The following is a 57671-nucleotide window of genomic DNA, read 5'->3' as shown; positions in this document are numbered from 1 at the left end:
GTGAGCAATTACTTACTAAAGGAGGCTGGAGGTAGGCGGTATCTTCAAAATTTCTTACTTTTACCGCCATGCAACCAACCCCACAAAGTCTCCGGGCTTTGTGAAACATCACTTTTGTAACACTCAAACTTCATACGTATGGACGATAAGCTGGCATTACCTGTAGGCACAACCCTCGACAGGTTCATCATGAGAAAGCAGGAAGAGTTCCCTTTTGCCACCGGGGAGCTATCGCAGTTGCTCCGCGACATTGCCCTGGCCACCAAGATCGTGAACCGGGAGATTAACCGGGCCGGTCTGATTGGGGTGACGGGCAATTACGGGCAGCAGAATGTGCAGGGCGAGGAGCAGCAGAAGCTCGACGTGATCGCCAACATTCGCTTTATCCGGGCGCTGCGCAACGGCGGCGAGGTGTGCACCATCATCTCGGAGGAAGAGGATGAGGTGATCCAGACCGGCAACGCCAAGGGCAAGTATATTGTGGCCATGGACCCGCTGGACGGCTCTTCTAACATCGACGTGAACGTGGCGATCGGCACGATCTTCTCGATCTACCGCAGGATGTCGGAAGTGGAAGGCGACGGCACCCTGGAAGACTGCCTGCAAAGCGGCGCCAAGCAGGTGGCCGCAGGCTATATCATCTACGGTTCGTCTACCATGCTGGTGTATACCACAGGCTGTGGTGTGAACGGCTTCACGTATGAGCCCTCCCTAGGCGAGTTTTTCCTTTCGCACCCGATGATCAGGACGCCGAAGGAAGGCAACCTCTACTCCTGCAACGAAGGCAACATCAACAGCTTCCCGGACGGCATCAAAGCCTACATCCATTACTGCCAGGAGAAGAATTACTCGGGCCGCTATATCGGCTCGCTGGTGGCCGACTTCCACCGCAACCTGCTCAAGGGCGGGGTATACCTCTACCCTCCCACTGCCAAGTCGCCGGACGGCAAGCTGCGCCTGGTGTATGAGTGCAATGCTCTGGCCATGATTATAGAGCAGGCGGGCGGCAAGGCCACGGATGGCTCCGAGCGCATCCTCGACAAAACCCCTACCTCGCTGCACCAGCGCTGCCCACTCGTAATCGGCTCTCCGGACATGGTAGACAAAGTAGAGGAGTTTCTGGCTAAAGAGGCCGTGGCGGTATAAGTATAACCGCGTTACAGTATACCGGAAGCCGGGGCTACGTCAGATAGCTCCGGCTTCCGCATTTTTAGCCTGAATACTACCATCGTCGAATGAATTTGGCATACCGGAATATATGAAAAAACATAGCGCAAGCGTCCGCTTGTGCTGCCATTTTTGGGCGATACGCGGCAGGTTGGGTTCCATGAGAAGGCACCCCGAAAGCTTTCGGGGCGCCATAGAGGATTTATACGTACTGATTAATCGATACTGGTATAAGCGGCCTTTTTCAGCTCAGTGAGCAGCCATACCCATACCAAAGGCACTTATGTATGCGCTTTGATTAAACGGCCTACTTCAGCCATTTCTCCAGCCATGCAAAGGCGTCTTCCTGCATCAGGATGGTCATGGAGTGGGGCGCGTCGTAGTAGTTGGCTTTGAATTTCCCGGGGGCATTCAGCTTCCCGTAGATGCGCGTGAGCTTGCTCTCCGCAGCCTGCATGCCCGCGATGCTGAAGAGTTTGTCCTGCCTGCAGTTCATCAGCAGCAAAGGCCGCGGGGCGTTGAGCGAAGCCACATCCGGCAAATCCAGGAACGCATACTGCCGCGGCACATACATCATCCAGGTATGGTGGGCGTGCTGCTGCAGCATCTGGGCGTAGGTGGTGGAAAAGGCCGCGACCACGCCCACTTTTATCCGCGCATCGAGGCCAAACAGATAGGTGCTGCGCAAACCTCCCAGCGAAAGCCCGATGCTGCCAATCCTTTCCGGGTCTACCTCCGGCCGCGACAGCAGAAAATCGACCGCCACCCGATCGTTTTGGGCAATGATGCCGAGCCAGGTGGTGCCAGCGGTGAGGATGGTTTTGTTCATCGCCACCTCATTTGGCCCCGCCACCTGCTTGTTATAAATTTTGATCCGCTCGCTTTCGTCCGCCGCTTTTACTTTCTCGAAATAGCCTTTCGCATCCGTTAGTTGGGCTGGGTCTATTTTTTGGGAGCCGAAGTAAATGGCATCGGGGCAAAGCACCACAAAGCCCCGTTTGGCTAGTTCATCCGCGTAGTATCTGCCCTCATACAGGGTCTGCACATACTCCTTCAGGATAGCGGGCTGCTCGTCGGTAAGCGTGTGTTTCTCCTTGCCGAAGTAGTAGAAACCGCCATGGTCGTGGAGTGCGATGACGGCAGGGGCCGGTTTTTGGAGGTTATCCGGGATGAGCAGGAAAGCCTCTGTCTGCTGCAGGGCGTTCAGGTTGTAGCGCACCAGGTATTGGGTATAGCCGTCCCTTTTGGTGGTGCGCAGTACTTCTGGGTGCAGCGGCGCGGGCGCGGGGGTATAGGCGAGAAGTTCTTCGAGCTTTGCCTTGCCCCTTTTGCGCCACTTGGCCGTACTCTTCCAATCTCTGGTCAGGTATGACAAACTACTGTTGCCGTTACTGGCATAGGCATCCAGCAAGGGGTAGAAGTTGGCGACATCGGAGGCTGCTTGCTGGGCTGATGCGGGCTGTTGAGAACTGAAAATAAGCAGCAGAAAGCAGCTGATGCATTGGACAAGCAGATAAAGTTTTTTCTTCATAACCGATTAGCGGCGTAACCAGCAGCACTACGCCAGCAGGACATCAACCGCTGTATAGAATATCGTTATCAAATAGATTCTGCGCATGTGGAAGTATCTGTACAAAATAACCCACCCCTACCCCTCCCAAGAGGGGAATTGCACTAATGAATGGCAGGGCTATATGCGCTCATCAATTGAAATTTGCAGGGCTTTCGCATCTAATCAAAACAAGGAGCGAAAGCAGCCTGCAGCCTGCCGTTGTTGTGTGTTCTCACCAACAACTTGTTGGTCAAAAGACGCAACAAGGGCAGCTCTGCGAAAGTCCTGAATGGTATAATATCGTCTCATTTAAAGCCCTCCCATCGGTGAGATGGTCGGTTGCTGATTGTTAATTGTTGAATGATTTTGGAGCATTTTATACACGCGCTAACTCCCAAACACGTCAACTTTTTATGAAAGCAGCTTTATATGAACTGGTATAAAAACAAAGACTTGCTGCACCTGCATGAAGTTCATACAGCAGCAGGCAAAACAATTCCATCCGGGATCAGCAAGCACACTCCATCAAGTTTCTCTGGTGCAAACATTGAATTGAGACAGATTTGCAGCGCTACCGGATTTATACCCCTGAACCTGGCGCATACAACTGCCACTTACCGTAACCAGACCATTTACGAAACTCCGCTACCCGCTACTCCACCACCTTAAACGTGCCTTGCATCACATAAAAATGCCCCGGCACGGTGCACACAAAAGTATAGTCGCCGGGTTTCTCCGGTGCCTCAAAGTAGATCGATTCTGTTTCGCCGGGCTGCAGCAGCTTGGTATGGTACAGCAACTTGTCGGTTTGCGGGATATAATCCTTCTCCTGCCCTTCCAGCCCCAGTTTCATCCCCAACTCACCCACCTCAATGGCTGTGCCCGGCATCACGATGACAAAGTTGTGCAGCATGTCGTCGTTGTTGTGGAAAACCACTTTCACTTTGCTGCCCGCTTTCACGCGTATCTGCGAAGGGTCATACTTGAGGCCGGGCTTGGTGCCCACGTTGATGGTGATGTCTGCCTCCTTCGGCCACGAAGCGGGCTTTTTCGTCACGCGCTTGGCCTTACTGGCTGCGACAGGCTTTTTAGCCGGGGCTTTCTTAGCGGCGGCCGTAGCGTTGGCGGCGGTTGGCTTTTCCGCTGTTTTGCTGGCCGAGGCCATCGCCGTATGGTCGTGCGCGGGCGCTGCAATGGCCAGCTTCTCTCCGTCCGGAAACTGGTTGAGCGTATAGTAGCCGACGTTGTGCAGCAAGGGCTTTCCGTTGGCGGCGCGCACGCCGTCTGCCGTGATCTCGTGGATATAGCCTTCCCGCAAACCATCTACCACGATGCGGGCCTTCATGCCGTCATCCGACACCACCACGCCCCGCACCGCGCACTTCTCGCTGTTGATGACAGGGCTTCCGTACGCTGCCTGGTACTTGTAGTTAAAGCCCGTCACTTTGTAAGCGGCAGGGTCCGACGCCCGTTGCTTGTTCACGGGCATGGTGAATTCTATCTCAAACCCGTCGGGCATGGCACGCACGGTTTGCATTTCGAAAGGTGTTTTGCCCGTCCAGACCAGGCGCTGCAGGCCGTAAAGGTCTTTTCCGGTGGAGGACCAGCCCCGGCTCGTCATGCCGCTGAACATGGATCCGTCGCTGCCCCATACCAGGCGCAGTATACCAGAGGAGAAACCTTCCCGGAACGGGAACACCACGCCCTGGTACTGCCCCTTTACCTTCTCCAGCGCCACCCGCATCACTTTGCTCTGGCCCTGGTCTCCCACAAAAAACTGGTTGGTGAAGGGCCCGAACTTCCCGTTCGTGTCGTCGTTCAGGATGCCCGTGGTGGAAATGCCCAGGATGCCGTGCGGCAACCACACGGCCGGAGGCTTCAGCGCATCAACGCGTTTGGCCACCTCATACAGCGGCTCGCCGGTGTTGGGGATATCCGCAGGCTTCAGGTTGATGTTGGAGCCGGGCAAACCAGACCAGCGCAGGCTTTCGGCGTTGCCCACAAAGTCGCCCTCTTCAACGTGGGTGATGCGGCCTGAGCCCACCCAGTCGCCTTGGTTCTCGGTATAAAACACGTCGCCCGCTGCGTTCATGCCAAACCCGGAAGGCGAGCGCATGCCCGCCGCAACCGGAGTCATTTTACCGTCCGGCGTAACTTCGAGCATCCATCCGCGCCACGGCGCCAGACTCACGCCATGGCCCAGGCTGTTGCTCCAGCCCAGATTCAGGGTAACGCGCATGTTGCCGTTGGGCATGAAAAGCGGCCCGTAGGAATACTCGTGGTAATTGCCGGACAGCGGCCAGGAGTAGACTTTGTCATACATATCTGCCACGCCGTCGCCGTCTGCGTCGCGGAGGCGGGTTATTTCGCTGCGCTGCGTCACGTAAAGGTCACCGTCTTTGTAGGCGATGCCCAGGGGCTCGTGCAAGCCGTAGGCGAAGCGCTTGTACCTAGGGGTGGCATTGCCTGCTATATTCGGGTTGGAGATGATCCATACCTCCCCCCGGCGGGTACACGCCGCGAGGCTCCCGTCCGGCAGCGTGGCCAGCCCACCAACCTCCAGTATGACGCCCTCGGGTATCGGCAGCGAGATCAGCTTATAGAAATCGTCCTCTACCTCCGGAATCGCCTCTTCCTGCTTCGATCCGGAGTCCGGGTTCTGGTTTTCTGTCTCGGGCACTGCCTTCGCTTTTTTCTGCGCCATCGCCGGTTGCCCGACCAGGGCCAGCAGGCAGAGCGCCACCAACGAGGTCTTTGCTATATATGTAACGGATGTTGTGCTTTTCATGATGTTTTTCCTTCTGTTGCCGATAACCTACCAAACGATGTTGTACTGTACCTCCGCCGTGCCGTTTTTGGCTTTCACGGGCAGCAGCAGCTCTTTCCGGTTTTGTGCTGCGTTCCGGAGAACAGGTTTTGCCTTGCGCGGCAGCTCGATCAGGTACTCCTTGCCATCGATGGCATATAGCCCGTTGGGCAGCTTTTTGATCTCGCTTCCCTCGGCCACCCGGCACCAGAGTTCTCCCTGCCCCTGCCCCGGCGTCACCGTCAGGGAGTGTGTGAGCTTACGCCCGTCCTCAATGGCCTTAAACGCGTCTCGCACGCTGGCGCCCCCTAACGTGTATTTGAAGGTCGGGCGGCCGTTCTTGTCCACCTCATAGCCCAGGTAGGTATAGGCCGCGTTGGAGTCGGGCCACGCCGTGCCCGCATCGCTCAGGTAAGCCAGCGTCGGTTGCCCGGCCATCCCGATCACACTGCCCAATGGCAGGGCCAGCTGGCTCTCGCCGCGCGCATGCCACATGGGGGTGGTGTTCAGGAAATCTCCGCGCCATATCTGCAGGAGGTCGCCAGTTGCCAGGTCGAGCGAGTAATTGACTTTGCCGGGCTCTCCCACCGAGATGGCGTGCGTTCTTTTCGCCCCGTCATGCTCTATAAAACTCCTGAGCATCACCGGCTTGCTGTCGGCCAGCACCATGATGGCACCCACCGGGTCTACGGCGCGCACCGGCGCGTTGAGCGCGGTATAGGGCACGTCCGCTCCTTCCACCGAGAGCGTGAAATCGTTGCTCTGCGCATACCAATAGCCAAACTTCTTCAGGTACGACAGCTCCACCGGATGCTCACCCGCCTCCAGCTGTACCATAGCCGAGGCGTCTCCATGCTCCCCGTCGATCACAATCACTTTCTTGCCCCCGATCGTCAGTTCTCCGGCGCCATTCGGCCTTTCAGGGTAGTTGTTGTCTTCCGGTATCCAGTCGAGTTTCAGGTTGAACAGGTACTCGCCGGTGCGCGGTATGTGCAGGGTTCCGTTGATTTTGCCGCCGAACTGGTCGCGGGTGCCGGAACCCTGATGGGCGAGCGACCGGATATCCGTTGTCTTCACTGGTGCCACGGTGCTGAGGGCGGCGATCTCTTTCACGTCACCCTCATATGCTTTTAGTGTCAGGCCGGAGAGTTTGACCGGCTCGGTGCCGAAGGCTTTGTAGCTGATGTTGCGGATGGCCACGCGGCCGTGGTCGCCCTGAAACATCAGCGGCCCCAGCGGCTGCTCGTCCTGAAAGGCGGCGGCGCGGGTCGGGCCTGTCACTTCCACGTTCTCATGAATGGTTACCCCGTTCTGAATCACCTGCACAAACACCGCGTTCTCCGTTTTCTGCCCCTGGGCGTTGAAACGGGGTGCCCTGAAGACGATTTTGTAGTGCTGCCACAAGCCGGGCGCTTTGCTCACGTTTAAGGCTGGCGCGTGGCCTTCGTAGCCTTTGCTGTCACCGGGGCGGCTTTCGTCCCAGCGCTCATATATGGCTCCGCAGTCTGTGGCGGTCGGTTGCTGCACGCCCCAACTGTCAAAGAGCTGCACCTCGTAACGGCCCTGCAGGTAAACGCCCGCGTTCGCGCCTTTGTCCATCATAAAATCCAGCTCCAGCTCTATGTCGCCGTGCTCCATTTTGGTGAACAGGTTGTCTTTGTCCTTGTCTGTCAGGTTATTCACCAGAATACCGGTACCTTCCTGTATTTTGCCCTTGCCGGCCTTGTTCAGGTCATAATACACATCGCCGGCCAGCTGCCAGTTGGCTGCCGCAGGCCGGAAATCCTGCATGTTCTGAAGCGAAATGACTTGATTTGGCAATTCTCTTTTCTGCGCCATGCCCGGCAGACACAGAAACGTTAGAACAACCAGGAGTGATAATGCTGTTTTCCTCATAAAAAGTGTTTGCTTACACACATAATTAAACAAAGTCCCCCTGGTATGCAATTATTTATGAGGTTTATATCTCATTTTTCGGCACAAGCGCCCATAGTTGTTCGCAGCACCTCTCGGAGCTACAGAATCAGCAATGTATAAAGTAAAAATAGCGGTGTATCCCTGGAAATAAATTGCCTGTATAGTCCGCGCTCTGTTTATATCTGGCAAATTGCAACGGTTTCTTTTGGACAGGCCGACCCTGAGACAACGAGCCAGGGCAATATGGCTGGCTTCTTACTTCTGCGCAGCAGTCCTGGTGGGCTTCAGCTGCTTCAAACCGTCGAACACCAGTTGGGCCACCGCTTTGGCACCTTCGGGCTGGAAGTGCGTGTTGTCGTTCTGGCCGTCGGGGTACGCGGCGTATGTACCGGCAGGCAAGTTCATGAAATAGTGGCTGGTCACGTAGTCTTCTCCTTTGGCCGTAAAGGCGTCGATGGAGCGTTGCGTCAGGTCGAGGAGCGGCGCGTTCAGCTCCCGCGCCACGTCTTTTGCCGCCTGCGGGTAGTCTCCGTGCACATTGCTGAGCTGGCCGTCTTTCCAGGGGTAGTTCCGGTTGACGGGCGTGATGATGATCGGCAGGGCACCTTTTTCGCGGGTCTGGTTCACGTATAGCCGCAGGTACTCTTTGTAGGCCGCCACGTTGGTGTAGCGCTCGGGCTTATTCTCGGCGGCGTCGTTGTGGCCGAACTGCATCAGCACCACATCGCCTTTCTGCAGCGCTTTATATACTTCCGCCCAGCGGCCTTCCTCAAAAAAGGTGCGCGTGCTGCGGCCGCCTCTGGCTTTGTCTATCACCACCACACTGTCTGCCCGGAGGATATTCCGGATCAGTGAGAGGCTGTCGGGGTGCATAAAAGGCTGGAACACCTGCCCCCAGCCGGTAATCGGGTAACGTTCCTGCGCGTAATCTTTCTCGTCGTAATCGCCGGTATAATCCGCCACCGTGGAGTCGCCGATGAGGTATACCTTCACAGGCTTTTTCCGGGAAGGGGCAAAGGCCGCCAAGGCAAGGCAGGAAATCAAAAGGAAAATAACGCTGTGTTTTTTGTTCATCATAGGAACTTGTAGGATACTAAATGTTTATCGTATGACTTGCCCCTGGCGCAACGTCCGTTTGTGTTTATACCTTTCTGTTTCTGGCGCAAGCGTCCGTTTGTGTTTATACCTTTCTGCTTCTACATCTCAGCACAAGCGGAGGCTTGCGCCAGGGTATGCCATGTGCTGAAACTACTTTTTGAGGTATGCCGCCAGCTCCGGCACGGCTTTTCGCAGTTCTTCCGCCACCAGGTCATTTACCCGGAACGCGCCGTAGGCCGAGAGGTGCGTGTCGTCGGTGCGGCCATCGGGCAGCGAGGCATACTCGTTGGGCCCGAGGTGCAGGTAAAGCGCCTTCGATTTCTCTTCGCCATACCTTGCCACCAGCTCTCGGGTGCGCCGCTCGAGGTCCAGCAGCGGCACGTTTTTTTCCGCAGCCACCGCTCTTACCACAGCCGGGTATTTGCCGTGCGTGTCTTCCAGTTGCCCGTTCACGAACCTCCGGCGCACGATGGGGGTGGCCAGCACAGGTATGGCTTTTTTGGCACGCGCCTCGGCAACGTAGCGTTCCAGATTGTGGCGGTAATCGGTTTCGGGTGCGGCATAGCGCTTCGGGTCCTGGTCTTTCTGGTCATTGTGGCCAAACTCGATGATCACGTAGTCGCCTGGCTTGAGCAGCTGCAGCATGGCATCCCAGCGGCCTTCGTCCCGGAAGCTCTTGGTGCTGCGTCCGTTTACGGCGTGGTTTTGCACTTTCACCCCCTCCTGCAGGTATAACGGAAACACCTGCCCCCAGCCTTTCTCGGGGTTGCCGTTGCCATATGGTTTGTCTGCCATCGTAGAGTCACCGACCAGGAAGAGGGTTGGTGCTTTTTTTTGGATATAACTCACCAGCGGAATTACCAACAGCGCAAGCAGCGCCCACTGTGCAAGGGTATGTTTAAAAGCGGTTTTCATGTTGATCATTGTCTAGCTAATTTGTACTTACCCATTTCTGCCTCCACCGTGGATAGGCTTCGTCGAGCAATTTCTCCGGGAAAGGGATGTACCAGCTGTAGCCAGCCCTCCGCTCCTGCTCTATCTCCGCCAAGGTATGGCGCACCACGCCATCACGGCCAGAAAACATCGGCTTGTTCGTCTCAATTTCATAGAACCGAGCCAATAGTGGCGGTGCCGTTGTATCATTCACCACCACAACATCCCGCGTTTCGCGATGCGCTGGGTCTCCTGTCCGTTTCAACCGGATGCCGGTGATCTTCACCTCATTCAACCAGGACACCGCTCCCTCAACAGCCTTCTCCACGTGCGGGTCAGGCTTTTCGATCTCCAACAGGTACTTTAAAATCCCGATGCTTTCCCCGCCGCTAATGGAAGGCAGCTCGTAGTCGCGGGCTTTTTGGGGTGCCAGCGTGATGTGGTCGTGCTGGGCACACCAGGCGGTCAGCTTTCCGTCCACTTCAATCTGCGTTTTCAGAATCACATCCAGGCCTTTTTTGATGGCCTCGGCGGCCCGTTTCTGCCGTGGCTTGTCTACAAAAGCATATGGGCTGTTTTGCTTAGCCACATCGCGCAGCAACTCCATCACGCCTATCATGGCGCCATCGTTAAAGGTGATGTATTCATAATACCCTTTGCGGATCGGGTAGAACTGTGGCCAGCCGCCATTTTCGTACTGCGCCTCGAACAGGTAATCCAAGCCTCGCAGAAAGCTGTCTTTATACCTTTCCTCACCGGTAGCGTCATACACGTTGGCCAGGTATTCCAGCTGTGTATAGGTGGCCCCGTTGTCGATGGTGGAAACCATGCCCTTCTCCGCAGCTGCCTGCAGCCTGGCTTTCTCTGCCTCCGTGAGGACGAGCGCCATGTCTGTGTTTTTGTTCCAGCCGCCGTTCGTGTGCTGATACAGGAGGAGGTTATCCGCAATGCGGCTTGCTTCAGCACTGCCATACCACGCCTTGTCCTTGGCCAGCAGTCCTTTGCCCCACTTAACAGGCGCCTCAGCAGAAGCAGTAAGCCCAGTATTGTCAACGGTTACAGCAGCGCCAACACGCTGATCTGTGGCGGCACAACCAGCAGCCAGAACGCCGCCTAGCCAGAACAACGCCGCCGGAACGCAGCGTTGGCGCAACGTGCCTAGTGCGGGTGGCACAAAGCTTTTTTGTTTACTTTCCGTCGTCCTGTTCATACGCGCGTTTTCATTTAAATTGATGATAGAGAACCAGCTACACGGTATAAATAAATCCTCTAAGCCTTATATCCGCTTGCGCTTCTGGCTGCTTTTATTGCTCCAGGGTTAGCGCGGTGTTGCTCAGGTCCTTGCCTTTGGATACTTGCTGCGCGGCGTTTTTGAAATCCTTGCTTTCGAGTTGCACGTTCTGCGTGAGCGGCCCCAGCACCGTTACCACTGGCCCCTGCGTCTCGTCGTAGGATAAACCGGTCACCTTGATATTCTTGCTGTTGTAGATGGTGAGGGCAGGGCCGCTCTCGGTGATCACCTTCACATTCTTCAGGGTGATGCCGTCCGCATCCACCGCCGTGATGCCTTTTTGGGCTTTCAGCACGGAGTTTTCGAGGTTCACGTTCTGGAGGTTCATTTCGGGAAGGCCCTGCAGCGCCACGGCCTGTGCTGCTCCTGCCACCCGGATGTTTTTCATGTAGATATCCTTGAACGAAGGCGTTTCCTCGGTTACTGGCACCGGCTTCTCGTCTCTGGCCTCTGTCTTCGCGCTCTGTCCCTCCTCCAGCACCGGCGAGTTGCCGCCATAGAACAGGTTAAAGCTAATCGCTTGCGTGGGTATGTCGATCATGTCGATGTTGGAGATATAGATGTTCTCGACTACCCCGCCTCTGCCGCGGGTACTTTTGAAGCGAAGGCCAATGTCGGTGCCCATGAACGTGCAGTTGGAGACGTGCACGTTTTTCACGCCGCCAGACATTTCGCTGCCCACCACAAAACCGCCGTGCGCATGGTATACGGTGTTGTTCTTCACGATCACGTTTTCGGTGGGCATACCCCTCCTGCGGCCGTCTTCGTCTTTCCCGGATTTAATGCAGATGGCATCGTCGCCCACATCAAAGGTGTTGTTGTATATAAGCGCGTTTTTGCAGGACTCCAGGTCCAGACCATCGCCGTTCTGCGAGTACCAGGGGTTGCGCACGTTCAGATTCCGGATCGTCACGTCTTCGCTCATGAGCGGGTGCAGGTTCCAGGCCGGGGAGTTCTGGAAGGTGGGGCCGTCGAGCAACACTTTTTTGCAGCCGATCAGGCTCACCATCACGGGGCGCATAAAGTCTTTCACGCGCTCGAACTGCTCTTTGCGGTCATAGTCGGGCACGTTGAAGTTGCCGGCGGTGTCGCCCCGCTTCGAGCTTTCCGACGGATACCACACTTGTTTGTCATCGCGCAGCACGCCGCCCGACTTCACCAGCGTTTTCCACTGTGCCTCCGTCATTTTGCTTTTCTTCACGGGTCGCCAGGCGTCGCCCGATCCATCAAAGGTGCCCGGCCCCGTAATGGCCACGTTCTCCAGGTCGCGGCCCGAGATCGGCGACTGGCAGCGGTAGGTGTCCAGCCCTTCGAAGCTGGTTTTGACGAGCGGATAATCATCGAAGTCCTCGCTGAAAATAACCATCGCACCGTCCTCGGCGTGCAGGTTGATGTTGCTTTTCAGCACAATCGGGCCGGTAAGCCACATGCCGCGCGGAATCACCACGGTGCCGCCTCCCTTGGTCGCAGCAACGGCAATCGCCTTCGCGAAGGCTGCTGTGTTTTTGGTCAGGCCATCGCCCACGGCTCCGTAGGCTGCAATACTCACGCGGTTGTTCGGAATCGTCGGCTCCTGCACGCGGGGCATGTCGAACTCAATTCCCTCGTATATATCCGTAGCCATACCTGCCGTTGCCGTGGGCGCAGGCATAGCTGCGTCTGCCGTTTCGGTTGCAAGCGGTGTGGCTGGTTGGCGCTGGCACGAGAACTGAAGCGCGCCCGTTAGCCCCAGCAGCAGCAATCGGTTTAGGTTTATTTTCTGGATGCTCATATCTGTTTCGTTGAGGTTTATTTCTTGCTTTGAATAGTGGCGGTTGCGTTCGGCGTGATCCGGAACCAGTCGTAATCGGCATAGCCGGAGTCGTTGGTCTCGTCTGGGCGGGTGGCGAAGAGGCCTACTTTGGCCCCGATCCAGCGGCCCGGCACAGCGGTGAGGGGGCTGCCAGCATTTATGAAATCTTTGCCGTCCTCGCTGTAGCTGAACTGGCACGTCGCGCCTTTTTCCACTCGCACCCGGAAGTATACTTCGTTGCCGCTCAGTTTGCCCAGCAGCTGTTCTTTTTCGGGGGTGCCTGCGCGCGCGTCGTTCGCGGTGGTGTAGCTGATGTATAAACCGTCCTTTTTACTCACAAGCGAAATATACGCGTAGTCCTCGCCCATCACAATCAGGCCCGTGCGCTCGTGCTGCAGCTTCGGGTTGGGCGTGAAAGTCAGTTTGGTGGTGGCGGTAAACGTTTCGGCCGGAAACTTCTGCAGCAGCAGGTTCGGCACGTCCCAGTAGTTTTTGAAGTCCTCGGGCAACTGCGCTGTAAACAGCCGCAGCGCGCCCGTGCTGCCGGTGGCAAAGGCCCAGTTTGCCCTGGGGTTGGCATGCCACTGCCACTGCAGCCCCAGCCCGTTACCGTCAAACTCATCCGATTCCTGCGGCGTCATCACCGGGTATGTTTTACCGACGGCGGGCTTTTTATACGTCATCACCGGCTGGCCCTTTCCGTCGCCATCCGTGTCTGCCCCGATCACCGGCCAGTCGTTTTTCCATTGCATTGGCTGCAGGTGTACCACCCGGCCATAGGCCTCCTTGTCCTGGAAGTGAAAAAACCAATCCTCGCCTGCCGGGGTGTTTACCCAGGCCCCCTGGTGCGGCCCGTTGACGGTGGTGTTGCCCTGGTCCATCACGATCTTCTCCTCGTAAGGGCCATAGATGGTTTTGGAGCGCAGCGCCAGTTGCCAGCCTGTAGACACGCCGCCAGCCGGAGCGAAGATATAGTAATAGCCGTTGCGCTTGTAGAACTTGGGCCCTTCGATGGTCGGGTGGCTGTCGTGGCCGTCGAACACCATCACGCCGTCATCCAGCAGTTTTGTGCCATCCGGGCTCATCCTGTTCACCACCAACACGCTTTTGATACCCGCGCGGCTACCGGCAAAAGCATGCACCAGGTATGCCTTGCCATCCTCGTCCCAGAGCGGGCAGGCGTCGATAAGGCCTTTGCCAGCCTGCACCAGCACCGGTTCCTCCCACTGCCCCGCCGGGTCGTTGGTTTTCACCATATAGATGCCGTAGTCGGGGTCGCCCCAGTAAATATAAAACGCGCCGTTGTGGTGCCGGATGGAAGGAGCCCAGACCCCGTTGCCGTGCTGCGGCTTGGCAAAGTGGTCGAAGGGCGTGTTACGGGTCAGGGCGGAGCCGATGATTTGCCAGTTCACGAGGTCTTTGGAGTGCAGGATCTGCAGGCCGGGCGTCGCGTTGAAACTGGAGGAGGTCATGTAGTAGTCGTCGCCCACGCGGCACACATCCGGGTCGGAGTAATCGGCGTGGAGGATCGGGTTCTGATAGTTCCCGTCGCCCTTATCCGCCACCCATACCCCAGACACCGCTTTGGCAGCAGGTATGGCAGCAGCTGCCGTGTTTGAGGTAGCCTTGTGCTGCGTCAGCCCCGAGGAGCAGGAATACCCCAAGCAGGATAGCGACAGGCAGGCATATAACAGGAAACGGGTGTGCGTCATCGTAAAGTGTATCTGCATGGGTCGTAATGGTATAAGTTCGGGCTGCCGCATAATTGGCGGCAGCAGGGCTATTTACTGGCAGAGGCGGCTGGCTTGCCGGGCTCCCAATCGCCGAAAATGTTGGCGAGGGTATAATCTTTTGCCTGCGCTTCGGTTAGCTGGTGCGCCCATTTCACGCGTGCTTCAGGCGCTCCCCCCGGCCCCGAGGAGTTGTACTCGGCATAATAAGCCGTCTGCTCGGCATCCGGCTTGCTCCAGTTGTGCCATCCTTCGGGCCTGATGTGCCTGCCCAGGTAGCTGTTGAGGAACACGGTTTTGGCGTAGGGCCGCCACGGCCTGCCCAGATAGTATGCGTTGGCCGGCGCGTTGCCCGTGAGGCGGCAGTTCAGGAACACGAAGCCGTAAGGCGTTCCTTCCAACGTGGAGGCCGCCGTCACGTAGTTACCGCCCGCCTTGCAGTAGATTTCGCAGTCCTCAAACACAGCCGTCGACCAGCCGAAGATAAAGTCGGTAGTGCCCTCAATGTAGCAGTTTTTGTAGTACTGGCGGCTCTTTTCGCCGTGCGGATACAGCGTGTCCTGGTTGCCCAGAAAGCGACAGTTTCTGAACATCACTTTATCCCCGTCCACACGCACGGCCACGGCCTGCCCCACCGGGCCGGAGGAGTTCTCGAACGTGATGTTCTCGGCGGTGAAGTCATCGCCAAAAACATAAAAGCTAGTGGAGCCGGTAGTGCCCATCTCTTCGCCGAAACGGTTCTTTTTGGCCGCATAATCGTCGTGGGTCAGGATCGTTTTCCGCACGTCCTCGCCGATAAACGTTACAGCGGTTTTAGACGCAGGCAGCACCAATTTCTCTTTATACAGGCCGTTTTTGATGTAGATGAAAGTGGTGGCTTTCCGGAAATCGGGCACGGCGTTGATGGCTTCCTGCACCGTTTTGAAATCCCCGCTTCCGTCCTGTGCCACCACTAAGTCGTGCGGGTGCTGTGCCTGCACCTGAGTAACGACAAAGCACAGCAACAGGGCAAGTATGGAAGTGTATTTTTTAGAAGTCATTTTAAAGATGCTCTTAGGTATAATCATCCCTCTGCCGCTTCTTCGTCGAGGGCCCCTACCCCCAAGGGGGACTTTTGGATACTAATTCTTCGCCGCTGTTTTGTTCAGGTCTTCCAGTTCCAACGAAGCCATGATGAAGGGTGCCACGGCTTTCGGGTCGTTGTCGCGGCGGGGCTCGTTGATGTAGTACTCATACGTTCCGTCACGGTATGGAGTGCCGCCCAGGCCTGCCACCGCGCACACGTCGGTGATGCTGATCGTGCCGTCGTCATTCTTCTCAATAAAGTTGCTCAGGATACCGCTGTATGCCTTCTGCGCGTTTTGCATATACTGCTGGTCTATATATCCTTTTTTGGTCGCTTTCAGCAAAAAGTAGGTGAACATGCTCGAGGCTGACGACTCCAGGTAATTGCCTTCCCGGCCACCCATGTTCATCACCTGCCACCACAGCCCTGTGTCCCCGTCCTGGTACTGCGCGAGGGCCTTGGCCATTTTCCGGGTAACCTGCAGCACCTCGTCCCGCTTCGGATGGTCCTTCGGCATGAAGTCCAGCACGTCGACCAGCGCCATGGCGTACCAGCCCATCGCGCGGCCCCACACGTTCGGCGATTGCCCGGTCTGCGGGTCCGCCCATTTCTGTTCCCGGCTCTCGTCCCAGCCGTGGCGCCACAGGCCTTTTTCAGCATCCCAGGTATGCTTGTCCACCAGTATGATTTGGTTTGCCACTTCATCAAAAAGCGCGGGCTCGTTGAACTCTACTGCGTACTGCGCCAGAAACGGCGAGCCCATGTATAAACCGTCGAGCCACATCTGGTGCGGGTAGATTTTCTTGTGCCAGAAACCGCCCTCCGACGTGCGCGGCTGGGTGCGCATCTGGTCGCGCAGGTTTTCTAAAGCCATTTTATACTTGTTATCGCCGGTTTCTTTGTACAGCTCGATCAGGAACTTGCCCGGGTTCACGCGGTCGATGTTGTAGTCCGATTTTTTGTAGGTTCTGATGCTGCCGTCCGCACTGATCATGGTGTCGGCGAAGGCCTGTATATAAGTCAGGTACTTCGGGTCGCCGGTTTTCTCCCATACCCGCTCAATGGCGCTGGCGAACAGGCCCTGGGTATAATCCCACTTCGGCGCGTCCTTGAAATCGATCATCCAGCCCTCCGGGTTTCGCTGGATGTCAGAGTCGGCCATCCAGACGGAATAGGGTTTTTGGGCGGGAGAAGTTATTTCCTGGTTGGCTGTAGTGGCGGTGCCACTGTTGCCGGAGCCGCAAGCGGCTGTTACCACCAAGGCAATCATCAACGCATAGGTGTATAATCTCATAGTTCGTTTTTTCTGGTGTCAGTGTTCCTGTTCTGCTACTCTGCCGGTGTCCAATTATCGGTGCCGTCCAGTATGGTGGCGGGTTGGTATTTCTTTGCCTCCCGCTTCTTCAGCTGCTTTGCCCAGGCCACGCGTGTTCCGGGGGAGGCGCCGGGGCCCTTGGAGTGATGCTCTGCGTAAAACGCTGTTTTCTCCGCCTCCGGCTTATTCCAGTTATGCCAGCCTTCAGGCCTGATGTGGTTGCCCAGCGTGGTGTTGATGAAAACCGTTTGCGCGTAAGGCCTCCAGGGGCGGCCCAGGTATACTTTGGTGGCCTGGTCGGAGGCGGTGACCGTGCAGTTCAGGAAAACGAAGCCGAAGTCCTGCCCCTGTGGGGTAGAGGCGGCGGTGATGTAGGAGTTCTTTTTGCAGTGGATGGTGCAGTTCTCGAACACCACCGTGGCCGGGCCGAAGATGAAGTCGGTGGTGCCCTCGATGTAGCAGTTCCGGTAGTACTGGCGGCTGTTGTCGACGCCCGAGTAGAGCGTGTCCTGGTTGCCGATAATGCGGCAGTTCTCGAACACGCAGCGGTCTGCCTCCACGTGCAGCGCCACCGCCTGCCCTACCGGGCCCGCGTCGTTCTCGAAGGTGATGTTCTCGGCCCTGAAATCATTGCCCTGCACCAGCACCGTGTAAGACGTAAAGGTGTTGATGTCGCCTTTGCCGGAGAAATCTCCCCACCGGATGATGGTGTTTTCCTTGCTTTCGCCGATGAAGGAAATGCTCGTTTTCCAGGAGGGCACGACCACTTTCTCCCGGTATACCCCATTCCTGATCATGATCTCGACACGCTCCAACGGAAAGGCGCGCACGGCATCCACGGCGGCCTGCACCGAGGTATGGTCGCCGCTTCCGTCCTGCGCCACCACCAGCGTTTGCTGCTGTGCCTGTGCTGCAAAAAGCGTGAGGGAAAAAAGTATCAGGGCCAGTAATTTCATATCTTCTCGTTTATGCGGACCAAGCTGTTCAGGTATACCTCGAGGTTAGTGTACTGCCTGTCGAGGGTATACCCTGCGGCATCAGCAGCGCTTTCGGGGTTCAGTTTGTGCTTCGTTTCCCAGGCATCGGGCATGCCGTCCTGGTCTGTGTCGGCCGGAGCCGGGGCTGAGGCCAGTTCAGGCCAGCCGCCCACATCCTGCTGGCTGTCGATGATGCCGTTCTGGTGCTTCCCGCTTTTCGCGCTGTTCTCCCGCACTTCACGCAACACCCGCTCATCCACTTTGTCGCGTCTGTAGCTGGCGCCCGCATGGGCCAACACCAGGCTGTATGCCTCCTGTGCTGACTGCCCGCGCAACGCCGCCACCTCAAACTGATTTCCCGCCAAAGCCGAGTCGGGGTGCGCCATGCGCACGCCCAGGGCATTGTACTGCGTGATCTCCGCGTTGCCCTCCATCACATTCCCGGCTATATAAAACTGACCGTATGGCGCGTAGGGCTCCAGCAGCCTGTCGTTCTTGGATTCAGGCGTGGCGGGCCCTGGCTTGTAGTAGTTGTTCACCATGTTGTAACGCCCCTTTTCGCCGCCGTACACACTGTTCCCTCCCCAGTTGTAAATCACATTATTTTGGAAATCAACCAGTTCGTCCGGCGAGTTTTTGGTAGAGCTGGACCCGCTGAAACGGGGCATGCGGCTCATATGGCTCGCAATCAGGTTATGGTGAAAAGTAGCGCCTCCCCCTCCCCAGATACCGCCATACCCATGGTTGCCCTTTGCGTGCACCGACTCGTTCAGGCTTTCCGAGATGATACACCACTGCAGCGTGAAGTCCTTGTTGCGGTAAAAGGAAGCGCCTTCATCCGTTGCCCAGCTCATGGAGCAGTGGTCTACGATGATGTTGCTCCGGCCTTTGTTCCCGCTGATGGCATCTGCCTCCACGCCCTTCGTGTCGCCCAGCCGGAAGCGAAGGTACCGGATGATGACGTTATCGGCCTTGACATTGACCGGGTTATACCGCACCGTGATCCCGTCGCCGGGTGCCGACTGGCCTGCGATGGTGATGTCGCTGTTGTTGATGTCCAGCGGCGACTCGAGGTCGATGTAGCCGGCCACGGCAAACACCACTGTTCTGGCACCGTGCTTCTGAATCGCATCACGCAAACTGCCGGGGCCATCATCGTTCAGGTTGGTCACCACCACCACCTGGCCGCCGCGGCCGCCCGTGGTATACCTGCCAAAGCCCTCCGCGCCGGGGAAGGCCAGCACCTTGTCGCTACTGCTTTCCGCAGCGCGCGCTGGTGCGCCGCTGGTGGCTTGCCGGACACAGCCCGCAAAGCATACGACCAGAAAGCCCAGCGCCAGCGCTAAAAACCTACCTCCCATACCTATATGATTTCTTATAGATTATACATACCCACTGGCGCATCCGAAAGGAATGTTCCGCTGCGCCAGCAGTCTCTACTGCAGTTTCCCGAAACGCACCAGCACCGGCTGTGCCAGTTCCTGGGCGGTTTTCTGGAGGTACTGCATAAACTGCTCCTCCGTCTTGATGCCATCCGGCTCCAGTTCCCAGGCTGCCAGAAAATAGTACTCCACCTGATTATCGGCCGGTTTCAGCATCACCACGTGGCTGTTGCTGTCTTCTGTAAACTCCAGCAGGTCGCGCGGCCGGAAAAGCACCGCGATACCGAGGTTGTCTCCATCGCCGTTGAGGCTTTGCTTGCCGTAGCTGGCCATATATCCCCAGGCTTTGTCGGTTCCGGGACTGGTATGGAGGGTGGCCTTTTTGTCTTTGTTGAGACCGGTGCTCAGGTTTTGCGGCGTCGCGCCTGTTACCCGCACCTGGTGGTGCGTCAGGCGGCTGCCCGCGTGGATGCTCAGCAGCGACTGCACATCCATCGTCATACCCGCCACTTTCCAGCCGTAGTAAGTAGTTTGGATAGCGGAAAACATGTCGCCGTTTTCCCTGATCACGCTGATCATACTGTCGGTCTCGGCCACGCGGTTGGCCTGCCCCCCGTGGAACATGGCCAGCGTGCCCACGCCCAGCGCTTTGCCCACTTTCAGCACATCCATACCCCAGGGCTGCTCTTCGTGGTAGGAGTCGAAGCCGTCCTGGCCCACCTGCTGCAGCACCATGTCCTTCGTCTTCTTGCCGAACACGTCGGTGCCGTTGCGCCAGTCGAGGTAAAAGCGGTAGCCCACTTTATCTGATTCCCAGCCGGGGCCTTCGTAGCGTATAAAGTAGGAATGGTCCGTGTGCTCGTCGGGCACCCGCAGCGAGTCGACGTTCTCGAACGTGCCGCCTATATACTTTCGGTTCTGGAACGCGCCGCCCACCTTCCGCGACAGTTCTGCCTGCGTGCGCTTGTTATAGGCGCGCGGGGCAGTGCCTTTCTCGTTGTAACGCACGGTGAGGGTGCGGCTGGCCTTCGGGGCAAGCTGGCCGAGCACCAGCACGATGCCTCTGTGCTGGGGATCGTGTAGGTTATACTGGCTGGCGATCTCGTTTCTGCCGTCGAGCACCACAAAAGCCTGCGGGTTAAAGGCCGGTGCCTGCTTCCGGATTTCCTCTTCGGCCATGTATACCATCGCCTCTTCCCGCTGCTGGCCCAGTGGGTTGGACACCGTGACCGTGAACGACTTCGGGAACTGCTTTTTCAGGTTTTGCGCCAGCAGGCTCCCCGTTTGCCAGAGGGCCAGCAGCAGCAGGAGGCACATGGCACCTACTTTGGATGTCGCAGTTAGTTTCAGCATACTCTCTTTCAATTTTGTCTTGTTACTATATAGCATCTTTCGCTTCGCCCTGTATACTTTGCCTTGGCAACGCAGGACATTCGCACTACCGCCGCTATCGTCACTTTTTATGGACAGTTTAAGTTTCCATTTACACAAGCTGGACGAATTATCCTCCTGGTTTACCCACCCCTGCCCCTCCCAAGAGGGGAATTTTCACAATTGCCGGATTTCCCTCCTCGGAGAGCCAGATTTATATATAGCAGTTGATTGCAACTTGGGTTAGATGGTTAGATGGCTACATCGGTTGATGGCTGAAAAACATGTATGGCTTTCAGCAATGCAGCCATTTAACAATTAAACCATTCAGCCATTTGCCTTCAACGTTGCCCTATTTATAAACCCTGCCGGACAGCTTCCCGCCTCTTGCTGCTAGTTCACCTGGCCTTCCGTGATGTCTTTCACGAGGCTGTTGATGTATACTTCGATGTTGTCATAGGCGGTGCTGAGGCTTCGGCCGTTGGGGTTTGCCTTTGCAGGGTCTAGCTTCTGCGCCTTCTCCCACTCGTCGGGCATGCCGTCGCCGTCAGTGTCAACTGGTGCGGGCATTGCCGCCAGTTCCGGCCAGCCGCCCACGTCGCTTTGGCTGTCGATGATGCCTTTCTCGCTGCCGCCGGAGCCTGGGGCCGTATAGGTGCCGTTGCGCACATTGTCCAGCACGCGCTCGTCCACCGCGTCCCGTTTCAGCGAGGCGCCGCCATAGGCCAGCACCCGCTCATAGGCCTCCTGTGCGGTATGGGTGGTCACGTTGTCCTGGATCGGGTGCGGCGCAGTCTGCCTTATCGCGGCTTTGTCGGCCTCGGGCACGGTGCCGTAGCTCCCATGGAACTGGTTGAAGACGCCATAGGCCCAGTTATCGCTGGTGGCCCGGCTGCTGCCATCCACGTAGTTGCCGTTGATGTAAAACTTGCCCCAGATATCATATACCTCCGTGCCGCTGACTTTATTTTTGTCGATGGACAGGATGCGCTCTTTTTTGGTTGTGACCGGACCAGGCTTGTAGTAGCAGTTCACGATGTTCACGTTCATCGCCTCGCCGCCGTAGGCGCTGTTGTTGCCCCAGTTGTAGAGCACGTTGTTCCGCAGGTCCACCAGGTCGGTCAGGGCGAAGGCTTTGCCTGCCTCCTCGCCCAGGCGCGGGTTGCGGCTGTCGTGGTGGGCCAGCAGGTTGTGGTGGAACGAGGCGTTTTTACCGCCCCAAATCCCGCCATACCCATGCGCGCCCTTCACGTGCGTGGAATTGCGCAAACTCTCCGAAATGATGCTCCACTGCAAGGTGAAGTTCTCGTTGGCGTAAAACGACACGCACTCATCCGTCGACCAGCTCATGGAACAGTGATCCACGATGATGTTTTTGTGGAACCTGCCGCCCAGCGCGTCTCCCTCCTGCTGCTGCTCGTCGCCCATTCGGAAACGCATATACCGTATGATCACGTTATCGGCGTTTACACTGACAGGGTAGTTTTTGAGGGTGATGCCGTCGCCGGGGGCCGTCTGCCCCGCGATGGTGACATCGCCCAGGCTGATGTTCAGGTTAGCTGCCAGCGCGATTGTTCCGGAAACCTCGAACACGATTATGCGGGCACCTGCCGTGGCAAGGGCCGCCCTCAGGCTCCCCGCTCCCGCGTCGTTCAGGTTGGTGACTTTGATGACTTTTCCGCCACGCCCTCCGGTAGCGTCTCTGCCGAAGCCCTCTGCCCCCGGAAAAGCAAGCGCCGCCTCGTTCACAGGCGTAGGGCCCTCTTCTGCTGGCTCCACTACTACCACCGGCGCGGGCTCATCCTGCTTTCCTTTACAATCCGTTAAGGCGAAGGACAGCGCGGCGCTTATCAACAGAAAAGGAAACTTCATTTTTGTGGCAGGCATAGGATGCTCTAAAATGGTAAAAACCTGCCACGGTAAATTTTGCCGCGGCAGGCCTGTAAGTTTTTAGCTATCTCCAGCGCGGGTCACCGGCGCTGCTCTTACCGGCGAAACCGGCGTCTTTGATCGTGAAGTTCCCGCTTTTCTGGTCCTGAAACAGGTCGGCAGCGGTGCCGCTGTACACGGTCAGGTTCGGGATCTCGTTGCCGGTGGCCATATAGTCGGAGGTGGCGTAGCTGCCACTGGACTGCACCAGTGTGCCCGAGCCGGCTCTAATGCCTTTCACGCCGGCATCCTCGCCTACTTTCTTGCCTCTCCCGACAATGTTATTGCGGAACATAACGCCCTGCGTCACTTCAAACGAGCCGAAATCCACGAGGTAGCGCGACGCTTCCGGCGCCTCGTTGAACGTTGAGTTCTCGATCAGAATAGAATTTGCGGCGCTCTTGCTGGTAACTGGCCGTTCTATTTTGTAGAAGGTGCTATTCGTGAAGATGATGTTGTTGACCGTGGCCCCGGAGTTGTCGATGGCCAGTACGCCGTAATTTGCCACGCTGTCGATCACGCTGTTGTTCACCACAAAGTTATTGACCGTTACCCCGCCGGTTTTGATGCGGGCGATGCCCCGGAAGATTTCGGCGCGAGTAGACTCAAACTTGATCTTGCCAATGGTCGCGGCCTTATCGATGTTGAACACATACACCCCGCTGTAGTCACTGCCCTTCAGGTACAGGTCTTTGAACACCACAGAGTCCACTGCGCTGCCTTCGGCGAAGTTGAAGTTACTGGTAAAGAAGATGGTGGCTTTGGCCGGATCCACGGTGTTCTCGCTCATAATGGTCACTGACCTGTCGAGGTTCACGGTGTTGGCGATGGTATAGGTCACGCCTTTCTTCAGGATCACGATGCTTCCCGATTCAATCTGCAGGAGCGTGTCTTCCAGCACTGAGGGCCGGTCGGTAAAGCGCGTCAGGTCCACCACGTTGCCCACAACCGGGGCGTTGGTCATGAAGCTGAGGTAGCCCACCAGGCGGGTATCCCGGAAAATCTCGGCTCTGTAGTTTGTGCTGGCGGCCAGCCCGGTCACAAATTTCTGCCGGGCAGCCAGTTCCTCTTCCGTCAGGGTTACTTCGATGGGGTCGCCGGCAGGGGCGCCCGCTGCCGTTTGCGGCGTCAGCACTAGCTTGGTGAGCCCGGCTCGCTCCCGCCACTTCAGCAGCACGGCTTTGTCGGTGATGTCGCTGGTCAGCAGCGGCTGCAGGATCTGCTCCCCCCGGATCGTGAAGCCCGAGCTCACAGCAAAATACTTCGACTCAGGCCTTTCCCCCAGCGCGTTCGCCTTGATGCGGGCATAGTATTTCTGCCGTACCTCCAGCTGCTCATCCGTCAGCACGATGCCTGCCGTGTCTGTTTGGGCCGACAGGAGGATGGGTGTCTGGAACAGCGTATCGGCGGCGACTTCCACGGTATAGGTAACGCCGCTGCCGCTGGCGGTATAAAGCGAGGAGTTCCAGGTCAACTTCACCTGCGTCTCGCCACTCACGGCCTTCACCGCACCGGCTGGCGTGAACATGCGCATCGGCTCCAGTTTGTCGGGGTCGTCTTCGCAGGCAAAGGCCAGGGCGGCCAATAGGATAACCGGAATCAGGCTTCGTATCTTCTTTATAGCTAATTTCATGTCGTAACGGTTTGTTGTTCGTAAATCCAGTTATCTGTTAGTATCCGTAGTCCTGCGTCAGCCGGTAGTTCTGGTTGAGCACGCCGCTGTAGATGGGGAAAAGCTCCGACTTGTTCGGCTCAAACGCCACGGCAAAGCTTTCGATGTAACTCTGGTCTACAGAGGCTGCCCAGTTCACTCGGGTATACTCGGCGGGCGAGGTGACAGGGGCGGGCGTATACATGGCGTTGGCAACGGACCCTCCGAACAGCTCGAAGTCTGCCACCTCTGCCGGCACCGTGGTGTCTACCAACGGGGTAGGTTTATGGTACACGTAGGTCGGCACATTGGCATACCGTCCCTCCCTGTTCATCAGCGCTGTCAGATCGGCCCTTGTCCCGTTGATGGTGGAGGCCAGTTTGTTCCAGCGGATCAGGTCATACTTGCGGATGCCCTCGCCTCCAAACTCCAGTAGCCGCTCCTGCATAATCGCCTTGAAGAAGCCCTCCTGGTCTGTGGGTGTGGTGCCCATGCGCTCCAGGTTCCCGGTAAAGGCCCGGCTCCTCACCTGCTCATACGCCGCCATGGCCTGCGCCGTCGGCCCGTTCAGCTCGTTCTCAGCCTCGGCATACATCAGCAGCACATCCGCGTAGCGCAGCACCGGCCAGTTAATGCCCAGGTTCTGTGCGGTTCCGTCGATGCTGGTCCAGTACTTCCTGAACTTGCCATCGCGCATCTGCGACAGGCGCGTCATCTCTTTATTGTCTTCCTTGTTGATCTGGAAGAAGGCGAGGGTAACATCCCGGCGCACGTCTGCGATCGAGTCGAACGCATAGAAGTAGGTCGGTATAGCCTCCAGCTGCCCGTTTGCCTGGCCATACTTGGAGGTCTTGTCGATACGGAGGCCGTTGCTGTAGCCCAGTTTGCTGTCTGTTTTGGAGTTACCGCCAAAGGCGCCTATCTCAAAGAGCATCTCGTGGGTGGCCCCGCCGCTTGTGCCGGTATGGAGGTCTTTGAACACCTGCTCATAATCGGGGTTCAGGCTGTGCCGGCCGCTCTCGATGATGTCGAGCGTTTCCTGGCGGGCAATCTCATAGTAGTCTTTGTAATCGGCTCTGCGCTCTAGCTGGCGGCTGTCTCTGCGCAGGGCATACCCGCCACGGGCCAGGGCCATGCGGGCGCGCAGCCCTTTCACCGCCGATTTGGTGATGCGTGTGCTGGGGTCTCCGGACTCTGACTGCCACGGCACCAGTTCCACAGCCAGATTCAGGTCCTCCAGCAGGCGGTCGTAAATCACGTCCTGGTCTGTTTTGGTCAGGTACAGGTCTACCTGATCTGCCGAAGGCTCAAATGGCGCAGGCAAATCCCCCCAGTTGCGGATCAGCTCGTGGTAGAAAATGGCGCGAAGCGTGAGCGCCTCGCCGTGCAGCTTCCGCATCGCGGCCTGTTCTGCGGGCGTGCCGCTGTTGTATAGGGCGGAGGCCGGGATGTACTTGATAGCGATGTTCGCGCGCTCTATACCCTCATACAGCTGCAGAAAGGGCCTGTTCAGCTCGGTGTTGTCGGGGCTCACGCCCAACCCGCTGATGCCCCTGCGGTCGAGGGGGTTGTAGGTGCCGCCAATCCGAAAATCATCGGCGGCGTTTGGGTATAGGGTGGAGATACGGCTACCGTAGCCGTTGTCGCCCATCAGGCTGTTGTAAATGCCCGTCACGGCCGAGTTGGCATAGCCCACGCTCGTAAACACGCCATCCTGCGAGATGGTGGAGGGGTTTTCCACGTCCAGGTAATCCTCGCAGGACGAGAACAGGACCATGCCACCCAGGGCCAGTGGTAAAAACAGCGATTTTATATAGCTTTTATTCATTTTCATCACCTTTAAGAAATTAGAAAGTAACATTAACACCACCCAGTATGTAGCGGCTGCGCGGATAGGCCGCATAGTCCACGCCCGGGGTCAGGGGGTTGCTTCTGCGGGTGCTGGCCTCTGGGTCGTAGCCGGAGTAGCTGGTGAAGGTATGCAGGTTGTTCACGGTGGCATACACCCTGAAGTTGGAGAACACCTTCGTCTTGTCTACCAGGTGCTTTGGCAGGGTATAGCCCAGGGTCACGTTGCTGATGCGCAGGAAAGAGCCGTCTTCGATGGCGAAGGAGTGCAGGAAATACTGGCCCAGCGGGGGCGTCCAGTACTGGGCATTCTGGTTCAGGGCCGACAGCGCTTCCGGGTTGGTCACTAACTGGCCGTTGTCATCAAACCGTCTCCAGCGGTCGGTCATCAGCTCCAGCATGTTGTTGTCGCGGTACAGGTACTGCGTGGTGAACTCGATCTTGTTGGCATTGTACACTTTGTTGCCATAGGAGAAGTTGAGGAACACGCTCAGGTCGAAGCCTTTATAGGCGAACTGCTGGTTAAAGCCCCCGATAAACTTCGGCTGGGAGCTGCCTAGCACGGTTCTGTCGTCAGGCGTGATCATGGCGTTGTCGTTATCGGTCAGATCTTTCAGCTTGAGGTCGCCCGGCTGCGGGTCTCTGTTGCCCAGGGCCACATCCTTGGTGTTTGGCACCCCGTCTTTCAGGGTATAGCTCCAGGCACCGGTGGCCTCGTTCAGGGTGGCGTTGAAATCATCCACGGTGTAGAACCCGTCCGTCACGTAGCCATAGTACTGCCCGATTGGCTGGCCCACCTCCACCAGGAAGTCCTGCAGGTTGTTCACCCAGCCCGACTCCACCAGGTATGACTGCTGCGGGTTTCCGTCAGAGTCAGATCCGAGGCTCACGATTTTGTTTCTGTTAAAGGCAATGTTGAAGTTGGCGTTCCAGGTGAAGTCGCTGTTGTCGACCACTACCCCGTTCAGTTGCAGCTCTATGCCTTTGTTCTCTGTTTTTCCGATGTTCTGCAGCTGATCGGAGTAACCGCTGGTTTGCGGGATCTTGGCCAGCAGCAGCAGGTCGCTGGTGTTGTTTTTGTATACATCCACCGAACCGCTAATCCTGTTGTTGAACAGCGAGAAGTCGAGGCCCAGGTTGCGGGCCACCGTGGTTTCCCAGGTCAGGTTAGAGTTGGCCAGGCTGTTGGACACAAAGCCCGGCGTGATGGACTCAGAAAAGGCATAGCCATAGTCAGAAGAGTTGGTGAACATCGTTTTCCAGAGGTCCACCCCGATGCGGTTGTTGCCGACCTCACCCACACTCACGCGCAGCTTCAGGTCCGACAGCCAGTCGTCGGTGCCCCGCAGGAAGCTCTCGTCGGCGATATGCCAGGCAAGAGAGGCCGAAGGAAAATAACCTACGCGGTTATCCGGAGAGAAAAGCGAGGAGGCGTCGCGGCGCAGGTTCACCACGGCACGGTATTTTTCTTTGAAGCTGTAGGAGGCGCGCCCGAAGAAAGAGAGCAAACGCTGCTCCTCTTCGAAGGTGCGCGGGGCATCCTGGATCAGGCCTGCTGGCGGGGTAGCTTTGTCTATACCTGCCCACGCCTGCGCTGCCGTGATATCCACGGGCAGGTATTTTGTGATGATCGTACTCGACTTGTCGTTGCGCTGCCATATCTCATGGCCCAGCAACATATCGATGCGGTGGTTTTCGGCAAAGTTCAGGCGGTAGTTGATGACGTTCGAGTTGGTCAGTGCCAGCGACTCCCCTGCCCTGATCTCAGACACAGGCATACCCGCGTTCTGGCGGGCAAGGCTGGTAAACGGCCCGTCAAAATCGTAGCGGTCTCTGTTGGTGTTTGTGATGCCGAACACGGTTTTATAGGTCAAATTCTTGATCAGCTCGTAGCTGAACCAGCCGTTTACCAGCACATCGGTTCTATGGTCTTCCCGCAGTTCCTGGTTGGCCAGCAGCACCGGGCTGATCAGGTTGGTGAGGTTCGCGAACTCAGGGTCAAACTCGTCGGCGGTGCTCTCCATACCCGGCGCCACGAAAGGCCTGAAGCGCACGGCGTTCCGCAAGCGGTTGTTGCCCTGCGAGCCGGTGTTGGAGGTGCCCACGCCATCAATCAGCTGGCGGCTGTAGCGGGTGCTCAAGCCAACCCGCAGCTTGTCGGTGGCCCGGTGATCGAACTTGAAGGAGGCCAATGTTCTCTGGAAGCCAGAGTTCAGCATGATGCCCTCTTCATCGGTGCGGTTGAGCGTGAAGTTGAAGGAGGTTTTCTCGGTGCCGCCGGTCACACCCAGAATATGGGTCTGGCTGGAGGCGTCGCGCCCAAACACCTCATCCTGCCAGTCCGTGAACGGCATGTTCTGGTAGATATCCAGATCCTCGTACAGGCCGTAGCGCTGCGTAAAGGAGTTACGGGTCTGCTCATCGGTATTGTAGTTGTAGATCTCGTGCTGGTACTTCACGTAGTCGTAGGGCTTCATCACGTCCAGCTTGTTCACGATGCTGCGCACCCCGGCAAAGCCATTGTAAGTCACCTGTGTGGGCATGGCCACGCCGCCCTTGGTCGTGATCACGACCACGCCATTGGCACCGCGCGCACCATATATGGCCGTGGACGCCGCGTCTTTCAGCACGTCAATCGACTGAATCTCCTGCGGAGACAACACCGAAAGCGCGTTCTCCATCTGGATACCGTCCACGATATACAGCGGCGAGTTATCCTGCGTGATGGAGCCGCCGCCGCGCACCCGGATCTGGATCTCAGCGCCCGGCTGGCCCTCTGAGGTGGTTACCTGCACCCCCGCCAGCCGGCCGGCCAGCGCCTCTGCGGCTGTGCTTACAGGTATGTCCTTCAGCTGCTTCGCCCCTACCGACGAAACAGAGCTTGTCAGCTCGCTTCTAGGCACGGCCTGGTACCCGATGATTACCACCTCTTCGATGGCCTTGGCGTCCATGGCCATCGTCACGTTAACGGCGGAGCGCCCGTTCACCGACACCTCCTGCGCCTTGTAGCCGATATAGGTAAACACCAGCACCGCCTGCCCGTTGGGCACCGACAGCCTGAAAACCCCCTCTGTATCCGTAGCTGTGCCGTTGGCGGCAGAGCCTTTTTCCAGCACCGTCACTCCCGGCAGCGCCTGGCCGTTCTCGTCTGTCACCTTCCCGGTCACGGAAATGCTTTGGGCCAGCGCCCCGGCAATCGCGGAGAAGAAGAAAGCAAGCGTCAACAAATACCTCATCTTCCGTAGTAAAGCGTTTCGCATAAGTTGTGTATTAAGATGTATAATATTTAAATGTATCCTGTCCTGTCTTGCTTTTCGCCGCCCGCCTGGCGCATTCTGTAGCGGTAACGCCCGCCATCCGCCGGTTTTAACATTGGGCAACAGTTGCTATTCTCCTGTTGAAAAAAGGCGCTGAGGCTTTATTTAGGCCTGTTTTAACGCTTCATAATGATTAATCACTTACTGATTCTGAGCAATCAATTGCGCAACCGATTGCATGTTATAAATAATTCAGCTTAATCACAAAAAAATAATGGAATAATTTTTAACACAGCGGCAAAAACAGGTTTAAGAATCCCTGTTTCCACATTAAATGAAATGTCAGCACTTACTCACTGGAAAAGAGAATTAGCATGCATCCAGCGTAAAAAAGGATTTTTTAGTAGCATAATTCAAAAAAAATAGTAATTTGCGCAAACGTTTACACGCACCATACTCATACCTATGAGCATTACTTATAATACACGCCACGCCATACACCCAAACGACAGCAAAGCCTACGACACGGCGAAGCTCCGTGAGGCTTACCTGATCGAGGATTTGTTTCAGGATGGGGAGATTAGGATGGTGTATACCCTGTATGACCGTCTGATTGTGGGGGGCGCACAGCCAACGGCCGAGCCATTGCTGCTGGAGACGACCCTGACACCCCGCTCCGAGCAGTGTATGGAACACAATGCCTGCCCATACCCCCCTACCCACGACCGGCGCATGGAGGCCTAACACAGGCCTATCGTTGTTTGCCACCGACATTTTTACACTACGCGTATGCAAAGCAAATCCAAAGTAACGATTCATGACATCGCCGAGAAGCTCAACATCACGGCTTCCACGGTTTCGCGCGCCCTAAACGACAACCCCCGGATTAGCGACGTCACCAAAAAGGCCGTGCTGAAGGCGGCGAAGCAACTCAACTACCAGCCCAACAACATCGCGGCTGCGCTCCGCAACGGCAAAAGCTACATTATCGGCATCATCGTGCCCACCGCCGACCGGAGTTTTTTCGCCTCGGTGGTGCGCGGTATCGAGGAAGTGGCCAACAAACTGAACTACAAGGTCATCATCAGCCAGTCGTACGACAGCCACGAGAAGGAGATCCAGACCATCGACGCCCTGCTGAGCGCGCGCGTGGACGGCATCATCGCCTCGATCGGGAAGAACACGGAGAGTTTCGACCATTACAAGCGCATTGAGCGGGAAGGCATTCCGCTCGTGCTTTTTGACCGCACCACCGACCTGCTGGAGGTAAGCCAGGTGATGATAGACGACTACCTGGGCGCCTACAAAGTGGTGGAGCACCTGATCCAGCAGGGCTGCAGCCGCATCGGCCACTTCACCAGCCCCAAGAATGTCAGCATCTTCAGGGAGCGCCTGCGCGGCTACGTGGATGCGCTGAAGAACTACGGCATCCCCTACGACGAGGAGCTGGTGGTGAAAAGCAACCTGCAGCTGGAGGACGGCCGCGAAAGCATGAAACAGCTCCTCACGCTCCGCGACAGGCCCGATGCCGTTTTCTCGTCCAGCGACTTCGCCGCGATGGGCGCCATGCAGGTGCTGAAGGAAAACAAGATCAGGATTCCGGAGGAAGTGGCGCTGGCAGGCTTCAGCAACGACCCGTTCACCTCCTTCACCGACCCGGCCCTGACCACGGTAGACCAGTTTAGCCTGACAATGGGCAAGAAAACCGCGGAAGTCTTCTTTGAGCAGCTGCGGGCGGGCAAAAAGGAGGTAGTGCCTCAGAAGATCGTGTTGAAGCCAGAGCTGATCATCCGGGAGTCTTCGCTACGGAAGAAATAAGCCTTCCGGCCAAACCCCGCTAAAAACCCATACCTGATATTGTCTGACTCTGAAGACAAACCAAACTTATACCACCACAGCAAACGCTGATACCATGAAGCCATTAAACAGACAGACAGCACAACTCCCAAACCAGCGACCGGTAAAGGTGCTGCAGTTTGGCGAGGGCAATTTCCTCCGCGGATACGTGGACTGGATGATTGACGTCCTGAACGAGAAGACCGCCTTTAACGGCGCGGTGGCGGTGGTGCAGCCCCGCGACAGGAGCCGCCGGACCATCGAGGCGCTCCGGCAGCAGGACGGCCTGTTCCATGTGCTGCTGAACGGCATCCGGCAGGGCGAGCCCACGCAGGAAAAGCGGCTGATCAGCTGCATAGCCAGCGCCCAGAACCCCTACGACGGCTACGCCGCCTACCTTGCGCTTGGCGAGAACCCCGACCTGGAGTTCATCTTCTCGAACACCACGGAGGCGGGCATCGCCTTTGACGCGGGAGATACCAGCATCGACAGCATCCCGGCTAGTTTCCCGGGCAAGCTGACGGCCCTGCTCTACCACCGCTTCAGGCATTTTGGCGGTGACCCGGCCAAAGGACTCACCATCATACCCACCGAACTGATTGAAAACAACGGTACCGCGCTGCGCCAGATCGTGCTGCAGTATGCCAAGAACTGGCAGTTGCCCCAGGGTTTTGCCGATTGGGTGCAGGCGCACCTCGCCTTCTGCAACACCCTCGTGGACCGCATCGTGCCGGGCTTCCCAAAAGACACCATAGACGCCGTGCAGCAGGAACTGGGCTACGCCGATAACCTGGTGGTGACGGCCGAGCCATACCACCTGCTGGTGATCGAGGCCCCGGATGCGGTGCGACAGGCGTTCCCGGCCCAGGAAGCCGGGCTGCAGGTAAAGTTTGTGGATGATCTCACCCCTTACCGCACCAGCAAAGTGCGCATCCTGAACGGGGCCCATACCACGCTGGTGCCGGTGGCTTACCTGCACGGGCTGCGCACAGTGCAGGAGGCCGTAGAAGACGAGCAGACAGGCCGCTTCATCCGGGAGGCCATCTATAGTGAGATCGTGCCTACGCTGGATATGCCGGACGACGAGCTGAAGCAGTTTGCCGACGACGTGATCGAGCGTTTCCGAAACCCCTTCATCCGCCACGAACTGCTCTCCATCTCCCTGAACTCCATCTCGAAATACAAGGTGCGCGTGCTCCCCTCGGTGCTGGCCTATGCCGCCCGCAAGGGCCGGTTGCCCGAGCACCTGCTCCAGGCGCTGGCAGCGCTCATCCTCTTCTACAAAGGCACGTGGCGCGGCAAGCGCATTCCGCTGAACGACGCGCCCGAGGTGCTGGCGTTTTTTGAACAGGCATGGCAGCAAGGCGATGCGGAGGCTGTGGTGACGGCGACTCTGGCTAACACCGCCTTGTGGGATACCGATTTAACGCAGGTGGCGGGTATGGCCGAAGCCGTGACCGCCCACCTAAGGCAACTGCAGCAAACAGAGGCGACCATTTCCGCAAAATAGCAGAATTGGCGCAGGTTGAACGCATCTAAAAGTGCAATGAATTATGCTCTATGTGGTACTCTAGCATTAGAGTAATTAAGGCTAGAAGTCTTGACCGTTTGTTAACTTGATTTTCATGACTCTCATAGAGTCTATAAATCCTATTGTTTGTTACCAAAGCTTGTAATCCGTCACTTACAAGTAAACGTTTTAAATTTTATCAACCTTTATTCATTTTTTTAACAAAATGATAAAGATTTGATGCGTTTAACCTGGAATTGGCGCGCGACACTTTAAAAATCAAGAATACTTTTTAACTTGTAATTTCAACCAAGCAAGACATATGTCTTTCCTAGACGAGAATTTTTTACTTCAGACCAAGGCAGCACAGCATCTCTACCACGGGCACGCAAAAAACTTGCCCATCATCGATTACCATTGCCACCTGTCGCCGGAGGCCATCGCCACCGACAGAAAGTTTGACAACCTGACCCAGGCCTGGCTGGAGGGAGACCACTACAAGTGGCGCGCCATGCGCGCCAACGGCGTGCCGGAGCGCTATTGCACCGGCGACGCCGATGCTTACGCCAAGTTTGAGAAGTGGGCCGAAACGGTGCCCTATACCATGCGCAACCCGCTCTACCACTGGACGCATCTGGAGCTGAAGCGCTACTTTGGCGTGGAGAAGATCCTGAAGCCCGAAACGGCCCGCGAAATATACAACACCTGCACCGAGCTGCTGCAAACCGACGCCTACAGCGTGCGCGGCCTGCTGCGCAAGATGAACGTGACGGTGGTCTGCACCACCGACGACCCCATCGACTCGCTGGAGCATCACCGGAAAATAAAAGAAGAAAACTTCGGCCTGCAGGTGCTTCCTGCGTTCCGCTGCGACAAGGTGCTGGCCATCGACAGCCCGGAGATATTCCTGCCCTACCTCCGCCAGCTCGAACAAGCCTCCGATGTCTCCATCGGCAACTTCCGGCAGCTGCTGGACGCCCTGACGCAACGGCACGACTTCTTCCATGCGCAGGGCTGCCGCCTCTCCGACCACGGCCTCGAAACCATCTATGCCACCCCGTATACCGATGGGGAGATCAGCCGGATTTTTGACAAGGCCCTGCAGCAACAGGATCTGACGCAGGAGGAGGCGCTGAAGTTTAAGTCGGCGATGCTGGTGGAGATGGCCCTGCTGGACCATAGCAAGGGCTGGACGCAGCAGTTCCACCTGGGCGCGCTCCGCAACAACAACAGCCGCATGCTGCGCGAGCTCGGCCCCGACACCGGCTTCGACTCCATCGGCGATTTCGACGTGGCCCAACCGCTGTCGAGGTTCCTCGACCGGCTGGACAACGCAGACCAGCTGGCCAAGACCATCCTCTACAACCTGAACCCAAGCCACAACGAGCTATACGCCACCATGATCGGCAACTTTAACGACGGCAGCACGCCCGGCAAGATGCAGTTCGGCTCGGCCTGGTGGTTCCTCGACCAGAAAGACGGTATGGAAAAGCAGCTGAACGCCCTCTCGAACATGGGCCTGCTGAGCCGCTTTGTGGGTATGCTGACGGACTCCAGGAGCTTTATGTCCTTCCCGCGGCACGAGTACTTCAGGCGTATCCTCTGCAACCTGCTGGGCCAGGACGTGGCAAACGGCGAGCTGCCTGAAAGTGAGCTGGAGTGGATCGGGCAGCTGGTTGAAAACATATCCTATCACAACGCAAAAGCATACTTCGGTTTCTGATATGAGAAAAAAAGTTATCACCTTCGGTGACATCATGCTCAGGCTCTCCACGCCTGACTATGCGCGCATTATCCAGTCCACGCACTTCGAGGCCACCTATGGTGGCGGCGAGGCCAACGTGGCCGTGTCGCTGGCCCAACTCGGCGTGGGCGCGGCCCACGTAACCCGCTTCCCCGACAACGAGCTCGGCAAGGCGGCCACCAACCTGCTCCGCAAGTATGGCGTGGACACGCAGCACATCGTGTATGGCGGCGACAGGATCGGCATTTACTTTTTGGAAACCGGGGCCAGCGTGCGCGCCAGCAAGGTCATCTACGACCGCAGCAACTCGGCCTTTGCCGGGCTGGAGCCCGACATGATCGACTGGGACGCGGTGTTTGCCGATGCGGACTGGTTTCACTGGACCGGGATCACGCCGGCCATCTCGGCCGGGGCCGCCGCCTGCTGTGCCAAAGCCATTGAGGCAGCCAACCGAAAGGGGCTGACCGTTTCGGCGGACATCAACTACCGGAAAAACCTGTGGCAGTACGGCAAAACAGCCGGAGAGGTAATGCCCGAGCTGATTGCCGGCTGCGATGTGATCGTGGCCGGGCAGGGAGACGCTAAGGACATTCTGGGCATCACCCCCGAAGGCACGAACGGAGACGCGCTTGCCTCGGTGTTCAGCCAGCTCATGAAGCGCTTCCCCAAAGTGCGGAAAATCGTGAACACCAGCCGCACCTCCGTCAGCGCCACGCACAACACGCTTTCTGGTATGCTCTGGGATGGCCAGGAGATGCTCAAAACCCAGACCTACGAGATCAACCCGATCGTGGACCGGATCGGTGGCGGCGACGCCTTTATCGCGGGGTATATCTATGGCCAGCTGGCCTACGGAAACGACCAGAAGGCCCTTGATTTCGGCGTGGCCGCGTCGGTGCTCAAGCACACCATCCGGGAGGACGCGAACCTGGCCACCGTGGACGAGGTTGAGGCACTGCTGGGAGGCAACACGTCCGGCAGGCTTGTCCGTTAACCATTGTTTTTCATCAAATCAGTAATTGACCAATCAGTTATGGCAAAATTCAGCAGAATAGAAGTAGCGCTAAAAATGGCGGAGACAGGTATGGTGCCCGTGTTTTACCACGCCGACCCGGAGGTATGCCAGCATGTGCTGCAAGCCTGCTACAGGGCCGGGGTCCGGGTGTTTGAGTTCACCAACCGCGGCGACTTCGCGCACGAGACTTTTGCGCAGCTTGTCAGGCATGCCCGCACGAACTTCCCGGAGCTGATGCTGGGCGTGGGCTCTGTGGTGGACGCCGCCACGGCTGCCCTATACATACAGTGCGGGGCCGATTTTATCGTGTCGCCGGTGCTGAAGGAGGATGTGGCCATCGTGTGCAACCGCCGCAAGGTCATGTGGGCGCCGGGCTGCGGCTCCCTGACGGAGATCTCCCGCGCCGAGGAGCTCGGTGCCGAGGTGATCAAGATCTTCCCGGCAATGCAGGTGGGCGGACCAGACTTTATCGCCGCGATCAAGGGCCCCTGCCCCTGGACGAGCATCATGCCGACGGGTGGCGTAGAGCCGAAAGAAGAGAACCTGCGGGCATGGTTTGCCGCCGGCGCGCACTGCGTGGGCATGGGCTCACAGCTCCTCAGCAAAAACCTGATTGCCTCCCAAAACTACGACAAGTTGGAGGAGCTGACCCGCACCGCCCTGGAAACAATTAAACGAGTGAGGACCAAATAATGCCTGCACCCTGCCGATTCCCCCAACTGAACAGACCCCTGTACCTGTGTGCCTTGCTCCTGCTGCTGTGCCTGGCTCCTGGCTGTCAGGAGATTTCCAAAACGAAGCATATAAAGCTGGCCCACAGCCTGGAGGTGTCGCACCCGGTACACAAGGCGATGGTATACCTGGCCGAGCGCGTCAAGGAAAAGTCGGGGGGCACGCTGGAGATTGACATTTACCCCAACTCGCAGCTGGGCAGCGAGCGGGAGTCGGTGGAGCTGCTGCAGATCGGGAGCGTGGGCATGACCAAGGTGTCGGCCGCCACCATGGAGAGCTTCGCCCCCAACTTAAAGGTGCTGAGCCTGCCCTACATCTTCCGGGACAAGGCGCATTACCTGAGCGTTCTGGACGGTGAGATCGGCAAGGAGCTGCTGACCGAAGGGGAGCAGTACTGGCTCCGCGGCCTCACGTATTACGATGCCGGCAGCCGCAGCTTTTACTCCGCCAACAAGCCCATCAACACCCCCTCCGACCTGAAAGGCATGAAGATTCGGGTGCAGGCCAGCAACACCGCCATCAGCATGGTGAACGCCTTCGGCGGTGCCGCCACCCCAATCTCCACGGGCGAGATTTATACCGCCCTGCAACAGGGCGTGGTCGACGGGGCCGAGAACAACCCACCCACCTTTTACCTGTCGCGCCACTACGAGGTGGCCAAGTACTACTCCCTGAACGAGCACACGATGGTGCCCGACATCCTGCTGATCAGCACCAAGGTATGGGAGAATCTGAGTCCGCAGGAGCGGCAGTGGCTGCAGGAGGCGGCCGACGAGTCGGCGGTGGTGCAGCGGGAGCTCTGGAAAAAAGCGGAGGAGGAAGCCCTGGAAGAAGTGAAGAAGGCAGGCGTGGAAGTAAGCTACCCCGACAAGGAGCCTTTCGCGAAGCTGGTGGCCCCGCTGTTTGAAAGCTACAAAAACGAGCCGGAGGTATACTCCCTCATCCAACGCATACAGGCCACCCAAACCACGCCGGCAGGCAGCACCGCCAAACACTAGCGCTGTTGCCCGTGGAACATCCCGCGTACCCGCCGCGCCATACCTGTTTCCCCCGGGCGGCAGGGGCACGCACCAATGCTTTGCATCATTTAACCGAACGCTGATATGAGTTTCAGAGAACGACTTGACACTTTTTTATACTGGATACTGGTGATCCTGATGGGCACGATGGCCCTGAACGTGCTCTGGCAGGTAGGCTCGCGCTTTATCCTGCGCTCGCCGAGCTCCTTTACCGACGAACTGGCCCGATACCTGCTCATCTGGGTGAGTCTGCTTGGCGCCAGCTACGTGACGGGCAAGAAAATGCACCTGGCCATCGACATCCTTCCCTCAAAGCTGGAGGGCAGAAAACAGCGCAACCTCAACGTCCTCATTCATCTGCTGGTGGCCATCTTCGCGTTGCTGGCCATGGTATGGGGCGGAATCAAGCTGGTCTACATCACGCTCACGCTGCACCAGACCTCGGCCGCCCTCAACGTGCCGCTGGGCTATGTATACCTGGTGGTTCCCCTGAGCGGCCTGCTCATCATCTACTACAGCCTCGCGAACCTGACGGAGAAAGAGGAGGAGCCGGAGGAGATCGGCAAGGAGATGATGTAAAAGCGCCCGCCTCCCCGGAGCACGGGCATCGGCACACCAACACGCAAACGGCGGCTCCCGCCACCTTAAATCAGCACACAGCGGCCCGCGGGCCATACCTAAAAAGGCACACATGGAACTCCTGGAAATACTCGTACTGGTCCTCAGCTTTATCATCCTGCTCGCCCTGGGCGTGCCCATTGCCTTTTCTATCGGCATCTCGGCGCTCCTGACCATGCTGGTGAGCATTGCCCCGGAGGCCGCCTTCACCACACTGGCTCAACGCATGGCCACCGGCCTCGACAGCTTCGCCCTGCTTGCCATACCCTTCTTCATCCTGGCGGGCCAGCTCATGAACCGGGGCGGCATTGCCACGCGCCTCATTGACCTGGCCAAAGGCCTGGTGGGCACCCTGCCCGGCGGACTGGCCTACGTGAACATTGTGGCCTGCATGCTCTTTGGCGCGATCTCGGGCTCAGCCGTGGCAGCGGCCTCGGCCATTGGCGGCATCATGAACCCGCGAATGGTCAAGGAGGGTTACTCCAGGCCGTTCAGCGCGGCGGTGAACATCACCTCGGCCACCACCGGTATGATCATCCCGCCCAGCAACATCCTGATCGTGTATTCCCTGGCCAGCGGCGGCGTGTCTATTGCGGCGCTGTTTGTGGCGGGCTACGTGCCGGGCTTCCTGCTTGGCTTTGTGCTGATGCTCGTGGCCGGCATTATCTCCTACAAAAAGAAGTACCCGGTGGGTGAGCGAACCACGCTGAAAGAGGTTTTCAGGAAGTTTCTGGACGCCGTGCCCAGCCTGCTACTGCTGATCGTGGTGATTGGCGGGATTATCGCGGGGGTGTTCACGGCCACGGAGGCCTCGGCGGTGGCCGTGCTCTATACCGTGATCCTGTCGATGGCGGTATACCGCCAGGTGAAGGTGAGCGACCTGCCGGACATTCTGATCCATACCGTCATCACGACGGCCATCGTGATGCTGCTGATCGGCACGTCGATGGGCATGTCGTGGGTGATGTCTTATGCCAACATCCCGCAGGCGTTCAGCGAAGCGCTCCTCTCCATTAGCGACAACAAGATCGTGATCCTCATCATCATCAACCTGATTCTGCTTTTTGTGGGCATCTTCATGGACATGACCCCGGCTGTGCTGATTTTCACGCCGATCTTTCTGCCGGTGGTGCGCGAGCTTGGGGTGGACCCGGTGCATTTCGGCATCATCATGGTCATGAACCTGTGCATCGGGCTGTGCACGCCGCCTGTGGGCTCAGTGCTGTTCGTGGGCTGCGGGGTGGCTGGCATCAGCATCAGCAAAGTCATCCGGCCACTCGTGCCGCTGTTCCTGGCCATGGTGGTGGCGCTGCTGCTGGTTACGTATGTGCCGGAGCTGAGTCTGTGGCTGCCCCGGGTGTTTGGGCTGTAGGCTTAAAAGCCTGCATCAGGGTATGGTATGGCCCCGACGTAAAGAGCGCAGCGCCCGGAAGGTGAACCCCTCCAGGCGCTGCGCTCTTTGTCCTCTGATAAAATCCAGCGGCAGTCTTCCGCCTCAGGGTATGTATACGGGCAGCTTACTTCCGATACTTCACCTTGATCAGGTCCAGCATCTTCACGAAGCGCCCCTTGTCTTCGTTCGTCAGGTATAGGCGCCACAGGCCCTCCACCAACAGCATCAGAATCTCTGTCTCCAGTTCCGGGTCTTCATACCCCAGTTCCTTGAAGGCTCCCTCCAGCTTCTGCATAACGGAGTGTGAGTAGCGCATGTGATGCTTCTGCGAAATCTCCTCGTCCACCAGGCGAAACTGCATGCGCCAGAAATTGCGCTCCTCTTCCACAAGTTTGAGGGGCATGTCCAGCACGTTCTCGATTAGCTTCAGCGGATCGGCTTCCACCACAAGGCCCTTGCTTCGGTCGGTAATGCGCCGGTACCCTGCCTTTACCACCGCCTCCAGCAAGTTCTCCTTGCTGAGGTAGTGCTTAAAGATGAGCCCCTCTGACACACCTGCCTCCCTCGCGATCAAGCTTGTGGGCGTTGCCTCATATCCTTTGTCAGCGAAAAGATTCAAAGCCGTTTCTAAAATAATCTCTTTTTTTGTTTTAAGCATCTTTAAAAAACTAAATGGTTTTTTAGCCTCAGTTCTGATACCTGATCGAACACTATCCTCCTGGCACAGGATTGAGAACGCTGTATAAACCGTCTACAGGTTTTGTAGGCAAGAAGATACAAGGTTCCCCTTCTGACATTCCAGAGCATAGGGTGCGGTCAGCTATATGTAACGTGACGCTATTGTTAGTTCTGTATATAAAAACAACGGTACAAAATTAAATACTGTTAGCGGAATGTTCACTAAAAAAGTTCTAAATTAAGCAAAAGAATGATAACACATTCATTTTTAGTGCCTCCCAAGCCGTTCTGAAGCGCGTTCGAAGCAGGACAATAGCTATATCCGCAGGATGCAAAACCTATAAACCCGAATACGCGGGCAAAGCTGTTTTTATTGCAAAAAACCCATATTTATACCCATATTACCTTTTTATTCTCAACAATCAACCTGTTTACAGAATATGTTTTCAAAAAACTAAGCACTTACTTAATAATTTTATTATCTTAGCTTATCATTGTGCGAACAGGCCGTGCCATATTTTTCGATTGCGTCGCCAAATTTTGTACAATACGGCTAAAACGGTGTAGCGGCACGTCGGGCAATCGCCCGGACATCGGGACTGTTTTCCTGTAAAAAGATGCAAATACTGGGGCGTGCCACGGGCAACGTTGCAGGCCCGGAACTAACTGGCGGCGGCGAAAGCGGCGCGCGTGCTTCGCCCGAAAAAAGAACTTACAACCTATACGAACATAATCTCAGGTTACACTAATTACTATTTAAAGTTGAACATAGCTGTACTAAAAGAGAGCAAGCCCTCCGAAAGAAGGGTAGCCCTGACACCAGATGTCGTGAAATCACTGACCAAAGCCGGTTTTAAATGCGGTGTCGAAAGCGGGGCTGGTGTGGCCTCCGGCTTTTACGACAGTGCCTTTGAGCAGGCGGGCGGCATCATTTTCCAGAACCGGGAGCCCCTGCTGGAGGACGCCGACATATTGCTGAAGGTAAACGCCCCCACCCCGGAAGAGGCGCTTTTGCTGCGCGACGGCAGCGCCCTGATTTCGTTTCTGTATGCCTACACGGTTCCAGAGCTTGTGGATGTGTGCGTGCGCAAGAAAATCAGCGCCTTCGCCATGGACGCCGTGCCCCGCATCTCCCGCGCCCAGAAAATGGATGCCCTTAGCTCGCAGGCCAACCTGGCAGGGTATAAATCTGTGCTGCTGGGCGCAAACGCCCTGGGCAAAATCTTCCCGCTGATGATGACTGCCGCAGGCACCATAACCCCTGCCCGCGTGCTGATTTTCGGGGCGGGCGTGGCTGGCCTGCAGGCCGTGGCCACAGCCAAGCGCCTCGGCGCGGTGGTAGAGGTAACCGATGTGCGCCCCGAGACCAAAGAGCAGGTCGAGTCGTTGGGCGGCCGCTTCCTGGAAGTGAAGGCCGAGGGCGTGACAACCGAGGGCGGCTATGCCCGCGAAGTGTCGGCGGAGTACCTCCAGAAACAGAAAGAGCTCATCTCCAAACATATCGCCGACGCGGACCTGGTTATCACCACGGCCCTCGTGATCGGCAAGAAAGCCCCCATGCTGGTAACCGAGGAAATGGTAGAGAGCATGAAGCCCGGCTCCGTGATCGTGGACATGGCCGTGGAATCAGGCGGAAACTGCGCCCTGAGCGAGTTTAACCAGACGGTGGTGCGCCACGGGGTCACCATTATCGGGGAATCGAACCTGCCCGCCATGGTGCCGGTAAACGCCAGCGAGCTGTACGCCAAGAACATCAGCACGCTGCTGCTGCACCTGGCCACCAGCGAGGGCTTTAAGTGGGAAATGGACGAAGACGTGACCAAAGGCTCCCTGATCACCCACAAGGGAGAGTTAGTGCATCAGTTTACAAAAGAAATATTAGCGAAAACAGTATGAACGCAGAAAGTTTAATAGTACTCCTTTATGTGCTGGTGCTGGCCAGCTTCGTAGGTTTCGAGCTCATCTCCAAAGTGCCCCCTACCCTGCATACTCCGCTTATGTCGGGCTCCAACGCCATCTCGGGCATCACGATTGTGGGTGCCATCGTGGCCGCCGGCCCAAACGAGTGGTCGGTGAGCAAGGGACTGGCGATCGCGGCCCTGCTGCTGGCGACGCTCAATGTGGTGGGTGGCTATGTGGTGACCGACCGCATGCTGCGGATGTTTAAGAAGAAAAAGAAATAACCCTGATGGAAAAAGAATTACTAATAAAGATCGCATACCTCATCGCCTCCGTGATGTTTATCATCGGCATCAAGATGCTGGGCAAAACGTCCACGGCCCGCCAGGGCAACTTCGTGTCGGCGGTGGCCATGCTTATTGCGGTGCTTGCCACCCTGCTCGACAGCCAGGTGCTGAGCTTCACGGAGATCTTCGTGACGGTGCTGGTCGGATCGGCTATCGGAACCGTGGTGGCGCAGCGCGTGGAAATGACCTCAATGCCCGAGATGGTGGCCATCTTCAACGGCTTCGGTGGTGCCGCATCAGTGCTGGTGGCCACCTCAGAGTACTGGCGCATGGCGCATGCCGCCGGGTATAGTATGCAAGTGGTGGTGGGTGTGACCATCATCATCAGTGTGATCATCGGTTGCGTTACCCTGACGGGCTCGCTGGTGGCCTTCGGAAAGCTGAAAGGCCTGATCAACGGCCGGGCCATTGTGTTCACTGGCCAGCACGCCGTCAACGCCATCCTCTTTCTGGCGGCCCTGGCCCTCTCGGTGCTGGTGGTGTTGCAGCCAAACGTGCAGATCTGGATGATGGGCGTGCTCTTTATCGCCCTGCTGCTGGGGGTGCTCACGGTAATCCCGATCGGCGGTGCCGACATGCCGGTGGTTATCTCCCTGCTCAACTCATACTCCGGTATAGCCGCCTGTGCCACGGGTTTTGTGCTCAACAACCAGGTGCTTATCATCGCCGGTGCCCTGGTAGGGGCCTCGGGTATCATCCTGACGCAGATCATGTGTAAGGCCATGAACCGCTCGCTGATCAATGTGCTGCTTGGCGGCTTCGGCCAGACAAGCGCCGCCACTTCCACGGAAGGAGGCGAAGAGATCGTGGTGAAGGAGGTAGGCGTGGAAGAAACCGCCATGCTCTTCGAGTCAGCGTCTTCCGTGATTATCGTGCCAGGGTATGGTATGGCCGTGGCGCAGGCACAGCACATCGTGCGCGAACTGACGGACCTGCTGGAGAAGCAGAACATCTCGGTGAAATTTGCCATACACCCGGTGGCGGGCCGTATGCCGGGCCACATGAACGTGCTGCTGGCCGAGGCCAACATCCCCTACGACAAGCTGATCGAGATGGACCAGATAAACGACGAGTTCGCCAACACTGACATTGCCCTGATCATCGGAGCCAACGACGTGGTGAACCCTGCCGCCCGCACCAACCCAAGCAGCCCGATCTATGGCATGCCGGTGCTCAACGCCGACAAGGCGCGCACCGTTATTGTGTGCAAGCGCAGTATGAGCGCGGGCTATGCCGGCATCGAGAACGAGCTGTTCGGGTATCCGAACTGCCTCATGCTGTTCGGCGATGCCAAGTCGTCCATGACCAAGGTGGTAAGCGAGCTGAAAGAACTGATGCCCGCCTAAGCAACCGCCGCAGACGCAGGTATAAAAGCGCCCTCCTCGCTACCCATAAGCAAGGAGGGCGTTATTTTACAGCTATAGCGAGGTTTGGTTTTTAATGTAAAATCGCATAGCTTTAATTGCATATCACAACCAGTGGGGCTTTTGCATTTGTTTTTTTAATTCTGTTGTGTAAACATCCATTTACCATACAAAAAAGTGTCTTACCTTTGGCCCTGCAGCAGCCTCCCGCAGCAGCCATTTTGCCAGAGGATTGCTCAGGCTTTTTCAAGTTATCAGCGCAGGCAATGTGCCGCTGAATGCCGTGTAAACAATAAAACCACTATGATGAAATACTCCGGACAAACCCGAGTACTCGTTGCCGTAGACTGTATTATATTGGGCTTTGATGGCGAAAGCTACAAGCTGCTTCTTATTCAGAGAGGTTTTGCGCCGGAGAAGAAGAAATGGAGTCTGATGGGTGGCTTTGTGCAACCGCAGGAAGGCCTGGATGAAGCGGCCAACCGCATCCTCGAGGAGCTGACCGGCCTTAAAAACGTTTACCTGGAGCAGCTGCATACCTTCGGAAGCCCACACCGTGACCCCGTGGAGCGAACCGTCGCGGTTACCTATTTCGCACTCCTCGACATTCAGAAGTATGAGAAGCAGTTGAGCCAGGACTATCATGCCGAATGGTTCCCGCTCAACGACATGCCCGAGCTGATCTTCGACCACATGGCAATGGTGGAGATGGCCAAAAACAGGCTGCGCTACAAAGCCGCCCTGCACCCCCTGCTGTTCGAGTTGCTGCCCGAGAAATTCACGCTGCCCCAGCTGCAGGCGCTTTACGAGGGCCTTTACGAAGCGACGTTTGACAAGCGGAACTTCAACCGCAAGCTCCTCTCCACGGGCCTGTTTGTGAAGCAGCACGACAAAGACAAGGAAAGCTCCAAAAAAGGCGCGTTCTTCTACAAGCTTGACCAAAGCAAGTATATAAACAATTTCCAGGCATTCCTGAAGTTCATCCCCAACCCCGAAAAGTTCCTGGCTCCCTGACAATCGCAAGTTTTCATGCGGAATGTGTGCGCAATATTTTTTATTTTTGTTAATAAGTGTTAATTTGACACAAAACTTGAAATAGAAGCGCCTGTGAAAGAGATAGCTTACGTTATTGGAGTGGATTACGGATCAGATTCTGTCCGCTCCGTGCTTGTAAACGCACACACCGGGGAAGAGGTCTCCTCCTCCATTTACAATTACCCAAGATGGCAGCGCGGGGAATACTGTAACGCCGGCATCAACCAGTTCCGGCAGCACCCCCTGGACTATGTGGAGGGGCTGGAGCACACCGTGACCGAATGCGTGCGCACCGCAGGCCCTGCAGTGGCGGCGGCCGTGAAAGGCATCTCCGTCGACACCACCGGTTCAACGCCTGTGGCGGTCGACAGAAGCGGCACCCCCCTTGCCCTGCTTCCCGCCTTCAGCGAAAACCCGAACGCGATGTTCGTGCTCTGGAAAGACCATACCTCCATCGGAGAGGCAGCCGAGATCAACGCCCATGCCAACCGCTTTGATACCAACTACCTGCAGTATGTAGGCGGAATTTACTCCTCGGAGTGGTTCTGGGCAAAACTGCTGCACGTGCTGCGCGAAGACGAGCAGGTGCGCGCGGCTTGTTACTCCTGGGTAGAGCACTGCGACTGGATCCCGTTCCTGCTCACTGGCGGCAACGACGTGACTCAGATGAAGCGCAGCGTGTGTGCCGCAGGCCATAAGGCGCTGTGGGCAGCCGAATTCGGCGGTCTTCCGCCAAACGATTTTTTTGCCTCCCTCGACCCGCTCCTGAACGGCTTTACCGATCGCCTCTTCACCGACGCATACCCTGCCGACCAGGCCGCTGGCCAGCTAAGCGCTGCGTGGGCCGAACGTTTGGGCCTGCCAGCCACCGTGACGGTGGGCGTGGGCGCGTTTGACGCGCACATGGGTGCCGTAGGCGGACAGATAGAGCCCTACCACCTGAGCAAGGTGATGGGCACCTCTACCTGCGACATGCTGGTGGCCCCCACCGCCGAGGTAGCCGACAATCTGGTGCGCGGCATCTGCGGACAGGTGCCGGGTTCCGTTATACCGGCCATGATGGGGCTGGAAGCGGGCCAGTCGGCTTTTGGCGACACCTATGCCTGGTTCAAGAACTTGCTGCTGTGGCCGCTCAAGCAAACACTGGCGCAGTCGTCCACCATATCAAAGGAAACCGCCGAGGCGCTATACCAGGAAGTGTCGGACAGGATTATACCGGAACTGACGAACCAGGCCGCGCAATTGCCGCTTTCTGAAAGCGATGCCTTTGCCATCGACTGGTTCAACGGCCGCCGCACGCCCGACGCCAACCAACTGCTGAAGGGAGCCATCATGGGCCTGGGGCTGGGCAGCGATGCGCCGCGCGTTTTCAGGGCGCTGGTGGAAGCCACCTGCTTCGGGGCCAAAAAAATCGTGGACCGCTTCAATGAGCAGGGCATCCCGGTGAAGGGACTGATCGGCCTGGGGGGCGTCGCCAGGAAGTCGCCCTACATCATGCAGATGATGGCCGACGTGATGGACATGCCGATCCGTATCCACAAATCGGAGCAAACCTGCGCCATCGGGGCGGCCATGTTCGCGGCCACGGCCGCTGGCCTGTACGACAAGGTGGAAGACGCGATGGCCGCTATGGGACAGGGTTTTGATCTAACCTACCAACCCGATGCCACGCGCACCGGATTCTACGCAAAGCGCTATGCGCAGTACAAGGCACATGGCATGGCCCTGGAAGACCTGTTACCAGCCGTGCACACAAAAGAGGTTACCGACATCCAGGAAGAAGTAGTTAGATAACACAGACCATGAGCAAATACCAACATATACAGCAAGCCGCGTACGAGGCCAACATGCAGTTGCCCAAACTGGGGCTCGTGCTGTTTACCTTCGGGAACGTGAGCGCGGCAGACCGCGCGTTGGGCGTATTCGCCATCAAGCCCAGCGGCGTGCCCTACGAGGACCTTACCCCGGAGTCGATGGTGATCGTGGATTTTGACGGGAACACGGTGGAGGGAAATCTCCGCCCCTCTTCCGACACCAAGACCCACGCCGTGCTGTACAAGCACTGGGAGAACATCGGCGGGATTGTGCATACCCATTCTACCTACGCTACCGCCTGGGCACAGGCACAGCGCGACATCCCGATCTTCGGCACCACGCACGCAGACCATACCACGGCCGACATCCCCTGCGCCCCGCCCATGAACGACGAGATGATCCGGGGTAACTACGAGTACGAGACCGGCTTTCAGATCATGAACTACCTGCAGGAGAAAGGCCTCAGCTACGAGGAGGTGGAAATGGTGTTGGTTGGCAACCACGCGCCCTTTACCTGGGGCAAAACCGCCGCCAAGGCCGTGTACAACAGCGCCGTGGTAGAGGAAGTGGCCCGCATGGCCTACCTTACCCAGCAAATCAGGCCTGATGCGCCACGACTGCAGGATTCCCTCATCAAAAAGCACTACGAGCGCAAGCACGGCCCGGACTCTTACTATGGTCAGTAGCCCCGGTTCCCTTGCTCTGGAAGTATACGCGCTGAAAATCTGCGGATTTCCGGAATTTTGGCATGAATAATAATCGAAAATTAAGATAAACGAATATTTTCTTATAAATTAAGAAAATTTTACCAACCTAAACGTTAAGCTATCTTTACATGACAGCCGGATTCTCAACAATAGACTATGTAGTCTTCATCCTCTATGCCATCACCATCCTGTTCCTGGGCCTGTGGGTTTCCAGAAATAAGCATGGGGTGGAGAAAACATCGGAAGAATACTTCCTTGCCGACAAATCGCTCACCTGGTGGGCAGTTGGCGCCTCACTTATCGCGGCCAACATTTCCGCGGAGCACTTTATCGGCACCTCCGGCTCAGGCTTCGCCATCGGTCTGGCTATTTCCGCCTACGAGTGGATGGCTGCCGTGGCCCTGATCATCGTGGCCAAGTACTTCCTGCCTGTCTTCATCGACAAGGGCATCTATACCATGCCGCAGTTCCTGAACCAACGCTTCAACCGTGGCGTGAGTACTGCCTTCGCAGTTTTCTGGCTGCTGGTGTATGTGTTCGTGAACTTGACCTCAGTAAGTTACCTGGGCGCACTAGCCATGGAAAACATCATGGGCATTCCGTTGCAGTATGGCATTATCGGTCTGTTGGCTTTCTCGGCCATCTACTCTATTTATGGCGGTCTGGAGGCAGTGGCCTGGACGGACGTGGTGCAGGTGATCTTCCTGGTGACAGGTGGCCTTGTAACAACCTACCTTGCCCTGGATGCCGTGGGCGCCGGTGAAGGTGTGATCGTGGGTATATCTAATCTGTACGAGCGAAGCAGAGACCACTTTACCATGGTGATACCGGAAGGTAGAATCTACGTGCCGGACGGCACCGGTGGACAGAAAGACGCTTTTATTGACCTGCCGGGTATCGCCGTGATTGCGGGTGCCATGTGGGCCACCAATTTGGGTTACTGGGGCTTTAACCAGTACATCATCCAGAAAGGTCTTGCTGCCAAGAGCATCAACGAAGCCAAGCGCGGTCTGTTATTTGCCGGTTACCTGAAAATCTTAATGCCGATAATCGTGGTAATCCCGGGTATCGCTGCTTACGTGTTGTTAAACGCACATACCCCGGAGGAGCTTGCGCAGATCTTGGGCAAGACAGTTGCCGAGATGGGAGCCATCGAAAAGTCTGACCAGGCATACCCGTGGTTGCTGAAGAACTTTGTGCCGGCTGGCGTGAGAGGGCTTGCCTTCGCTGCCCTTACAGCAGCTATCGTTTCTTCGCTTGCCTCCATGGTGAACAGTACCTCCACCATCTTCACGATGGATATTTACAGCCCTTACTTTAAGCCAAACGCATCCGGCAAACAGCTGGTAAGAGTAGGGCGCATCGTGGCTGTGGTTGCGCTGGCTATCGCCGCGCTTGTAGCGCCGCAGCTCAGTTCCCTCGACCAGGTGTTCCAGTACATTCAGGAGTACACCGGCTACATTTACCCGGGTGTGGTTGCCGTGTTTGGTATGGGTCTCTTCTGGAGACAGATCACCGCCAACGCCGCCCTCTGGACAGCCATCGCCACGATCCCGGCCGGTATCATTTTCAAGATCATCAGCCCGGACATGCCATTCCTGTTGCGTATGGGGTATGTGTTCATCATCCTTTGCCTTATCGCGTCTATTATCAGCTTTGCAGAGCGTGGCGTTAAAGTAACGGTACAGCTCCCGTCGGAGAGCAGACAGCGCAAGATTGCGGGCTATTCTTATGTTTTCTTTGTGCTGGCCGCCATCACATTGATAGCAGCAATCATCTACACACCGGAATACAGCTACTACGCCATCGAGTCGCTGTTCTTCCTGGCTGCCTTCTTCCTGATGATCGGTGTGATACTTTACACCAACGCGAAGATGCCGCTATCTGACCCGAAAGCCATTATTTCTGATCCGGTGCTCTTCAACACAGGCACGCCGTTTAATATTGGAGCCGCTGGTATCGTCCTGATTATCGGACTGATCTATTACTTCTTGTGGTACTAAGCATTTAAAATGCGTTGCGGCAAAATTGCCGCAACGCATTTTTTTACGCTGTTTTATTATTGTCAACAACACACTTTATAGTATGATAGAGTTAAAAAAATTCGAAATCTGGTTTGTCACGGGCAGCCAGCATTTATACGGTGAGGAGACGCTGCGCCAGGTGGCTGAGCACTCCCAACAAATTGCAGAGGGGCTGAACAAGGCCGGGCAGGTGCCGGTATCCGTGGTGTTTAAACCGGTGGTGAAGACCACAGAGGAAATTTACCGCATTTGCCAGGACGCTAACGTAGCCGAAAACTGTATCGGCGTGGTGGCCTGGATGCATACCTTCTCCCCGGCCAAAATGTGGATCGGGGGCCTTAAAATCCTGAAGAAGCCGCTGCTGCACCTGCACACCCAGTTCAACCGCGACATTCCGTGGAACTCTATCGACATGGACTTCATGAACCTGAACCAGAGCGCCCACGGCGACCGGGAGTTCGGTTTCATCGTGTCGCGTATGCGCATGAACCGCAAGGTGGTGGTTGGGCACTGGCAGGAGGCTGAGGTGTTGGAGCAGATCGGCAACTGGGCCCGCGTGGCCAGCGGCTGGAACGACTGGCAAGGTGCCAAGTTCGCCCGCTTCGGCGACAACATGCGCTATGTGGCCGTGACAGACGGAGACAAGGTGGAGGCAGAACTGAAGTTTGGCTTCTCGGTGAACACGTATGGCATCGGTGACCTGGTGAACATCATCAATCAGATCAGCGACCGTGAGGTAGACCAACTGACCAATGAGTATGAGGAGCGCTATGCCGTGGTGGAGGCCCTCCGCAAAGGCGGCGAGCAGTATAATTCGCTGCGCGAGGCGGCTAAAATCGAGATCGGCCTGCGCACGTTCCTCGAAGACGGGAACTTCAAAGGATTTACCGATACCTTCGAGGACCTGTATGGTATGGCGCAGTTGCCCGGCATTGCGGCGCAGCGCCTGATGGCGCAGGGGTATGGCTTTGCCGGTGAGGGCGACTGGAAAACAGCCGCGCTGGTGCGTGCCATGAAAGTAATGGGAAGCGGCCTGGAGGGCGGTAACGCCTTTATGGAAGACTATACCTACCACTTCGACCCGAACAACTCGCTGGTGCTGGGCTCGCACATGCTTGAGATCGATGAGTCGATTGCCAGCGGAAAGCCTTCCTGTGAGGTGCATCCGCTGGGTATAGGCGGCAAGTCTGACCCGGTTCGCCTGGTGTTTAACGTGGCGGGAGGCCCTGCCCTGAACGCGTCCATGATCGATATGGGCAACCGCTTCCGACTACTGGTAAATGAGGTGGAGGCCGTAGAGCCGCAGCATGACCTGCCAAACCTGCCCGTGGCCCGCGTGCTTTGGAAGCCGCTTCCGGACATGAAAACGGGCTGCGCCGCCTGGATACTGGCCGGAGGAGCACACCATACCTGCTACAGTCAGAACCTGAGCGCTGAGCAGCTACATGATTTTGCCGACATGGCCGGGGTAGAGTGCGTGGTGATCGACAAAGACACTAAACTCCGTCAGTTGCAAAACGAGCTGCGCTGGAGCGAGGTATACTATCAGATAAACAGCCGGATGTAATACAGAAAAGACACAACTACTTTGAAACAAAAGAAGCGGACTTTCGGGCCCGCTTCTTCTGTTTTATACCTTTCTGGTTCGCTTAAACGCCTTCAGTGAAGAAACCTGTGGTATAGGCATCGGTGTAATCGGCTATGTAGGCAACCACGTTGCTATACTGCGCGAAGTCTTCTTTTGGGTGGGCCGTGGTGATCACGACGCAGCGCATCCCGGCATTTTGGGCGGCCTCTACCCCTTTCGGGGCATCCTCAAAAACAATACACTCTTCCGGCGAAGCCCCTAGCTTTTCCGCCGCTTTCAGGAATGTCTCAGGGTCGGGCTTGCTGTTGTCCACATCATCGGCACTCACCAGGGCATCAAAATACTCCCGGATATCCAGGTTGTCCACCACAAAGTCGATGTTATCGGTGATGGCGGCAGAGGCTATCGCCATTTTCACTTTATTCTCAGCGGCCTGCTTCAGAAAATCGTGCAGGCCATCGATCAGCTTCAGATGCGGCTTGTAGGCTTCCTGGTAGTATTTTTCCTTCTTCAGCGAGGCTTTGTGCACCTCCTCACCGGTAAAGTGGTCGTCCCCGAAAATACGGGCCAGCACCTCGCTGTTCTTGCCATACATCTCCTTCTTCACCTCCTCCCAGGTCAGGTCGGCCCCCAGGTCATTGGTCAGAATCTCGTGCCAGGCCCTGGCATGAAACTCCATATCGTCTATTATCGTCCCGTTCAGGTCGAACAGAAACGCAGTTGTTTTCTCTTGCATATGTTTAGTTGATTTTTACTGCCTGCCACTTCGGACAGCAGGCGTTCATGGCAGCGCCATGTGCTGGCCATACCCTGTCTGTAAACTGACGATTGCGCCGAATTGTTCAGCTGGCTTCAGGTTTGGGATGGGAGCAGTGGTTATACATGCATTCTGCAATTCGCATGCTCCACCAGGAGTTGTCATGCGTGAATTATTCTAACATGCGACCCAGCGTTAATTCATTGCTGACTTTAAAAGCCAGAAAGCCGTTTCAACCAGGGCTGAAACGGCTTCCCAAATAGGCTTCTGTTTATACCAGGGTATAAATTACTGCGCGTTCTCTTTTACCGAAAACTTATACACCGTGCTGGACTTGTAAGTTTGGCCCGGCTCCAGTATAGTGGACGGGAAATCCTTCTGGTTCGGGGAATCCGGGAAATGCTGCGTCTCGAGGGCAAAGCCGTAGTGCTTGCTGTAGGTTTTACCGCCCCTGCCCTCAATGGTGCCGTCCAGGAAGTTGCCCGAGTAGAACTGAATGCCTGGCTCGGTGGTAAGCACTTCCATCATGCGCCCACTGGTAGGCTCATACACGGTAGCTGCCTGTTTCAGGGTGCCATCGGAGTTGCTGAGCACGTAGTTGTGGTCGTAGCCGCCGCCTTCTACATCCTTCACGCGGGCACCGATCGCAGTGGGCGTATTAAAGTCCATCACGGTTCCTTTCACAGCGCGCTGCTCGCCGGTAGGTATCAGCGAGCCATCCACTACGGTATACTTGTCGGCGTTAATCGTCAGCACATGGTCCAGGGCATCGTTCGCTTCTCCGGCAGCCAGGTTAAAGTAGCTGTGGTTGGTCAGGTTAACGGGAGTGGCCTTGTCGGTGGTGGCGGTGTAATCAATCTTGATCTCGTTGTCGTCGGTTAGGGTATAAGTTACCGTCGTGGTGAGTTTTCCGGGGTATCCCTCTTCCCCGTCGGGGCTCACATAGGTCAGGCGCAGGGCATTCTGGTCAGCCAACGGCTCCGCCTGCCAGATCACTTTGTCGAATCCCTTTGTGCCGCCGTGCAGGTGGTTCTCGCCGTTGTTCTGGGCCAGTTTATACTCCTGCCCGTTCAGCGTGAACCTGCCTTTGGCTATTCTGTTGCCGTAGCGGCCAATGGCAGACCCGAAGTAAGGGCCGCTTTTCAGGTATGCGTCGCTCTGGTATCCGTCCATGCTGTCGAAGCCCAGGGCCACGTCGCCCAGCTTGCCGTTTTTATCCGGCGTGAGCACCGAGGTGATGGTCGCGCCATAATCCGTCACTTTCAATTGCATGCCGTTGGCATTGGTCAGGGTATAGAGGGTCGTCTCCTCTCCCTCCTTTGTTTTGCCGAAGGCTTCTTTCTTAATCTCCATTTTCGCTTGGTCGTTTGATGCGGTGGTGGTTTCTGTATCGGCTTCGCCCGACTCCTGGCTAGAGCAGCTACTCAAGCTCGTGGCCCCGATACTTCCCGCCAAAGTTAACAGTAAAAGGGTTCTACTTACTTCTCTTTTTTTCATATAGATGGTTGGACTTTGTGACACGTTTATACATTTAAATTTAAGCATTATTAGCGTAGGTTGAGCCTGATTTGGCCGGACTAATTATCTACCCGGAACCAGTCGAAAGCGGCAGTGGCGCTGACAGGGCCTTTGGCCGTGAGCCCCACCCGCACGCCCCGGTCCCAGGGTGGCAGGTACGCGGCGTCTACAGCCTGTCCCTCGTTCAAAGAGTGCCACGTAGCGCCGTCCGCGCTCCAGGCAAACCGCATCTGGTCACCTTTATCGGTGGTGAGCTGCAGTTGCACCGTTCCATCTTCCGGCGCGGGTGTCCGGGCAAGGGTTGTCATCTCACCCCCCTTCATTGACCACAGCACCACCTCCCCGTTGCTCAATGCTATTCCCACCGCATTGTTATTGTCGCCGATGGCGGAGAGGCCCGCCATGGTGTTTGCCTGAAGCGTGCTTCTGCGGAGGGCGGTTGTGGCGGTGTAGTCGCCGTCGATGGTGCGCTTGCTCAACACGGCTCCTATTTTCTCCGGGGAAGCCTGCAGCACCAGCAAGCCGTCGCCGCCGGTATTCAGGGTATAGGCGGGTTGCTGCCCTACCGGCCACTGCCATGTGTTTGAGAGGCGGCTGGCATCAAACTCCTCGCTTACATCCCCATCTTTAGAAGCAGCGGGCCTTGCACCTGCCAGTGGCGCAGTAACGCTCGGCGACTCGTTCCTGAAATGCGGCCAGTCGTCGTCGCCCCAGACGATGGCATCGAGCAGGCCCTGTCGGCCAGGGTATACGAAGCTGTCGGTGTTGTAGGCGTGGTACAGGAAGTAGTCGCGGCCGCTTTCATCGGACACCACCGTGCCGTGACCAGGGCATTTCCAGGTGTCGTTCTGCTTCATGATCGGGTTTTGATCGTATTTCTCCCACGGCCCCCGGATGCTCTGGGCCCGTGCCACGCCCACACCATAGGTGCACTCGCGCCCGCAACACTTGTCTCCTGCGTAAAAGGTATAGAAATAATCGCCGTGGCGCACGATGGCCGGCCCTTCCACTAAACCACCCTCCCAGGTGCCCGCGTCGTTGCGGAACATCTCGAACTTTTCGCCTGTCAGGGCGGTGCGCCCCTCGTTCATGCGCTGCGCCCAGATGGGGGTGGGCAGGCCACGGCTGTTGCCGTCTTCCTTCCAGACAAGATAGAGTTCATTGGCATTGTCCCGAACCTGAAAGCCATCAATAGAGCCCACCTCCTGGCACACCAGCGGCCCGTGATCGGTATAGGGGCCTGTCGCCTTTTCAGCGCTGGCCACGCCCACACACAAGTTGCCGCCCTTCTTTTTGGCAGTGTAATAGATGTAGAATCTGCCGTTATCGTAGGCAATTTCGGGCGCCCAGAAATGCGCCTCCGCCCAGTCCGGAATCTTGTCCGGAAACACATGCCCCACAGTTTCCCAGTCCACGAGGTTGTTGGAGTGCAAAATAGGGTATAGCGGCGCCCACTCCGAAGACGTGGCTGTTGCCCAGTAATCCTGCCCCACCCGCACCACCGACGGATCAGCATAATCGCCGGCTAGCACCGGGTTTGTGTAGGTCGCAGCAACAGCTTCAGTATCAGAAGCATTCTCTTGCTGTGTGATCGCGGAATTGTTGCTGCATGAAAACGCCAGCAGACCGGTTATATATAAAACTAAGGCTTGTCTCTTCATTTTTCACAGTAAGTTAAAAAGCTGCTCCATTATATAGGGTTTAATCTATCTATGTAAGACTTGTTGCTGCCCGGCTGGCACGGGAATAGGAACACCTGCTGGCACTGGCTCCCCAAATTCCGGGCTACCATCTGGCTGCCACTCAAACTCCTGCGCCCGTATGTCTCTGGCCCAGCCCGGCACGCTGCTTTTTTTGGAGTGATACAGCAGCCAGTTTTCGGTTCCGTCCGGGGAGGTGGTGAAGCTGCAGTGGCCCACGCCCATCACCTCGGCTGTTCCCTGAAACACCGGCCCTGTTTTTTCCCAATTTTCAGGCTGCATCGGGTTAAGCAGAGTGTCCGAGAGCGTTAGTTGCCCCAGCCGGTACTCCTTCAGCCAAGACTCGCGTGTGGAGTAGATGATAAAAACCTTCCCCTGATGCTTCAGCACCTGAGGTCCCTCGTTCAGGTCCAACTCGCCCCCAGTTTCCCATGGCTGCTCCGGCGACGAGATCCGGACCCTGTTGCTGCTGATCGTCCAGGGGTTGCGCATGGTGGCCATATATAGATATTGCTTCGTTCTGTCCGTTTCCACCTGCTTCTCCCAACCCGACCAAATAGAGTACAGCTGCCCGTTCAGTTTTAGCGTCGTCAGGTCGATGGCCCATTGCGCGGCAGCGGAAGCGTATTGAATGCTATCGCCGGTGTAGAGCATGCCTTTGTCTCGATATGGCCCGAACGGATCATCCGCCTCCGACTCAAGCACCCCCGACCGCTGGTATAGAAAGGGCGCACCGGCTTTTTGGGCGGCCGCGTAGTATATATACCACTTGCCGTTGAGGTGATGCAGCTCCGGCGCCCACACGTTGCTCTTGTTCCAGCCGGAATCAGGTGTTTCCCAGACAGCCACTTTTTGGCCGAGCTCCGTCAGTTTCGCTGATTTCGATATATAAATGGCGTTGTGGCTGGCGCTGCAGAAATAGTACATCCCTTCCTTTTTGATCACCCACGGATCGGCCCCATCCGCAATTGGGTTGGTGAAATAGCCCTCCTCCGCTACGGGCTGATCTCTTTCCTGCTGTTGGTTAGGCGCGACAGCGGTTGCGCAGCCCAACAGTAGGAACTGACACAACAGCAATGCTGCCAGCCTTATATTGGATTTAGGATATCTTTTCATAACGCTTAACTCATCAGGCGCATGCCATATACGCCTACCCCACCGAGCCTCCATACGCCTTGAGCTTTACATTCTTTGATCACCGCTGGGAGGTAGCTTTCAGGTTCACCAAAGACGGATTGTAGAGCTTCTCGTTCACTTCCTTCAGCTTTTCGACGGGCACTTTTATTACTTTGCGGTCATAGGTCATCAGCCCGTTGGTCTCAATCTCCACGTCGGTGGTTTGGGTATACACCGCCGCCGACAGGCCACCCCGGATCAACTCCTCCAGCTTTTCGGTGAAGGCTTTATACCGTTCAAACAGCTCTTCGGCGTTCTTGAAGCTTTGGTAGCCCCAGTTGTCCTTCTGCTGCCAGGTGTGCCCCTCCACCGGCAGGCCCAGGCCCCCGAACTCCCCGAGCACGATCACCTGCTGCTTGCCGAACAGGTCGGGGCGCGGCATCACGGGGTCGGGGTAATTGTGCAGGTCGATGATCTGGCCGACGGGGTGGAAGTTGCCGCCGCTGGCACTGTTTACCAGCCGCGAGGGGTCCTGCTCCATCGTCCAGTTGGTGATCTCCCTGGTCTTGAACTGGCCCCAGGCCTCGTTAAAGGGCACCCATACCACAATGCTCGGGAAGTTGTGCAGCGCCTCCATGATTGCCCCCCACTCCTTCCGGTAAATTTGCTCTGAGGCCGCCGAGCGCTCCATGTCCCGCCCCTGCCCTGTAATACCGGGATGGTTGCCCCAGCGGGCGCCCAGATCACCGCTGGGCATGTCCTGCCATACCAGCATGCCGGTTTTGTCGCAGTGGTAGTACCAGCGGGCGGGCTCTACCTTCACGTGCTTGCGGATCATGTTGAAGCCCATCTCCTTTGTCTTGTCGATGTCGAACACCAGAGCCTGCTCCGTGGGTGCGGTATACAAACCATCCGGCCACCAGCCCTGGTCGAGCGGGCCATACTGAAACAAAAACGCATTGTTGAGCAGCATGCGCTGAATGCCGTTCGCGTCGGGGGCCATGCTGATCTTGCGCATCGCGAAGTAGCTTTTCGCCTCGTCCAGCACTTTGCCGTTCCGCACCACCGCCACCTGCAGGTCATACAGAAAAGGGCTTTCGGGCGACCACAGTTTGGGTTTGTCCAGTTGTAGCACGACCGGGGAATTGGCGCCGGCTTCCTGCTCGGCCACTTTCCTTTTCCCGTCCCAGGCGGAGATGCGCAGCCGGTCGCCTGCCTGCATGTGCTGCACGTCTGCGGCTACCGTGATAGTTGACTTGTCGGTGTCCGGGGTTTGGCGGGTAGCCTGGATATAGGTTTGCGGCACCGCCTCCAGCCATACCGTCTGCCAGATCCCGGTTACCGGGGTATACCAGATCGACTCCGGTTTCTTCACCTGCTTGCCGCGCGGCTGCGGGCCCTCATCGCTGGGGTCCCAGACGCGCACCGCTATCTCCTGCTGGCTCCCGCTTTTCAGGTATGGTGTGATATCAAAAGAAAACGGATCGTAGCCGCCTTCATGCGTGCCTGCGGACTGCCCGTTCACATACACGGCACACTGCCAATCCACGGCCCCGAAGTGCAGCAGCGTGCGCTGCCTGCGCAGCTTGGCGGGTATACTGATGCTTTTCCGGTACCAGAGCACGCTGTCTTTGCCCACGGTTTTGCCAACCCCCGACAGAGCAGACTCAATGGCATAAGGCACCAGTATCCGGCCCCGGAAGGCGGGTGGCATGTTCTCCTGATCCGCTTTTGGCGCAAGGGCATAGTCCCAAAGGCCGTTCAGGTTCTGCCAGTTTTCGCGCACCAACTGCGGGCGCGGGTACTCCGGCAAGGGGGCGGCGGGATTTACGTTTGTCGCCCAAGGAGAGGTGATCTTTCCTTTTACTGGGCTCCAGTTTGAGCTTTGCGCCCAGGCGGTGCCTGTTTGCAGCAATAGGAAGAGGAGGAAGAGTAGTGGCGTTTTTTTCATGTGTTTGTCATGACGGTTTATGTCCGGTTTGTAAGTTCTACTCCTGTCAGCAGGGGTCATTTCTCTCCCGTTCTCCACACCGGCAAACCAACTGGCCATATGCCTTTCCATACCCTTTCCCCTGCTTTCTATCAACTGCGTTTTCCTTAGAAGCTGTTTTAAAACCTATTAAGGCCTTTTTAACATAATAGAGATCATCGCCAAATAGACCATGCTCTGGGCA

At 56.9% G+C, this 57671-nt stretch carries 41 protein-coding genes; 18 read left to right on the top strand and 23 right to left on the bottom strand.

Annotated elements, in window-relative coordinates:
• Positions 1–138: 138 nt before the first annotated feature.
• Positions 139–1146 carry a class 1 fructose-bisphosphatase gene (gene fbp / locus MKJ04_RS19510; protein WP_241643374.1) on the top strand — a complete coding sequence of 336 codons (1008 nt, stop codon included), beginning with the start codon at positions 139–141 and terminating at the stop codon, positions 1144–1146.
• A 328-nt stretch (positions 1147–1474) separates the two neighbouring features.
• On the opposite strand, the gene MKJ04_RS19505 is transcribed toward fbp, so the two are convergent.
• The 17 genes from MKJ04_RS19505 to MKJ04_RS19425 form a co-directional block, all read right to left on the bottom strand.
• On the bottom strand, positions 1475–2698 hold the full coding sequence (locus tag MKJ04_RS19505; protein WP_241643372.1) for a dienelactone hydrolase family protein: 1224 nt from the start codon (positions 2696–2698) through the stop codon (positions 1475–1477).
• Positions 2699–3371: 673 nt separating this feature from the next.
• Positions 3372–5507, bottom strand: a complete 2136-nt coding sequence (locus MKJ04_RS19500; RefSeq protein WP_241643370.1) for a plastocyanin/azurin family copper-binding protein — start codon at positions 5505–5507, stop codon at positions 3372–3374.
• Positions 5508–5534: 27 nt separating this feature from the next.
• A complete protein-coding gene (locus MKJ04_RS19495; RefSeq protein WP_241643368.1) occupies positions 5535–7421 on the bottom strand; it encodes a family 16 glycoside hydrolase in 1887 nt (628 codons plus the stop codon).
• Positions 7422–7697: 276 nt separating this feature from the next.
• Entirely contained in the window at positions 7698–8519 is an 822-nt protein-coding gene (locus MKJ04_RS19490) for a rhamnogalacturonan acetylesterase (RefSeq protein ID WP_241643366.1), read from the bottom strand.
• A 171-nt stretch (positions 8520–8690) separates the two neighbouring features.
• Positions 8691–9455 carry a rhamnogalacturonan acetylesterase gene (locus tag MKJ04_RS19485; protein WP_241643364.1) on the bottom strand — a complete coding sequence of 255 codons (765 nt, stop codon included), beginning with the start codon at positions 9453–9455 and terminating at the stop codon, positions 8691–8693.
• Between the two features lie 16 nt (positions 9456–9471).
• Positions 9472–10683, bottom strand: coding sequence for a pectate lyase (gene pelA / locus MKJ04_RS19480; RefSeq protein WP_241643362.1), 1212 nt, complete (start codon positions 10681–10683; stop codon positions 9472–9474).
• Positions 10684–10777: 94 nt separating this feature from the next.
• A complete protein-coding gene (locus tag MKJ04_RS19475) occupies positions 10778–12535 on the bottom strand; it encodes a glycoside hydrolase family 28 protein (RefSeq protein ID WP_241643360.1) in 1758 nt (585 codons plus the stop codon).
• Positions 12536–12552: 17 nt separating this feature from the next.
• Positions 12553–14286 carry a glycoside hydrolase 43 family protein gene (locus MKJ04_RS19470; protein ID WP_241643358.1) on the bottom strand — a complete coding sequence of 578 codons (1734 nt, stop codon included), beginning with the start codon at positions 14284–14286 and terminating at the stop codon, positions 12553–12555.
• A gap of 50 nt (positions 14287–14336) precedes the next feature.
• Entirely contained in the window at positions 14337–15326 is a 990-nt protein-coding gene (locus MKJ04_RS19465; protein WP_241643356.1) for a pectinesterase family protein, read from the bottom strand.
• An 81-nt stretch (positions 15327–15407) separates the two neighbouring features.
• Positions 15408–16646 (bottom strand): glycoside hydrolase family 105 protein, encoded by a 1239-nt coding sequence (locus MKJ04_RS19460; protein WP_241643354.1) that lies wholly within the window; start codon positions 16644–16646, stop codon positions 15408–15410.
• 35 nt (positions 16647–16681) lie between these two features.
• Positions 16682–17623 (bottom strand): pectinesterase family protein, encoded by a 942-nt coding sequence (locus MKJ04_RS19455; RefSeq protein WP_241643352.1) that lies wholly within the window; start codon positions 17621–17623, stop codon positions 16682–16684.
• Positions 17620–19005 carry a polysaccharide lyase family 1 protein gene (locus tag MKJ04_RS19450; protein WP_241643350.1) on the bottom strand — a complete coding sequence of 462 codons (1386 nt, stop codon included), beginning with the start codon at positions 19003–19005 and terminating at the stop codon, positions 17620–17622. Before MKJ04_RS19450 ends, MKJ04_RS19455 begins: the two co-directional genes overlap by 4 nt.
• Before the next feature lie 75 nt (positions 19006–19080).
• Positions 19081–20379: a DUF4861 domain-containing protein gene (locus MKJ04_RS19445; RefSeq protein ID WP_241643348.1), complete on the bottom strand. Its 1299-nt coding sequence runs from the start codon at positions 20377–20379 to the stop codon at positions 19081–19083.
• Between the two features lie 411 nt (positions 20380–20790).
• Positions 20791–22284 (bottom strand): pectate lyase, encoded by a 1494-nt coding sequence (locus MKJ04_RS19440; protein WP_241643346.1) that lies wholly within the window; start codon positions 22282–22284, stop codon positions 20791–20793.
• A 67-nt stretch (positions 22285–22351) separates the two neighbouring features.
• The gene (locus MKJ04_RS19435) at positions 22352–23959 is read right to left on the bottom strand and encodes a DUF5123 domain-containing protein (RefSeq protein WP_241643344.1); all 1608 of its coding nucleotides are present in this window, start codon (positions 23957–23959) and stop codon (positions 22352–22354) included.
• A 37-nt stretch (positions 23960–23996) separates the two neighbouring features.
• Positions 23997–25805 (bottom strand): RagB/SusD family nutrient uptake outer membrane protein, encoded by a 1809-nt coding sequence (locus tag MKJ04_RS19430; RefSeq protein ID WP_241643342.1) that lies wholly within the window; start codon positions 25803–25805, stop codon positions 23997–23999.
• Between the two features lie 19 nt (positions 25806–25824).
• On the bottom strand, positions 25825–29085 hold the full coding sequence (locus MKJ04_RS19425; RefSeq protein WP_241643340.1) for a SusC/RagA family TonB-linked outer membrane protein: 3261 nt from the start codon (positions 29083–29085) through the stop codon (positions 25825–25827).
• A gap of 462 nt (positions 29086–29547) precedes the next feature.
• Here MKJ04_RS19425 and MKJ04_RS19420 point away from each other — a divergent pair, with 462 nt between their 5' ends.
• From MKJ04_RS19420 to MKJ04_RS19380, 9 genes are all read left to right on the top strand, one after another.
• Entirely contained in the window at positions 29548–29826 is a 279-nt protein-coding gene (locus MKJ04_RS19420) for a hypothetical protein (RefSeq protein ID WP_241643338.1), read from the top strand.
• 45 nt (positions 29827–29871) lie between these two features.
• A complete protein-coding gene (locus MKJ04_RS19415) occupies positions 29872–30900 on the top strand; it encodes a LacI family DNA-binding transcriptional regulator (protein ID WP_241643336.1) in 1029 nt (342 codons plus the stop codon).
• Positions 30901–30994: 94 nt separating this feature from the next.
• Entirely contained in the window at positions 30995–32428 is a 1434-nt protein-coding gene (locus MKJ04_RS19410; RefSeq protein ID WP_241643334.1) for a tagaturonate reductase, read from the top strand.
• Positions 32429–32750: 322 nt separating this feature from the next.
• Complete coding sequence (gene uxaC, locus MKJ04_RS19405; RefSeq protein WP_241643331.1) at positions 32751–34151, top strand: glucuronate isomerase; 1401 nt, start codon at positions 32751–32753, stop codon at positions 34149–34151.
• Position 34152: 1 nt separating this feature from the next.
• Positions 34153–35166: a sugar kinase gene (locus MKJ04_RS19400; protein ID WP_241643330.1), complete on the top strand. Its 1014-nt coding sequence runs from the start codon at positions 34153–34155 to the stop codon at positions 35164–35166.
• A 39-nt stretch (positions 35167–35205) separates the two neighbouring features.
• Positions 35206–35880 carry a bifunctional 4-hydroxy-2-oxoglutarate aldolase/2-dehydro-3-deoxy-phosphogluconate aldolase gene (locus MKJ04_RS19395; protein WP_241643328.1) on the top strand — a complete coding sequence of 225 codons (675 nt, stop codon included), beginning with the start codon at positions 35206–35208 and terminating at the stop codon, positions 35878–35880.
• On the top strand, positions 35880–36917 hold the full coding sequence (locus tag MKJ04_RS19390; protein ID WP_410896836.1) for a TRAP transporter substrate-binding protein: 1038 nt from the start codon (positions 35880–35882) through the stop codon (positions 36915–36917). The genes MKJ04_RS19395 and MKJ04_RS19390 overlap by 1 nt, the downstream gene beginning before the upstream one ends.
• 105 nt (positions 36918–37022) lie before the next feature.
• On the top strand, positions 37023–37517 hold the full coding sequence (locus MKJ04_RS19385) for a TRAP transporter small permease (protein WP_241643325.1): 495 nt from the start codon (positions 37023–37025) through the stop codon (positions 37515–37517).
• Between the two features lie 112 nt (positions 37518–37629).
• The gene (locus tag MKJ04_RS19380; RefSeq protein ID WP_241643324.1) at positions 37630–38928 is read left to right on the top strand and encodes a TRAP transporter large permease; all 1299 of its coding nucleotides are present in this window, start codon (positions 37630–37632) and stop codon (positions 38926–38928) included.
• A 145-nt stretch (positions 38929–39073) separates the two neighbouring features.
• On the opposite strand, the gene MKJ04_RS19375 is transcribed toward MKJ04_RS19380, so the two are convergent.
• Positions 39074–39607 carry a TetR/AcrR family transcriptional regulator gene (locus MKJ04_RS19375; protein ID WP_241643323.1) on the bottom strand — a complete coding sequence of 178 codons (534 nt, stop codon included), beginning with the start codon at positions 39605–39607 and terminating at the stop codon, positions 39074–39076.
• 782 nt (positions 39608–40389) lie between these two features.
• Between MKJ04_RS19375 and MKJ04_RS19370 the strand changes: the two genes are divergently transcribed.
• From MKJ04_RS19370 to araA, 8 genes are all read left to right on the top strand, one after another.
• Positions 40390–41523: a Re/Si-specific NAD(P)(+) transhydrogenase subunit alpha gene (locus tag MKJ04_RS19370; RefSeq protein WP_241643322.1), complete on the top strand. Its 1134-nt coding sequence runs from the start codon at positions 40390–40392 to the stop codon at positions 41521–41523.
• Positions 41520–41810: an NAD(P) transhydrogenase subunit alpha gene (locus tag MKJ04_RS19365; RefSeq protein WP_241643321.1), complete on the top strand. Its 291-nt coding sequence runs from the start codon at positions 41520–41522 to the stop codon at positions 41808–41810. The genes MKJ04_RS19370 and MKJ04_RS19365 overlap by 4 nt, the downstream gene beginning before the upstream one ends.
• A 5-nt stretch (positions 41811–41815) precedes the next feature.
• Complete coding sequence (locus MKJ04_RS19360; protein ID WP_241643320.1) at positions 41816–43219, top strand: NAD(P)(+) transhydrogenase (Re/Si-specific) subunit beta; 1404 nt, start codon at positions 41816–41818, stop codon at positions 43217–43219.
• A gap of 321 nt (positions 43220–43540) precedes the next feature.
• Positions 43541–44251 carry an NUDIX hydrolase gene (locus tag MKJ04_RS19355; RefSeq protein ID WP_241643319.1) on the top strand — a complete coding sequence of 237 codons (711 nt, stop codon included), beginning with the start codon at positions 43541–43543 and terminating at the stop codon, positions 44249–44251.
• Between the two features lie 93 nt (positions 44252–44344).
• A complete protein-coding gene (locus MKJ04_RS19350; protein ID WP_241643317.1) occupies positions 44345–46066 on the top strand; it encodes a ribulokinase in 1722 nt (573 codons plus the stop codon).
• 8 nt (positions 46067–46074) lie between these two features.
• Positions 46075–46773 carry an L-ribulose-5-phosphate 4-epimerase gene (locus MKJ04_RS19345; protein ID WP_241643316.1) on the top strand — a complete coding sequence of 233 codons (699 nt, stop codon included), beginning with the start codon at positions 46075–46077 and terminating at the stop codon, positions 46771–46773.
• A gap of 149 nt (positions 46774–46922) precedes the next feature.
• The gene (locus MKJ04_RS19340) at positions 46923–48797 is read left to right on the top strand and encodes a sodium/sugar symporter (protein WP_241643315.1); all 1875 of its coding nucleotides are present in this window, start codon (positions 46923–46925) and stop codon (positions 48795–48797) included.
• A gap of 82 nt (positions 48798–48879) precedes the next feature.
• Positions 48880–50385, top strand: a complete 1506-nt coding sequence (araA, locus tag MKJ04_RS19335) for an L-arabinose isomerase (protein ID WP_241643314.1) — start codon at positions 48880–48882, stop codon at positions 50383–50385.
• A gap of 82 nt (positions 50386–50467) precedes the next feature.
• On the opposite strand, the gene MKJ04_RS19330 is transcribed toward araA, so the two are convergent.
• From MKJ04_RS19330 to MKJ04_RS19310, 5 genes are all read right to left on the bottom strand, one after another.
• Entirely contained in the window at positions 50468–51142 is a 675-nt protein-coding gene (locus MKJ04_RS19330; RefSeq protein ID WP_241643313.1) for an HAD family hydrolase, read from the bottom strand.
• A 309-nt stretch (positions 51143–51451) separates the two neighbouring features.
• Positions 51452–52660 carry an aldose epimerase family protein gene (locus tag MKJ04_RS19325; protein ID WP_410896835.1) on the bottom strand — a complete coding sequence of 403 codons (1209 nt, stop codon included), beginning with the start codon at positions 52658–52660 and terminating at the stop codon, positions 51452–51454.
• 80 nt (positions 52661–52740) lie between these two features.
• Positions 52741–54342 (bottom strand): family 43 glycosylhydrolase, encoded by a 1602-nt coding sequence (locus MKJ04_RS19320; protein ID WP_241643311.1) that lies wholly within the window; start codon positions 54340–54342, stop codon positions 52741–52743.
• A gap of 45 nt (positions 54343–54387) precedes the next feature.
• Positions 54388–55497 carry a family 43 glycosylhydrolase gene (locus MKJ04_RS19315; RefSeq protein WP_241643310.1) on the bottom strand — a complete coding sequence of 370 codons (1110 nt, stop codon included), beginning with the start codon at positions 55495–55497 and terminating at the stop codon, positions 54388–54390.
• 79 nt (positions 55498–55576) lie between these two features.
• On the bottom strand, positions 55577–57448 hold the full coding sequence (locus MKJ04_RS19310) for a glycoside hydrolase family 2 protein (protein ID WP_241643309.1): 1872 nt from the start codon (positions 57446–57448) through the stop codon (positions 55577–55579).
• Positions 57449–57671: the final 223 nt, after the last annotated feature.

This window comes from Pontibacter sp. E15-1, from assembly GCF_022601975.1.
Lineage (GTDB): Bacteria > Bacteroidota > Bacteroidia > Cytophagales > Hymenobacteraceae > Pontibacter.
Note: the sequence above shows the minus strand (reverse complement) of the source record. Positions and strands in the feature narration are given on the sequence as shown.

Bases quoted from the DNA above. Each gene is read 5' to 3' on its own strand.
- MKJ04_RS19495 (WP_241643368.1), bottom strand. From the start codon at position 7,421: ATGAGGAAAACAGCATTATCACTCCTGGTTGTTCTAACGTTTCTGTGT.
- uxaC (WP_241643331.1), top strand. From the start codon at position 32,751: ATGTCTTTCCTAGACGAGAATTTTTTACTTCAGACCAAGGCAGCACAG.
- MKJ04_RS19420 (WP_241643338.1), top strand. From the start codon at position 29,548: ATGAGCATTACTTATAATACACGCCACGCCATACACCCAAACGACAGC.
- MKJ04_RS19385 (WP_241643325.1), top strand. From the start codon at position 37,023: ATGAGTTTCAGAGAACGACTTGACACTTTTTTATACTGGATACTGGTG.
- MKJ04_RS19475 (WP_241643360.1), bottom strand. From the start codon at position 12,535: ATGAGCATCCAGAAAATAAACCTAAACCGATTGCTGCTGCTGGGGCTA.
- MKJ04_RS19360 (WP_241643320.1), top strand. From the start codon at position 41,816: ATGGAAAAAGAATTACTAATAAAGATCGCATACCTCATCGCCTCCGTG.
- araA (WP_241643314.1), top strand. From the start codon at position 48,880: ATGATAGAGTTAAAAAAATTCGAAATCTGGTTTGTCACGGGCAGCCAG.
- MKJ04_RS19485 (WP_241643364.1), bottom strand. From the start codon at position 9,455: ATGAAAACCGCTTTTAAACATACCCTTGCACAGTGGGCGCTGCTTGCG.
- MKJ04_RS19340 (WP_241643315.1), top strand. From the start codon at position 46,923: ATGACAGCCGGATTCTCAACAATAGACTATGTAGTCTTCATCCTCTAT.
- fbp (WP_241643374.1), top strand. From the start codon at position 139: ATGGACGATAAGCTGGCATTACCTGTAGGCACAACCCTCGACAGGTTC.
- MKJ04_RS19500 (WP_241643370.1), bottom strand. From the start codon at position 5,507: ATGAAAAGCACAACATCCGTTACATATATAGCAAAGACCTCGTTGGTG.
- MKJ04_RS19455 (WP_241643352.1), bottom strand. From the start codon at position 17,623: ATGAAATTACTGGCCCTGATACTTTTTTCCCTCACGCTTTTTGCAGCA.
- MKJ04_RS19415 (WP_241643336.1), top strand. From the start codon at position 29,872: ATGCAAAGCAAATCCAAAGTAACGATTCATGACATCGCCGAGAAGCTC.
- MKJ04_RS19435 (WP_241643344.1), bottom strand. From the start codon at position 23,959: ATGAAATTAGCTATAAAGAAGATACGAAGCCTGATTCCGGTTATCCTA.
- MKJ04_RS19465 (WP_241643356.1), bottom strand. From the start codon at position 15,326: ATGACTTCTAAAAAATACACTTCCATACTTGCCCTGTTGCTGTGCTTT.
- MKJ04_RS19345 (WP_241643316.1), top strand. From the start codon at position 46,075: ATGAGCAAATACCAACATATACAGCAAGCCGCGTACGAGGCCAACATG.
- MKJ04_RS19355 (WP_241643319.1), top strand. From the start codon at position 43,541: ATGATGAAATACTCCGGACAAACCCGAGTACTCGTTGCCGTAGACTGT.
- MKJ04_RS19490 (WP_241643366.1), bottom strand. From the start codon at position 8,519: ATGATGAACAAAAAACACAGCGTTATTTTCCTTTTGATTTCCTGCCTT.
- MKJ04_RS19505 (WP_241643372.1), bottom strand. From the start codon at position 2,698: ATGAAGAAAAAACTTTATCTGCTTGTCCAATGCATCAGCTGCTTTCTG.
- MKJ04_RS19375 (WP_241643323.1), bottom strand. From the start codon at position 39,607: ATGCTTAAAACAAAAAAAGAGATTATTTTAGAAACGGCTTTGAATCTT.
- MKJ04_RS19450 (WP_241643350.1), bottom strand. From the start codon at position 19,005: ATGGGAGGTAGGTTTTTAGCGCTGGCGCTGGGCTTTCTGGTCGTATGC.
- MKJ04_RS19400 (WP_241643330.1), top strand. From the start codon at position 34,153: ATGAGAAAAAAAGTTATCACCTTCGGTGACATCATGCTCAGGCTCTCC.
- MKJ04_RS19445 (WP_241643348.1), bottom strand. From the start codon at position 20,379: ATGCTGAAACTAACTGCGACATCCAAAGTAGGTGCCATGTGCCTCCTG.
- MKJ04_RS19320 (WP_241643311.1), bottom strand. From the start codon at position 54,342: ATGAAGAGACAAGCCTTAGTTTTATATATAACCGGTCTGCTGGCGTTT.
- pelA (WP_241643362.1), bottom strand. From the start codon at position 10,683: ATGAACAGGACGACGGAAAGTAAACAAAAAAGCTTTGTGCCACCCGCA.
- MKJ04_RS19390 (WP_410896836.1), top strand. From the start codon at position 35,880: ATGCCTGCACCCTGCCGATTCCCCCAACTGAACAGACCCCTGTACCTG.
- MKJ04_RS19330 (WP_241643313.1), bottom strand. From the start codon at position 51,142: ATGCAAGAGAAAACAACTGCGTTTCTGTTCGACCTGAACGGGACGATA.
- MKJ04_RS19425 (WP_241643340.1), bottom strand. From the start codon at position 29,085: ATGCGAAACGCTTTACTACGGAAGATGAGGTATTTGTTGACGCTTGCT.
- MKJ04_RS19380 (WP_241643324.1), top strand. From the start codon at position 37,630: ATGGAACTCCTGGAAATACTCGTACTGGTCCTCAGCTTTATCATCCTG.
- MKJ04_RS19470 (WP_241643358.1), bottom strand. From the start codon at position 14,286: ATGCAGATACACTTTACGATGACGCACACCCGTTTCCTGTTATATGCC.
- MKJ04_RS19365 (WP_241643321.1), top strand. From the start codon at position 41,520: ATGAACGCAGAAAGTTTAATAGTACTCCTTTATGTGCTGGTGCTGGCC.
- MKJ04_RS19440 (WP_241643346.1), bottom strand. From the start codon at position 22,284: ATGCCTGCCACAAAAATGAAGTTTCCTTTTCTGTTGATAAGCGCCGCG.
- MKJ04_RS19460 (WP_241643354.1), bottom strand. From the start codon at position 16,646: ATGAGATTATACACCTATGCGTTGATGATTGCCTTGGTGGTAACAGCC.
- MKJ04_RS19430 (WP_241643342.1), bottom strand. From the start codon at position 25,805: ATGAATAAAAGCTATATAAAATCGCTGTTTTTACCACTGGCCCTGGGT.
- MKJ04_RS19325 (WP_410896835.1), bottom strand. From the start codon at position 52,660: ATGAAAAAAAGAGAAGTAAGTAGAACCCTTTTACTGTTAACTTTGGCG.
- MKJ04_RS19410 (WP_241643334.1), top strand. From the start codon at position 30,995: ATGAAGCCATTAAACAGACAGACAGCACAACTCCCAAACCAGCGACCG.
- MKJ04_RS19310 (WP_241643309.1), bottom strand. From the start codon at position 57,448: ATGAAAAAAACGCCACTACTCTTCCTCCTCTTCCTATTGCTGCAAACA.
- MKJ04_RS19315 (WP_241643310.1), bottom strand. From the start codon at position 55,497: ATGAAAAGATATCCTAAATCCAATATAAGGCTGGCAGCATTGCTGTTG.
- MKJ04_RS19395 (WP_241643328.1), top strand. From the start codon at position 35,206: ATGGCAAAATTCAGCAGAATAGAAGTAGCGCTAAAAATGGCGGAGACA.